Source organism: Candidatus Nanopelagicales bacterium, assembly GCA_037045355.1.
GTDB lineage: Bacteria > Actinomycetota > Actinomycetes > S36-B12.
This window is the reverse complement of sequence record JBAOHO010000021.1, coordinates 1-56987: the sequence shown is the minus strand read 5'-3', so window position 1 is coordinate 56987 and position 56987 is coordinate 1. Positions and strand designations below refer to the sequence as shown.

Here is a 56987-nt window from a genome sequence, read left to right as displayed (position 1 = left end):
CTGTTTGCCGTCCTGGACGGCCTTGAATGCGGCTCGGACCGCGATCTCGGTCTTGCCGTACCCGACGTCGCCGCAGATAAGCCGATCCATGGGGACCGGCTTCTCCATGTCGGTCTTGACCTCGTCGATACAGGCGAGTTGGTCAGGCGTCTCGGTGTATTCGAAGGCGTCCTCGAGCTCGCGCTGCCATGGAGTGTCCGAGCCGAACGCGTAGCCGGGTGCCGACTGTCGCGCCGCGTAGAGGCGGATCAACTCCGAGGCGATCTCCTTGACGGCTTTACGGGCGCGGCCCTTGGCTCGGGCCCAATCCGAGCCACCGAGCTTGTTGACCTTGGGTTCCTCGCCTCCGACATAACGACTGACCGCGCCAAGTTGGTCGGTGGGGATGAACAGCCGATCGGGGGGATGACCGCGTTTGCTGGGCGCATATTCGACCACCAAGTACTCGCGATCGGCGCCGCGCACGTCTCGGTGGATCAACTCCAGGAATCGTCCGACTCCATGTTTGTCGTGAACGATGAAGTCGCCGGGTTGCAGCGACAACGGGTCGACCTGCCGTCGGCGTCGCGACGGCATCTTGGTCGCGGTCGGATCACGCCGTGACTGTGTCCGGCGCGCGAAGTCACCGTCGCTGTATACCACGATCCGTTCGGCAGCCCACTGGAATCCGGTGTCGATGCTGCCCACGGCCACGCCGACGCGACCGGTGCTGGGCTGACTGTCACGTGTCGCCGCCACACCTTCATCGGCCAGGACCTCCACCAACCGGTCCGCGGGACCGGACCCGCGCGCCACCACCGCGACCTGCCACCCTGCCCGAACCTTCTGGACGACATCACCGACTGCCGCCGCTGGCCCGACGAAAGGCCCGATGGGTGCCAGACCAGGATCGACTCTCCCCGTGACTTCGGGGCGGGGGCGCTCGACGTCGGTCGGTGGGCCATCGGGATCCGACCGGAGGCCATCAGGATCCGATCGAAGGCCATCAGGATCCGATCGAAGGCCATCAGGATCCGACCGAAGGCCATCAGGATCCGACCGGAGAGAGGTGAGGACAACCCTCTTCGGCAGTAGGTCGTCCAGTTCCGGCCAAGTGGCCAGCGCACCGATACCGGCGGTGATCGGAGTCTGGGCGCCGATGCTGGCTGCGGACCACGCCGCCGCAGCGAACTCGCCGGCAGTGCGCAGTGTTTCGTCGCCTCGCAGCGCCACCCGCTCGGGTTCGACGATGACGGTCCGCGACCCGGCGGGAAGCAGCGTGGGGAGCCGCACCATCTGCTCGCTGACGAGAGGCGCGAGCGCCTCCATGCCCGGTACTGCGATGCCCTCGGCCATCTGGTTGAGTTCGGACCTGGCCTCTGGGTGACGGGTGGCCTGCTCGCTCGCGCGACGACGCACAGCATCGTCGAGGAGCAGTTCCCGGACGGGAACCAGTTCGACCGGGTTGCCCACCGTGGCGATCATGCGCTGATCGGTCACGGCGAACGACCGCAGTTCCTCGATGGTGTCGCCCCACAGCTCCGCGCGAATCGGGTGCTCGGCCGTCGGTGGGAAGACGTCGATGATCCCTCCGCGCACGGCGAACTGCCCGCGTCGTTCGACCAGATCGCACCGCTCATACCCGAAGCCGACCAGTCTTTGGGCGGCGGCCTCGGGATCGAGTTCACCTCCGGGCCGCAGAACGACAGGGTCGGCGGCCACTACCTCGGCCGGTAGGACCTGCATCAGCGCGCGTACCGGTGCGATCACGACATCGGGCCGGTCCACACCGCGCAAGGCCCGGATCACCGACAAACGGGTGCCGACGATGTCCGCCGAGGGGGTAAGGCGCTCGTGGGGCAGCGTCTCCCAGGCCGGAAACAGCGCCACGGACTTGTCCGGCGCCCAGAAGTGCAACTCCCCGCGAATCCGCTCAGCCTCACGACTGCCAGGGGTGACCACCAGAATCGGGCCGAGGCCACCAGCCACGCCGGCGATCGCTGCAGCGAATGCTCCAGGAGGCACGAGCAAAGCAGACGGGTGGACGCCGGCAATACGCCGCGCCAACTCCTGGGGCCAGGCAGACGGCGTCATTGTTCTCCGGGGGATTCTTCTGGTGGCGGTCGGCCGCTGCCAGTGTAGATCCGCGCGGCACCTGGGATCGGGGCGCGGGTGGGCACTGCGGGCACCGCGGGGATCAGTTCCACCTGACACGAGCGGACGCGACGGCAAGGATGTTCGACCCTTGCCCCGAGGAGCCTCCGAGGAAGAGGCGGGCGAGACTCACTGGAAGCCGGCCCAACCGAAGTCACGATCCAAGCCAGACTGGAGCTCGGCGACGTGAGGCCGGTAGTACGCAGTCAGACGCGCTCGCACATCCGGTGCCAACGTGTCGCGGGGGATCCGGTTGTAGTGAGCGACCTCGCCGAAGCGTGCCGGGTCGATGTCCAAGTGCCGCGCGACCTTCGCGAGCTCGTCTCGCGGGTTGTCGTAGAAGTCCTCCGCCCGCAGCACCAGGAGCTGGTCAGGACCGAAGCGAGCGACGAACCGACTCAGATGCTCCCAGTACCGCCCCCGGGCGAGGTAGCTGGACAGGTCGTGATGCCGGCTGTAGTAGTTCGGGTCGCGCTGTTCGATCCGCTCCACTTCTCCGGCGAGGCGGTCACCCTCGACTGCCAGGGCCTGTTCAAAGGCCAGGTTCTCCGAGTGCCCGGCCACCCGCTCGTTGTAGTGCGACCAGATCCGGTCGACGGGGTTGCGCAGACTCACGATGAGCTTGATGCGAGGAACGTCCTTGGCGATCCGATCCGCCGCCAAGGGGTGAAACATGTAGTAGGGGCTGGCCTCACCGGCAATGGCGTGATGACCGGTCCGGCGCAGGTGACGAGCTCGTTGCCGATACGTGGGGAAGAACGAGCGGTACCAGCAGTCGCCCCGCCAGTAGTCGATGTCGAAGTAGTGCGGACTCTTCATCTCCTGCAGCCCGGGGAACAGGGGAAGCACATCCGCATGTCCGAGCATCGCGTTCCACAGCGACGTGGTTCCCCCTCGCTTGGTCCCGATGATCAGGAAGTCCGGATGAGTGCGCCACCGGTGGGTGACTCGGCCGAAAGTCCTGGTCGAGCGACGCAGTCCCACCTTGACCGGTTCAGGCATCGCCCCCTTGACGGAACGAAGTGGCGTTTCCACCCTGTCCTGGGTGGGGCGGTCCTGCGCAGCACGGTCCTGCACAGCACGGTCGAGCAGCACGGTCCTGCACAGCACGGTCCTGCACAGCACGGTCCTGCACAGCACGGTCCTGCACAGCACGGTCCTGCACAGCACGGTCCTGCACAGCACGGTCCTGCACAGCACGGTTCTGAGCGGCACAGCCCGGCGCGGCGCGATTCGCTCGCTCAGACGGGGTTGGGCGAGTCATGAGTTGCTCCTTCGGGGAGGGTTTGGTCTTCGTCGGGGAGGGTTTGGTCTTCGTCGGGGAGGGTTTGGTCTTCTTCGGGGAGGGTTTGGTCTTCTTCGGTGAGGATGTGGAACTGCCGGCGCGCGGCCGGCACGATTACGGCGGGCGCGGCCACCACTCCCACAAGAACCACCGCTGCTGCGATCCAGGGGGCTGAGGGCCAGACGAATCGGGCGATCAGCAACGGGACCGCGACGACTGCCGTCACCCGGACTGCCATCAGAAATGCAGTCTCGGGCAGGGGGCGCAGCCCCTCGGCTGATAGCGCCCGGGCAAGCCACAGGCCTTCGACGAGTACGGAAGCGGTCCAGCCTGCGGCCGCCGCGGTGGCCCCCCAGACGTTCAGCAGGGCCATTGTCACCGCAACGTTGACCGTGAGACCCGCTGCGATGGCCACCAGCGCACTTCCACTGCGGCCGGACATCAGGACGACGCTGCCCTGGTTGCCCACCACTGCCAGCAAGAGACCGGCCAGTGACAGGACCTGCAGCACGGGAGCAGCCGACTCGAATCCGGCGCCGAAGAAGCCGAGTACCAGGTCAGGCAGGATCAGCACAGAGCAAGAACGCCGGCCAAGCGAGCGCCACGATGAGGCTTGTTCCCGCGCTGAAGACCTGCTGCGCATCGTGGATTCTGCCCCGCGCCAACAAGGCGGCGAAACTCGGCGCAAGCAGCAGCCGAACGGCCTGGAAGACCAACTGCCCCGCGAACACCACCCGCAAAGCGATGGCGAATGCCCCCGTGTCAGCAGCGGTCGCCAACACCCCCAGCACCACCGTCCCGAATGACGTGTTGACGATCTCGACGATTTGAGACGCGGCCCGTGGGCCTGCGTATCGCCACACCCGAGAACACTCGCCTGAAGCCCGCGGCGGCGGGCCTGAAGGACGCGGCTCGGGGTGGCTCGGGTGGCGCCGCGCGGCAACCCAGACGGTCAGCGTGGCTGCGACGATCACCGGCAGGAACCAGACCCAGCCGAAAGCCAGAGCACCGGATACACCCGCGATCAACAACAGACCTGAACCCAACAGCCGGAGACCGGGTTTGACCACCTGCTCGATCGCCACGTACTCACGGATCGAACCCAGACCGCGGCTGTATGCGAGTTGGATCACCGTGTAGACCCCCAGCGGCAACAGCAGTCCACCGGTCACCACGAGCGATGTCATGGGCACCGGACTCTCAGACAGAATCCACTGACCGATCGGTTGCGCGGCTGCCGCCACCGCCATCCCCGCGAGTGCCACCCCCGCGGTGACCGGCAACAACGTCCACCGCAGCAGACTCGTCGGACCCGCACCGGGGCCACCGACTCTGATGCGACCACCCTCTCGGACCAGCGTGGTATCCAGCCCGAGTTTGCCCACGGTGAGAAGCAGCGTGAACCACGTGGTGACGGTCAGGACCACCGCAGATCCGGACGGACCTGTCGCTCGCGCGAGGATCCAGGCGAAGGCGAATCCCGGACGCACCCGACACTCCGGCACCGACTGCCACCAACAGCGAGTCGCCTTTCGACGGTCTCATGGGGCGCACACCGCGGTCACGCGACCGGTCCGGAGCTCCCGTCCAGCGGTGCGCGAGCCCAGCGCAGAGTCCGGCCACGAGGCCGGCCTGGAACCAGGCCAACGGGATCAGGTACGGATTGGTGTAGACGAAGTCCACCAGGCCGTGAACGGCTACGCCCATGAGCCCCGCCGCAAGAATGGCGACCCGGGAGGATTCGGGCTCAGCCGAAAAGCGCCCGGAGGACAGCAGGACGCGCCGGGTGCGCAACACGACAAAGCCAAGGGCAACGGTGAACCCCAAGAGCCCCAGAACACCGACGATTCCCAATTCGCTGGCCCCGGTCAGAAGTGCGCTGTGAGCATGCAGGTAGGGACGCCGGACGAGTTCCGCGCCCGGTTCGAAGGCACCCGAAGGGAAGGTCCCCGGGCCCGTTCCGGTGACGGGGTTGTCCAGGAACAGTCGCCATGCCTGCTCATGAATCACGGAGCGGTCGTCTTCGGGGTTCTGTGGTCCCGAGACCATCGCCGTGAGACGTCCGGACAGTGCCGTAAACGGTGGCGTGCCCGTGGCGACGCCAACGAGGGCGACTGGCAACGACGTCGTCAGCACAACGACAACAGGGCCCAACAGCCGCGGCGCGAGAACGACCGCGACGACCACAACGGCGACCAATCCCATCCACGTCCCCCGTGAGAACGACACTGCGACACCGGCCGCCCCCACCACTCCACCGACGATGGCGAGTGTGCGATCCGTGGCAGTGGTGGATCCGGCGAACAGGGCCCAAGCCATGACGACCGCGAACATGCCGAACTCACCGAAGTCGTTGGGCTGAGAGAAGACCCCTTGCACCCGGCCCTCGATCAAGGCACCCGCGAACCGATCCGTGGCGGTCAGTGCCGCGGGGAGGGCCGGGACGATGACCACGGAGGCCGCGACGACCCAGCCACGCAGAACCCAGGTGAGATTGGCCGGGGTCTGCCGCACGACGACAGCGGCACTGGCAGCCAGCGCCAGCCCCAGGAGGTGGTTCAGCGACGACCGGAGACTCTGGGCGGGGTCGACCGACGTCATGGTGGCAACGGCGAAGCAGGCCACGAAGGCCGCCGCCCATCCCAGGACCGCAGGTGGCCGCACGCTCAGCCGCCTGGTGAAGTAGCCGAGTGCCACACCGCCGACGGCGGTTGCGACCGCCACGTGGATGACGCGTAGGCCAGCTGCACCGGGGATGGGAGTAAACGCCACCGGCGCGACGACCAACGGGATCAGAACCGCCACGACCGGGTACCGAACCATCGCCACGAGGGCGACCAGAGCGGGAACCATCGTGAGTGCCGGTACCGGCCCGAACAGCGGGATGCTGCCCGCGAACACCGTGACGACTGCGACGAAGACGAAGACGAAGACGAAGACGACAGGCTTCGCCACGCTGCCAGGAGATCATGGGCGTCTGCTCACTCCGACGAGACACCCGACGACCTTGCTGAGGTCACGGGCGGCGGCGATCGCGGGGACGACCGCTGCGGTGGCCAGTGGCCGAGGTCCGAGCAGCGCTCGTTTCATGGGCAAGGACAGATACAGAACGGCACCGGCCAGCGCCAGAGGGCGCAGACGTCGCGATGCCATCATCGCTGGACCGACGATGTAGGCGGCGCCGCGGGCGCTGTTGCGTGCGATGAGCACGAAGTCCCTGGACTCGCCGTCACCGATGCCATAGCGGAAGAACATGGTCAGGTTCGCTCGCAGGGATCCGCGCTGCCCCCACACGACGACGGCGTCCTGGGCAAGAACCGCTCGGCCGCCCATCCGCACGATCGCCTTGCCGAAGGTGACATCCTCACCGGTGGCGAGGTGTTCGGGATAGCCACCGACAGATCGCCAGGCATCCTTGGTCAGTGCCAGCGACCTGCCTGTCGGAAGGCTCGCGTCGTATACCCGGCCGAACAACCGCCCGTACAGACAGACCAACGGTGTCGACCGTCGCAGCTCCTCCGGTCGCGGATAGGCAACCGCACGCAGTGCCGTCTCCCACAAGCGGTGTTGGCCCGGATCAGCGGCGTAGACGCCGGTCACCAGATCAGCCGCCCCGCTGGCCGCAGCTGCGCGCAGGCCCGCCAACCACGTTGGCCCCGGTCGGCAACCAGCGTCGGAACCGGCGATCCAGTCGTGACGGGCGGCTCTGATCCCGATGTTGCGACCGGTGGAGATGCCGGCACCTGGCGCCTCGATGACCCGCAAACGGGCGTCCTGTCGTGAGAGCCTGCGCAGCCTGGCCACGGTGTCGTCCTGAGATCCCCCGTCGACGACGACGACCTCGTCGTCACATCTGGCCAAGGACAGCCATTCCCCGACTGCGCGCTCCACCTCCGGCCCCTCGTTGAACACCGTCGCCACGACACTCATGGGCGGCCCGTCCGCTCCAGCTGAGCGGCCCAACTCCTCGGGAGGGCGGGTCGGCCGTGGTCAGCGCCGATCCGCCCACGTGTCCGACCCCGGGGCGATGTGAGACCTCAGCCATCACGGCAACCAGCCGACGCGCCACCTCGACAGGTCGGGGATGTGCTGCGGCTGCGGCCAGTGCCGCGGTTCGGCGACCGACCGCCGGCGTCGCCCCACAAACCGTGGCCAGTGCCTGCGCGACCGCAGCCGGATCGGTGGCGTCCACCTCGATGGCGCCGCCCGCGTACTCCGGCACCCGCAACGGAGGAACAGTCCGGGGGTCCGCGATCACGGGGATCCCGGCTGCGTACGCCTCCACCAGAGTCATCCCGAAACCCTCTGCGTCGGGGTATCCGGGCACTCCGGATCGGGTCAGCATCGCGACAGCGTCAAGTCCCGCCGCGAGCGAACCGGCGCTTGGGCACTTCCCCCAACCAGGTGACGCGGTCGTCGACTCCGACATCCTGAGCCAGTTCCCGAAGTCGCAGTTCCTCGTCGTCACGCTCACCCGGGTCGACGACCCCGGCGATCACGAGCCGCCAGGAGGGAGCACGCGCGAGCGCCCGGATGGCCACGTCGACCCCCTTGTACTGCGCGAGGCGACAGAACATCCCCACGCGTTTCCTGCCGTCGTCGGGCACTCCCAGCGCCTGGAGATGCGCGACAGCATCTGTGCGCGACAGCGGCTCGGCGAGGAGTGGCGGCGGAATGAACGTCGGGCGGAACCGGCGCTCCTCGGTGGCGGTCGGGGGTGCCACCACGATCACCCGGCGTGCCAGCCGGGCTGCTGCGACGCCGAGCGTCGAGTCGTAGTTGGGATCGTGTCGTACCCAGACGCCAGGGATGCCCAGTAGCCGGGTAACGGGCAGCGCAGTGACGGCGGCCTTGATCCCATTGGCCAGTACGACGTCAGGATCGGCCGACCGCATGATTCGGTGCAGGCGTCGTGACGACCGGGCCATGTCGGCCGGGGATGGCCCGGTCGGCACGACCGTGACGGCGATGCCCCGCTCGCGCAAATGCCCGACGAGGGGTCCGTCTGCGAGACACATGACTTCGATCTGCAGTCGGGAGGTCGCGTCCAGCACGGCGAGCAGCCAACGCTCCGCCCCACCCAGGAATCCCTTGGGAGTCACGATGACGACCCGCAGCCGACTGAGCCCAGGCATCAGCACTCGGCCCGCTTGGCCCCATGAAGATCCCCGCACCGAGGACTCCTGCCGGGGGAGTCCGGGTCATGCCGGTCGAGCCACTGGGTGACGGTCCAGCGGCGTGAAGGGATGACTACCATGACGACGACGACCAGACCTGCCAGCAGAACCGCGAGGACCAGGCCGGCCGCGAGTATCGCCAGTCGCTGTGGACCGGACGGGTTCAAGGGCGGTGCGGCCGATGCCAACTCCGACGCAGTCACCAGATCGTCCGACTTCGCCCGAGCCACTGCCGCGGCCGCCATCGCGTTGGCCCCGGTCGCCGCCGCTTCCGCATCCGCGGCGGTGTACTCCACGGTTACCGTCGTGGTCGTCGGAAGCAGCGTGACCCTCAGTCCCGCCTTGAGGGTGGCCGGTTCACTGCCGATGTCGTCACCGACGGCCTGAATCGTGGCGGGAGCACCCATGAATGCCACGTAGCCCGCCGCGGTCGAGGCCACGGTCTCGCCCCCGACCACGCCACCGTTCTTGGTCGCCCTGGGGCTGAACTGCACAACGGCGGTTGCAGTGTGTTGCGGCGGCAATGACCGCGCATAGAAGACCGACCCCACGAGCGCGACGAGGAACACCCCGACGGACATGAGGGCAGCAGTGCGCCACCGACGAACGCGAGTCATGCCTTACCTTCCGGAAGCGGCCCGCGTCGCGGGCTCGACACCAGGTCGGGATCCCCGTCCTGACTCACAATGTTTCTCGCCCCACCATGACACTCAGTAGCGGTGGGGCCCAACAAACAAGGACCATTGGCGCCATGACTTCTCTCACACGAGCTCAGAGCCGGGCGGTCAAGTCGGCTTTCGCGGCTGGCGGCCTCGATACCGCCCGGTTCCGTTACTGGGCGAAACCCGGTCCGCCGACACCGCTTCGGCGCTTCCGATCACCCGATTCGGTGTTGACCGTTGCCGTGACATCGGCCGGACGCAGTCGGATCACCGTGGAGCGGGAGTGTCGGCAATGGGCTGCGGAGCAGGGAATCCCGGTGCCGACAGTACGAGCGGCCGCGGAGGACGACTCTTGGTTCGTCGCCGACTACATCACGGCCGGGGATCCGAGAGGGTCACGCTACGTGATCGAAGGGCTGCGCGTTGCCGACTTGATCAGCCGCTGCACCGCCCCGCATCTGACCGCTGCGCCGGCCAACTGGCGGGGGTCACGACGCACTCTCCCGAGTCGCGTGACCCGCCAGACCCGGGGCGGGCTGTCCCTTCCTCGGCTGCGGCGAGCCCGGGCCGCCGCGCACAGTCTCCCCGACCGGACGCTGACTCATGGGGACTACTACCGACGCAATGTGCTGGCCGACTCGCCATCGGTGCAGGTCGTCGACTGGGAGTTCATCGGTGACGCGCCTCGGTTCACCGATCATCTCCGGCTCTGGTCGACTCTGTTGGACCCGGTGGACCGCCGGACCGCATGGACCGCCATCACAGCCCCACTGGACGGCGAGCAGCGACAGCACGTCGCCGTGCTCGGCGAGTATTTGGTGCTGCGTTTGCTCGGCGAGAACCTCGCGGCCCCGACGAGGCAGCGCGACGCGGTCGACCTGAACCACGCCCGGGCGATGGTGCGGCAGTGGCCTGACTACCTGTCCCAACTTCTCGATCGCTGAGCGGCACCTCGATCGCTGAGCGGCACCTCGATCGCTGAGCGGCACCTCGATCGCTGAGCGGCTCCTCGATCGCTGAGCGGCTTCATCGAGACCGTGAGCTGCGCCCTCGCGAGCGACTCGGACTTCAGGACGGACGATCGGCCAGCCCGGCGACCAGCTCGCGATAGCGCTGCTGGTTGACTCGGCGCCGTTCACCGTGCACCAGCCGATAGTCCAGGGCAGCCAACCGCCCCTGTTCCGCAGCCCAGGCTCGATCCCTCAGGTACGGGACAACAGCAGCCGCCAACGCGGGTTCGTCTCCGACCGACACCATGGTCCCGCGTCCTCCTGCAAGTGCCTCTGCCATTCCCGCGCAGTCGCTGACAACCACCGGACGTCCCAGGTTGAGACTCTCCAGCACGCCGATCGACTGTCCTTCCCAGCGGGAGGGGAACACCATGACGTCGCCCGCGACCGTCCACGTCGGAACCTGATCGCGGGGCACTGCGGGCACGAAGACCACATCGTCCGGGGCAAGGTGGCGCAGGGCGTCCTGATCGGGGCCGCTTCCCACGATCACCAGGCGAGCTGTCGGCACCTGGGCGACGACACGTGGCCATGCTCGCAGCAGAATGTCCTGCCCCTTCTGAGCAGTCAGCCGTCCGATGCATACGGCGAGTGGGGTGTCGGCACCGATTCCGCCTAGCACCAGACTGCGCGCCCGTTCGCGCGTGATCGAGGGGGCGGGAAGATTGACGGTGTTGGACAGGACCTCGAAGCGGCCTTGGACACCGGCCCGGATTCCGATGCCGCGTTCGGCCTCGCTGACACACAGAATCACGTCGGCCCACCGTGCGGCTGATCGTTCCCACGATCGAACCGCAGCGCGCATGGTCGCACTGCGCGCGTGGTGGAAACTCCAGGCGTGCGGGCTGAAAATGGTCGGCACCTTGCCCCGCGTCACGGCTCGACCCACGAGACCGGCCTTGCTGCTGTGCAAGTGGATGACGCCAGGGTCGACCCGCGCCAGGACCCGCCGCAGCTCACGGGATTCGCGGGCCACGGAGGGACCCGGTTCGCGATCGGCATGCCAACGTGCGAAGGTCGCCCCCCTGCTGGTGACGTCATCCGGCAGGCGCCCGTGGTCGGGTCCGGCCACTGTGACATCCCAGCCGCCGGCCACCAGGTCCTGGACTTGATCCAACATGACGACTGCCACGCCGCCGACGGTCTGCGACTCGTCGCCGACAGCTTGGGTCACGTGCAGTACTGCGGGCTTGCTCATACATCCCCCTCCTACATCCCCCGTGTGCGTTCCGATCCCCGTGTGCGTTCCGATCCCCGTGTGCGTTCCGATCCCCGTGTGCGTTCAGCCCCGTGGCGAGTCGGATTCCTGCCGTTCCCGGTTGGGTCTTGATGCGATCCCCGGGAACGACCCCGACCGGGTGTTCCCAGCAGACGTCGACTCATGTCCAGGTGTCGCCATGACCACTTCTCGGTTGCGCTCAGTGCCCTCTCGGTTGCACTCAGGTGCCTCTCGGTTGCTTTGGGTGTCGGTGTGAGTCCATTGCCGTGACATGTGCGCAGATCTCAAGCGCCTGGGATCGTGCCGGCGCACTGCGAAGCGGGGTCCCGCCCTGACGCGGAACCCTCACCGTTGAGCCGAGCACTTCCCATGCCCTACTCTCAGTGAGGCAAATTGGGGTTCCAGGGGGGACTTCGAAGAATCGGGGGAACAATGACTACGCTGAGTGCTGCCTTGACGCGGTTCGTGACGCTACTGATCATCGCAAGTCTGGGTCTTATCGGGGTCACCACAGCCCCACCCGCAGTCGCGCTGGTGGATGACAAGAGCCCCACCACATCGTGGCGACCCGCCAACGGCATCGCCTACTCCCAGGCCCGGGTAGGGGACATGATCGTTCTGGGCGGCACCTTCACGAGCATGCGCTCACCGACGGGCCAGACGGTCACCCGCAACCGCCTGGCCGCCATCAGCGCGACGACGGGCGAACTCCTGCCGTGGAACCCCAACCCGAACGGAGCGGGTGTTCGCACCGTCGCCGCCTCCGCGGACGGGGACACGGTCTACGTCGGTGGAACCTTCACGTCGGTCGGAGGGGCTGCGCGCACCAACGCAGCCGCGCTGTCGGCGGCCACCGGGACGGCCACCCCATTCATCGCCAACGCCAACTCGACCGTTCGTCAGATTCGGGTCATCGACGGGCGGCTGTACCTGGTCGGCACGTTCTGGAAGGTGAACGGAGTCGGTCGGGGCAACGGCGCCGAGGTGGATCCGGCGACCGGTGCGCTGCGGACGTGGGACCCGAAGGTGACGGCCGGGCTCGTCACCGTGGCCGGCGGCACGGGAGTCGAGGACGTGAACGACGACGGGATCTATGTCGGCGGGTACTTCAGCGCGATCGGCGGTGTCCCTCGGGACCACGTCGCCAAAGTCGACCGCGCGAGTGGAGCGCTGATGCCGTGGACGTCCGGCAGCACCTGCCAGGACAGCACCAACCCCTGCGATGTCTGGGACATCTTGGCAACTCCCGACTCGATCTACCTGGCTCAAGGTGGCCCTGGTGGTCGCATCGTGTCACTGGACCCGCAGACCGGGGCCCAGCGGTGGTGGACGGGTGGTGACGGCGACTTCACGTCCGTGCTGCGTGACGGCACCAAGTTGTATGCAGCGGGACACTTCGCTGATGCCGTGGGCGGTGTCCCTCGCGCGGGAGTTGTCGTGCTCGATGCGCGCACCGGTGGAGTCCTCCCTGACCTCACCACCGCTCTCGTCGGGGGATCTGGCGTCTGGCAACTGCTGCTCGATGGGGGGATGCTGCGCGCCTGTGGGCAGTTCACGACCGTCGGGTCGACTGCGGTCGGCAAGTTCGTGTCATTCCCCGTGGTTGCGGATCCGCCGGATCTCGCCGCTCCCCAGGCACCCGGCAGTCTCCGGATCCCCGCCGCGCTCTCGGACCAGGTGACACTTTCGTGGGCGGCAGCTGTCGATGACGTCGCCACCATCCACTACCGGGTCCGGCGCGACGGCGTCGTGATCGGCAACCCAGCCGGGACCACCTTCAAGGACCGCACCGTGGTGGCGGGCGCCACCCACACGTACACGGTCGAGGCCCTCGACTCCGCGGGCAACGTCAGCGCTCCCTCCCGCGCGATTACCGTGACCACCGAATCGGGGGAGTCGCAGCTACTGCAGCGAGGGGCCTCATGGGCGTTTCTGTCCCTGGGAACCACGCCGGGATCCGACTGGACAACGCTCGGGTTCGACCAGTCGTCGTGGGCGACGGGTGTCGGCGAGTTCGGTTACGGCGACGGGGGCGAGGACACGGTCATATCGCCCAAAGGGGTGACCCACTACTTCCGCACGAAGTTCTCGGTATCCGACCCCACGAATCTCATCTCGGCGACTCTGCGTCTACTGGTCGACGACGGAGCCGTGGTGCATCTCAATGGCTCCGAACTGACGCGAACCAACATGCCATCAGGACCGGTCACCAACGACACGGTTGCCGCGTCAGGAGTCTTCGGTACCTCCGAGATGACGTATCAGTCGATCGCGCTCCCGGTCAGTTCCCTGAGACCCGGGCCCAATCAGCTCGCCATCGAAGTCCACAACGCGAGTGCCAGTTCATCGGACATCAGTTTCGACGCGTTCGTCACCGCGACGACTCACGACGACACCCCCGGCGACCCCACCGACAGCCCGACGGAACACAACGCCCCCACACCGACGCCTGATTACGTCGCAGCCGGCTCACCGTGGCGGTACCTCGACGGAGGGGCGGCGACAGGTCCCGGCTGGGACGACAGGTCATTCGACGACAGCGCGTGGCGGGTCGGCGCTGCGCAGCTGGGATACGGCGATGGCGACGAGGCGACCCTGCTCAGTTACGGGACGTCTTCCTCCGACAAGCCGATCACCTCCTACTTCCGAACCGCGTTCGAAGCGGGCGACTCAGTCTCGGATGTCCGTTCCGTGAGGCTGCGCGCGCTGGTGGATGACGGGGCAGTGGTGTTCCTCAACGGGCAGGAGATCTGGCGCTTCAATCTTCCCGACGGACCGATCACGTCGACGACTCAAGCCCTCACAGCGGTGGCAGGCTCGCAGGAGTCCCGCTGGAACAGCATCGTGGTCCCGGACGACGCGCTGCTGCCCGGGCGCAATGTCGTGGCGGTGGAACTGCACCAGCATCAGCCCGGGTCGTCGGACGTGAGCCTCGATCTGGAACTCACCCCGGTGCGATGACAGGAGGTCCGTCAACCGGTCAGGCTGGCTCGCAGATCCTCGGCAATCGCGGGATGTGACACGAAGACGTTGCGGACGAATGGTGGCATCAAGTTGAAGTCGACTTCGGAACCGTCCCAGTGGTCGCAGACCAACCCGTAGTGTTTGGCAACGGCCAGAGGTGCGGCCAGGTCCCACTCGTAGAACCCCGTATCGTGCAGGTACGCCTCGGCTCGTCCGCTCAGGATCTCGTTGACCTTGGCCCCCACCGAGCCGACATTGACCACCGCGACGTCCTGCCCGATCCGGTCGGCCAACCGGGCGCAGATCGCGTCGAGCTCCGCTGGTGGGCGAGTGCGAGACGCGACGATCCGCAGGGGCCGATCACCGGGGAGCATCGGAAGCTCCGGGTCGAGGTCGCCGGAGGTACGTACCAGCCCCAGAGCCGGCAAGTCGACGACGCCCAGCACCATCTCCTTGCGAGCCATGTCCCACAAGGCGATGTGGACACCGAAATCGGTGCGGCCCTGCCCGTACTCCCAGGTGCCGTCCAGCGGATCGACGATCCAGACCCGCCCGGCGGTTAATCGCCCCTCGTCGTCCACGCCCTCTTCGCTCAAGAGCGCATCGCCGTCCGCCATGACCAGCGCCGCCGTGATCAGGTCGTTGGATTCCCGGTCCGCCCGATCACGCAGTTCCTTCAGCGCTTCCTTGTCATCGGGGGCGACCACACCCGCCCGAGTGCGGATATCGACGAGCAGCTCACCGGCTCGCGCAGCTACATCACGGGCGAGGGCCAGTTCATCTGAGGTCATCCCGGCAGCCTATCCCGCCGTCGCATCAACTGTTGAAGGCGTTCTGCGCCGCCGCCAAGCCCGAACCGACCACGGTCTGCGTGCAGTCTGCGGCCCGCTGCAGCAGGTCCCCCAACTCCGCCGACTCGCTGCGTGCGAAGCGGGACAGTACATGGTCGGCCGTCTCACCACGACCACGACCAACGCCGATGCGGATGCGGTACCAGTCGCCCGTGCCCAGGGACTTGCGGATGGACTTCAACCCGTTGTGTCCGTTGTCCCCACCCCCGAACTTCACGCGCAGGGCCGCGAACGGCAGGTCGATCTCGTCCTGCAGCACGATGAGACGCTCTGGCTCCGAGCCGAAGTAGCCCATGACCGACGAGACTGGACCACCGGACTCGTTCATGTACGAATGCGGCTTGGCGAGCACACATCGCTGCGACCCGAGCCGGATTTCCGCAACGTCACACCTGGTTCGGCGGTTCGCCCGAAAAGGCCGGCCATCGGCAGAAGCCATCAGCTCGACGGTCATGCGGCCGACGTTGTGACGTGTGGCGGTGTACCGGTCGCCCGGATTGCCCAGCCCGACCACCACCCAGGGGCCGACGCTCACTCCTCGCCGGAGCCCTCAGCCGCAGCTTCCTCGCCGCCGGCTTCCTCCCCGGCCTCTGCTGCTTCGGCTGCTGCCTCAGCGGCCTCCTCCTTGGCGGCGGCAGCAGCAGCGGCTTCGGCGCGGGCACGAGCCTGCTCCTCGAGCAGTTCCACGATGCGGGTGGCGACGTCGTCCAAGTTCTCGTCGTTGGCAGCGGCCTCTTCGATGATCGCCGCGGCCTGCATGGGGTCCTGCCCTGCCTCCTCGGCGAGGGTCTCGGCCTTCGCCAGGGCATCGGCGTAGGCGTGTCGGGCGGCGACATCGGCCGTACTCAACATGATGAGATCGACGTGGTGCAGTTCCTGGCGGACGGGATCCTTCTGGACGTCACGCGGGGCGACGAGCAACTCGGTGCCGTCGTACTGCACTTTCAGAACAACGCGCGGGATACGCAGAGCAAGGCCCAACTCATGCGCGGGCAGGACCACATGGCGCACCTCGCTGCCGGAGCCGTACACGACAGCGGGAACCTGGCCGGCGCGGCGATACTGGCGCGAGGCGCCCTTTCCGAAGCGATCACGGGCAGCAGCGTCGATGCGAACATCTTGGGTCATGGGAAAGGCTCCTCGGTGGGGTGCGGACGACACCTCGACAGTCGTCGCACCGCGTCGATAACGGCGCCCGTGTCACCGGCAACGCCCTCGCCGAGGTGCCCCCAGCCTAGATCGGATGGCGATCTTCGCCAAACCCGGAGGCGGGACGAAGCGACCGTTAGCGTCCCGACGGAACACCCGCGGCGCACCGACCAGGAACAATTCACGCCCACCACAGTCGTGAAGTTCACCTATGCGTGCAGCAGCTCGACCCGTGGAGAGCCACCAGCAATCCCCCATAGAGGCAATCGCTCCATAGAGCGCAATCGCTCCATAGAGTAGGCGTATGTTCACTCCCGCTCGCCGTCGCTCGTTGTCGCCCGCGATCCTGGCGATGGCAGTCATCATCGCCGGATTGTTGGTCGCCGCCCCGGCTCGGGCGGGCCAGGACATCACGATCGAACTGAACAACCAACTGCCGAAGACCCAGCCGCTGTACCCACGGCTCGCGCTCCGGAGCCTCGACAACTTCTGCTGGTACCCGCAGGACTTCGACCGCGACGACTTGTCCGCGCCGGCGGGTGGTGGCTATGTCTCGGTATCGAGCGAGGTCCGCAATGCGTTCTTCTCGTTCTGCAGTCCGACGTGGAATCCGCTCAAGGACTCGCTGGTGCGCTGGCAGCAGTTCCGGCTGATGGCGCAGTCCGCTCCGGGCGCACAGTGGGAACCAGTGACATGGGGTGACAACCACTTCACTTTCCTGATGTCGTACTGGAAGATCGTCATGGACGTTCGGGGCTACCACTTCGACCTCAACGGACTTGACCCGCGCACGCCCGTGCAGACTCCCGTTGGGCAAGCGTGCCTGACGCTGGAGCCCCGAATGTTCAACTACACGAATCTCTTCCGCATGACGGTGTCGAAAGCGCAGGACGGCGAGTGCTCTTCTTCCGCTGCCTCGCAAGCGGGCGCGATCCAGGAACGCGCTATTCAAGTTGGGGTCAATCGCACCAAGAAGGTGGTCGTCGGACCCGTGCGCGGCCGCGCCAAGGGGACGCAGTGGACTGTCCGACGTAGTCAATGCACCAGCGATCACTTTCGCGTCGAAGGCGTCCGCGTCCACGATGGGCCCGGTGGATCGCGGTGGGAGGCGGTCACTGTCCGGGGCACGAACCCAGGACGCGACCAGTGTGTTCTCGACCTGACCGGTCCGCGGCAGCAGAGGCTGATGAGCCAGCGAGTGACGCTCACTGTTCGCTGACCCCCGACGACAACATCTCCAGCGGACGCACCGCCGCACTGCGTCGCACCGTTTCTCAGCGGGGCAAGTTCTCAGTCGGGCAAGTTCTCAGTCGGGAAAGTTCTCAGTCGGGCAAGTTCTCAGTGGGGCAAGTCGACCGCGTCGAGCAACGGGTGCCGCCTGGATTGACGGGCTTCGCGCGGGCGGCTGCTGTGTTATGCCTTCCCACCTGGGGCCTTCGCACCCGGGGCCTTCCCACCCGGGGCCTTCCACCCCGGGCGACGAGCGGCACCCACGCCCTAGGCTCGGGGGCAATCACGTTGGAGGATCCGGATGCCCGCGAAAGCACAAGACCAGTGCCAAGAAGACCGCTGCCAAGAAGACCGGAGCCAAGAAGACCGGAGCCAAGGAATCCGGAGCCGCCAAGAGCGGCACCCACAAGAGCGGTGCCAAGAAGGCGACGCAGAAGAATCGGGCCGCGAAGGCTCTTGCCGCGAAGCCGCTGACTCCGCAGAACCCGTGGAGCAGCGGGCATCCGGCACCCACATTCAGCGAAGAGGATCACGAGGTGCTGCGGCAGGCCTTCAAGAGCTATACGGGGCAAGACCTCGATGCGACCACGTTGGCCGAGTACATGTTCACGCCGCTGTTCGCCCGACCAGGCGAGGAGCGCGGCAACGACGGGCATCGGTTGCGGGCACTGCCGCGATCCGAGGACGTCGCCTACCAGGTCGTCCACGACATGTTGATGCTGGACGGCAATGCGCGTCAGAACCTCGCCACTTTCGTGACCACTTGGATGGAACCGACCGCCGACTTGTTGTTCTCCGAGACCTACGACAAGAACATGATCGACAAGGACGAGTACCCCATGACCGCGGACATCGAGAGCCGCTGCGTGGAGATCGTGTCGAACCTGTGGCATGCCCCCGGGGCCCCCACCGGGACATCCACCACCGGATCCAGCGAAGCGGTGATGCTCGGGGGGATGGCCTTGAAGTGGCGCTGGAAAGCGCGCCAGAAGGCAGCCGGACGCCCGACGGACAAGCCCAACCTGGTGATGGGGATCAACGTCCAGGTGGTGTGGGAGAAGTTCGCGCGCTACTGGGAAGTCGAACCACGATACGTACCCATGGCTCCGGGTCGGCTGCACCTGACGGCCGAAGAGGCGGTGAAGTACTGCGACGAGAACACCATCGGAGTAGTCGCAATTCTCGGCTCCACCTTCGACGGTTCCTACGAGCCCGTGGCCGAGATCGCCGCGGCCTTGGACGAACTGGAGAAGCAGAAGGGTTGGGACATCCCGATCCACGTCGATGCGGCCTCCGGAGGCTTCATCGCACCGTTCATCGACCCGGACCTCGAGTGGGACTTCCGGCTTCCGCGCGTCAAGTCCATCAACTCCAGCGGCCACAAGTACGGGCTGGTGTACCCGGGGGTCGGCTGGGTCGCCTGGCGGGAACCGGACGACCTGCCCCAGGATCTGGTCTTCAACGTGAACTACCTCGGGGGCAATATGCCGACGTTCGCCCTGAACTTCAGCCGACCCGGCAGCCAGGTCATCGCCCAGTACTACAACTTCATCCGGTTGGGTGAGTTCGGTTACCGCGCCATCCAGCAGGAGTGCCGCAATATCGCCCAGTACCTCGCCTACGAGATCGACAAGATGGGCCCATTCGAACTCGTGACCGACGGCGACGAGTTGCCCGTTTTCTTCTTCACTCTCAAGGAGGGGATCACCAACTACACGGTCTACAACGTGTCCGACAAACTGCGCGAGTACGGATGGCAGGTCCCCGCGTACTCACTCCCCGCCGATCTGGAGCACGTCAGCGGATTGCGGATCGTCGTCCGTAACGGCATGGGACGCGGATTCGCGGATCTGCTGTTGGCCGACCTGCGGCGCGTGGTCGCGACTTTCGAAGGGCTGTCCACTCCGGTCCCACACGAGTACGCGAGCGAAGCGAGTTTCCACCACTGACGCAGCGGGCTTGGCTTCAGACGTCCGCCTTCGCCAACTCGAACATGCTGGTGACCGAACCGTCGGTGAACACCTCACGGATCGCCTGAGCCAACAGGGGGGCGATCGACAGCACCGTGAGCTGGTCGAAACGACGTTCCTCGGCGATCGGCAACGTGTCGGTGACGATGACCTCGTTGATGCCAGATGCCGCGAGCCGTTTGGCGGCCGGATCGCTGAGGATACCGTGAGTCGCCGCGACGACGACGTCGCGGGCGCCGTTCTCGAACAGTGTCTGAGCGGCCTTGGCGATGGTGCCGCCGGTGTCGATCATGTCGTCCACGACAACGCACAGCCGATCGCGGACGTCGCCGACGACCTCGAACACCTTGACCTCATTGGGTACATCGGGATCCCGGCGCTTGTGGATGATGGCCAAGGGGCTACCACCCAGCACGTCCGTCCACCGCTCGGCCACCCGGACCCGGCCGGCGTCGGGTGAAACCACGGTCACGGAGTCGACGTCGTAGTTCCGCTTGACGTGATCGGCAAGCAGAGGCAGGGCGAAGAGGTGGTCCACCGGACCGTCGAAGAAACCCTGAATCTGGGATGTGTGCAGATCCACTGTCATCATGCGGTCCGCTCCGGCTCGGGCGAACATGTCCATCATCAGACGAGCTGTGATCGGCTCGCGGCCCCGGTGTTTCTTGTCCTGTCGGGCATACCCGAAGAACGGCGCCACCACGGTGATGCGCTTGGCGGAGGCGCGCTTGGCGGCATCCACCATGATGAGTTGCTCCATGATCCATTGGTTGATGGGGGCGGTGTGGCTCTGCAAGATGAAGACATCGCACCCGCGCACCGACTCCTCGTAGCGCACGAAGATCTCACCGTTGGCGAAGTCATACGCGGAGGTCGGACTCAACCCGATCCCCAGTTCCCGGGCGACTTCCTCGGCCAACTCGGGGTGTGACCGGCCCGATGAGAAGAGCAGCCGCTTGGTCGGCGGAGTCGTGATACCGCCATTGTGAGTGCTCATTCCTGCCCCTCCGCATCGGCCGCGGCCTCCGCCGCGGGTGTTCCCGCCCGGTTGGCGGCCACCCACCCCTCGATGTTGCGCTGTCTGCCCCGCGCGATCGCCAGCGCGCCCGCCGGGACATCCTCCACGATCACGGATCCCGCAGCCGTGTAGGCGCCGGGCCCCACGACCACCGGGGCCACCAACATCGTGTCGCTACCGACCCGGGCCTCGCGTCCGACCACAGTACGGCTCTTGGAGACTCCGTCGTAGTTGACGAACACCGACGACGCCCCGATGTTGGCACCGGAACCGATCTCGGCGTCGCCCACATACGTCAGATGGGGCACTTTCGCGTCCTGTCCCACGACCGCGTTCTTGATCTCGACGAACGCACCGGCCTTGCTGTCGGGCCCGAGGTCGGCGGCGGGCCGCAAGTACGTGAAGGGGCCCACCGTCGCCCCGGGGCCGATGACGGCGGACTCGCTGTGCACCCGGTTGACCCGGGCTTCCGCTCCCACCGTCGTGTCGATCAAGGTGCTGTCCGGTCCGACAACTGCGCCCGCGGCAACGACGGTCACGCCTCGCAGCGCGACCCCCGGTTCGAGGACACAGTCTGGCTCGAGCGACACATCGGCGTCGATGTAGGTGGTGGCGGGATCCCGCATGGTCACTCCCGCGATCATCCAGTGGTGGTTGATGCGGTGCCGCATGATTGCCTCGACGTGGGCGAGTTGCGCCCGATTGTTGATGCCCAAGGTGTCGTCGGGGTCGGGCGCTGCCAAGGCCGCGACCGGACGACCGTCGGCTCGGGCGACAGCGACCAGATCGGTGAGGTACTCCTCCCCCTGGGAGTTGTCGGTGGAGAGGCCCGCGATGGCCGCGCGGAGGAATCCCGCGTCGAACACGTACATGCCACTGTTGACCTCGCGGATGGCCAGTTGCTCAGCGGTGGCGTCCTTGTGCTCGACGATTCCTTGGACCAAACCGGCGCTGTCGCGCACGATGCGCCCGTAGCCGGTGGGGTCGGGCAGTGCGGCCGACAGCACAGTGACAGCCGCCTGGGCCGACTCATGTTCGGCGATCAGCAATTCGAGAGTCTGCTCCGAGAGCAGCGGGGAGTCCCCCGACACGACCACGACGGGACCGCTGTCCCAGGTGACGCCCTGGTCGGCGAGTTGATCCAAGGTGACCCGGACCGCGTGGCCGGTGCCGTTCTGCTCGGCCTGAACGGTGGTCACGACCCGGGGGAAGGATTCCGCCAGGTGTGCTGCGACCCGCTCGCGCTGGTGACCCAACACCACCACGACCTGGCCGGCGTCGATCGATTCGGCGGTGGTGACCACGTGTCCCACCAGCGACCGACCACAGACTTGATGGAGCACCTTGGGGGTCGCGGATTTCATGCGGGTGCCCTCGCCCGCCGCCAGAACAATCACCGCAGCCGGCGGGGTCATCGACATAGGTCCTCCAGGGCCACCCAACGCCCTCGCAGAATACCCGCTGGCCACTGAGGGAGTCGCTCCGCCGCCAGGTCTCGATCCTGGACCTCCAGCTTCAAAGGCTGTCGGGCTGCCATTACCCCACGGCGGACTGGTGTCGGGCAATCCTGTCACGCGCTCACCGGCGCCAACCACTCGACCATTGACTTGTTACGCAGCCGTAGGTTAACTTCGCTGAACCTACGCAGCGCGTAGGTTCAGCGAAGGGACCGGGATCGATGAGCCCACGGAGTACTGGTCGCCAGACCATCCCCACCCAACCCGACGTCCCTCCCACCGCTTCCGTGGCCCCGGCCAAGCCGTCGCCTGAACCCACGGGCTCGCAGGAGCCGACGGGTCAGCCCTGGATCGTCGCGGTCTTCTTGATCACCCCCATGGTGGCGCTGGTCGCCGCCATCCCAGTTCTGATGCAGGGGTGGATCTCCTGGGTGGACGTGGGCCTTGCGGCTCTGTTCTACGTGATCACAGCATTCGGTATCACGGTCGGATACCACCGGTACTTCACCCATGGCTCGTTCAAGGCGAACGCCGCGACGCGCACCGTTCTCGCGGTCGCCGGCTCCTTGGCGCTCGAAGGCGCCGTGACCGACTGGGTCGCCGATCACCGCAAACATCACGCCTTCTCTGACAAACCCGGCGACCCGCACTCCCCGTGGCGGTTCGGAACCGACTCCCGGGCGGTCGCCAAGGGACTGTGGTTCGCCCACGTCGGCTGGCTGATCCGCAGCAATCCGACCGATGTCGCGAAGTACTCGCCGGACCTGCTGCGTGATCCGATCACTCGCCGACTCTCCCAGCACTTCCCGTGGTTCGTGCTCGCGACGCTACTGCTGCCCGCCGTCCTCGGCGGCCTGATCACCTGGTCATGGCAGGGTGCGCTGAGCGCGTTCTTCTGGGCCGGGCTGGTCCGGATCGCTCTGGTGCATCAGGTGACGTGGTCGATCAACTCGATCTGCCATGTCTGGGGCCGGCGTCCGTTCCGGACGCGCGACAACTCCGGCAACGTCGCATGGTTGGCGGTGCCGGCGCTGGGCGAGTCGTGGCACAACTACCACCATTCGGATCCGACCGCGGCGCGCCACGGGGTGCTCCGGAGCCAGATCGACCCGTCAGCGTGGTCGATCCGCATGCTGGAACGCCTCGGCTGGGCTCACGATGTGCGATGGCCGACCGCGCAGCGAGTGCGCAACCGTTGGCTGCATCCCGAGGAACCGATCGACCTGCATCCCGCGGTCAACGAGGCCGACTGAGAAACCACCCGCCGCGGAGAACCGCGGCGGGAAGTACGAGAACGCGCGCCAGTGACCACGCCTTGGCCCCCCGATCTCACGACCGCCGGGGATCCGACCTCACTCGTCGAACTGACTACTTCCCGGCGGCCGCGCGTGCGAATGAGCGGAAAACAGCGCCGGGAGCAACTCATCGGGGTCGGTCGTCGACTCTTCGCCGACAAGGGCTACGAGGCGGTCAGCGTGGAGGAGATCGCCTCCGAGGCCGCCGTGTCGAAGCCCGTCGTCTACGAACACTTCGGCGGCAAGGAAGGGCTGTACGCGGTCATCGTCGATCGGGAGATGAACACCCTTCTCGAGAGGATCACCAACTCGCTGACCGGTGATCATCCCCGCCAACTACTTGAACAAGCCGGGACGGCGCTGTTCGGCTATATCGAGGACGAGACAGACGGTTTCCGCATCCTGGTACGGGACTCCCCCGCCAGCACGGCGGGATTCGACAGCCTGATCATCGAGGTGGCCGCCCGCGTGGACCACGTGCTCGCCACCCAGTTCCGGGCCCGAGGATTCAACCCCAAGTTGTCGGGGATGTACGCACAGATGCTCGTCGGCATGGTGGCGCACACCGGGCAGTGGTGGCTGGAGGTGCGCAAACCCAAGCAACGCGAAGTCGTGGCGCACCTGGTCAATCTGGCGTGGAACGGGCTGGGGCATCTGGACCCCAAACCCCGGCTTTCGTGACCGATTCGGGCATCACTCAGTCGACGACGGACGCCCCCGGCACCGGACCCACCGCCCGTCTGACTGCCCGGCACAGACCTGACGCCGACAGCGCCACAGCGAGTTCCAGTGCTGAGTCCTGGTCAGCCACCAGGAAGGCACACGTAGGACCACTCCCGGACACCAAAGCACCCAGCGCCCCGTGCTCCGGCCCCAACGCCAAGAGCATCTCCAGTACGGGCATCAAAGCGCACGCCGCGGGCTGAAGATCATTGCGCAGCGCCCGACCCAGGGCGTGCGCATCCCCCGAACGGACGGCCAGCAGAACCTCGGGCCGCACGGCGGGACGCGGTGTGGCACCCGATCCGCGAATTTCGTCCAACTTGCGGTACACCGCCGGGGTGGACAACTGGCCCTCCGAGAGCGCGAGCACCCAATGGAACTTCCCCGATCCCATCGCCGACGTCACCGTCTCGCCGCGACCACTACCCACGGCGGTCCCACCCAACAACGCGAACGGAACGTCCGATCCCAGCCGCGCAGCAAGATCACCCAACTCCGGTTCAGCCTCGCCGCTGGGGTCCCACAACTGCGCACAGGCACGCAGTACGCCCGCCGCGTCGGCGCTGCCTCCCGCCATCCCGCCGGCCACCGGGATCCCCTTGTCGATCGTGATCGACAGGTCCGGCACCCGGCCGTACGCCTCGGCTGCCAACTCCGCGGCGCGCCAGGCAAGGTTGTCGGGTCCCGTGGGAACCCCGGCAGTCTCGCGGCCCCCGACGGACAAACGCAGACCGCGCCCGTCGCCCCGCTCCGAAACCTCCAGCTCGTCGAACAGCGACAACGCCTGATAAACGGTGGCGAGTTCGTGGAAGCCGTCAGGGCGCACCGGCCCGACCGACAGGTCGAGATTCAACTTGGCGGGAACCCGCACGCTGACAACGGAATGCGACATCATCTCGAGCCTACGGAAAGCGCTACCGCCATGCGCCGTGAGCGCCTTCCAGTCTGAGAGACTGGCCGGGCGCAGGGTTGGGGAACCCGCACCGACATCGGGATCCCGAACGGAAATGGGGAATCAGTGTCTCTTGTGGTCGTCACCGGCTCCGGTGGTCTGATCGGTTCGTCCGCGGTGCGTCATTTCGCGGGACTCGGTCTCGACGTCATCGGCATCGACAATGACATGCGCGCCTACTTCTTCGGACCGGATGGGTCCACGGCGTGGAATGTCCAGACCCTGCGCGACGAACTCGGTCGCCACTACCGCCATGAATCGTTGGACATCCGCGACCGCGACGGGTTGTCAGCCCTGTTCCGGGCGGTCGGCGCGGACATCACCTTGGTGGTCCACACTGCCGCTCAACCCAGTCACGACTGGGCGGCGAAGGAGCCCTGGACGGACTTCGACATCAACGCCGTGGGCACCTTGAACATGCTGGAAGTGACGCGGCTACACGCACCCGACGCCGTCTTCATCTACACGTCGACCAACAAGGTGTACGGCGACACCCCGAACTCGCTTCCGCTCATCGAACTCGATACGCGGTGGGAGATCGCGGCGGACCACGCCTTCCACGACGGCATCACTGAAGACATGTCCATCGACCGCAGCCTGCACTCAGTGTTCGGGGCCGCCAAGGTGGCCGGTGACGTGATGGTCCAAGAGTATGGACGGTACTTCGACATTCCGACCGCCTGCTTCCGTGGGGGAACACTCACAGGGCCCATCCCACTCGGCAGCCGAGCTCCACGGATTCCTCGGGTACGTCATGCGATGCGCGATGGAGCGGCGGACCTACACGGTGTTCGGCTACAAGGGCAAGCAGGTTCGCGACGCGATCCACAGCAATGACGTCGTCAGCGCCTTCGAGGCCTTCTGGCGTGCGCCGCGTATCGCCGAGGTCTACAACATGGGCGGCGGCCGACACTCCAACTGCTCGAATCTCGAGGCTTTCGCCATCGCCGCCGACATCACCGGCACCGAGATGACCACCGAATACGTCGACGAGAACCGCATCGGCGATCACATCTGGTGGATCGGCAGCAACGCGCGGTTCGCCGATCACTTCCCGAACTGGGGCCTCACCTACGACGTTCCGGCGATCATGCGCGAGATCTACGAGAGCAACGTCGATCGGTGGACTCCGTGATCAATCGCGGTCGGCACAATGTGCTGGGCGTGATGATCGATGCGGTCGACTACGACTATGCGGTCGACCAGGTGGTGGCGGCTGCCGAGGAACGCCGGCCCCTGGCTCTGACCGCACTGGCCGTCCACGGCGTCATGACGGGCGTGGACGACCCCGCACACGAAGCGCGCCTGAACTCGTTCGACGTGACGGTACCTGACGGTCAACCCGTGCGCTGGGCGCTGAACTCTCTGTACAACACGAGCCTGCGCGACCGGGTGTACGGCCCGGACCTCACGGGGTATGTCCTCGCCGAGTTGGCGCACCGCGGTTTGCCTGTGTTCCTCTACGGCTCGACACCGCAGACTCTGAACAGGTTGGCCACGACACTGCCGGAGAAATACCCGGGACTGCGCATCGCCGGGATGCGGCCCTCAGGGTTCCGCGTGGCCGAACCCGGCGAGGCGCCGGACATCGCGGCCGAGATCCGCGCAAGTGGAGCGCGCTGTGTTCTGGTCGGACTCGGTTGCCCGCGGCAGGAGGTCTTCGCCCACGCCTTGCGCGCGCACCTGGACCTCCCGCTTCTCGCCGTCGGCGCAGCCTTCGACTACCACGCCGGCCAGTTACGCACACCGCCACCGTGGATGCAGCGCTATGGCCTGGAGTGGTTGTGGCGACTGGGCTTGGAGCCGACCAGACTGTGGCGCCGCTACTTGATCCTCAACCCGCGCTACGCGACCCGACTCCTCGGCCAACGCGCTGGTCTGTGGAAACCGGTGCCGGCGCCACCTGAGCGCGGCGCGATCGAACGCTTTCCTGTGTGACGCACAAACACGAAACGGCACTTCGAGCCCGCCACGCATCACACAGGGTTCGCCGGGCTCTGTCACAGGGCTCGCCGGGCTCTGTCCTATGACGAGAGGGGCTTGACCGCCGATAGTTGGACCGCACAGGCGAGTTCGCGATTCTTCTCATCCGACAGTTCCGTGACGAATGGCATGTCCACCAACTTCGTGGGATCACCCATCAAGTCACCGACCCGCATCCGCTCGAACTTCCGTCGTGTGCGCCCCGAGAGTCCCAATGCCCAACTGTTGAGAATCCAACGAACTGAGTAGAGCGGGCGCAGGTCTCCGTGCACGGAGGTTCCCTTGATGGTCAGCTGATCCGCGAACAGGTTCTGCAGACCTTGGGCTGTCATGTTGTAGAAATGGTTCGGGTAGGCGTGCACTGGCTGGAGGAACGGCACGGTACAGATCAGTTCCCCACCCGGCTTGAGTACTCGGACGATTTCCTCCGCACATCGGAAGGGATCCTTGACATGCTCCAGCACCGCTGTCGAGATGACCGCGTCGAAGCATTCGTCGCGGAACGGCAACTCCTCGCCGACTCCCAGGACATCTGTGGTGTCGTAGTCGACGATCTCGAAATTGACCACATTGGAGAAGTAGGTTCGCCGCATTCCCGATCCGCAATCGAGGACGAGCCCTTCTGAGTTGCGCTCGACCAATCCCAGGATGATCGGGTCGTAATCATGGGCGCTGACAGCGTCCGTCTCGACGATGTCGAAGGCGGCCCGAAGGTCGTCGGTCAGGAAGTCGACACAGTTCCCGTTGTCGACGGAGCGCATGTCGGACCGGAGAATCGGTCGCATCCTGTCGCGTTTGGCTGCCTTTGCGGCCGAGATGGTCTCGACGGGAAGCCTGATGGGGCGACCCTCCCGCAGCCCATCGCGCGTGAGGTGCTCATGCGCGGAACGCACACCGCCTGAAGCGATCTGCTGGACTACGTCGGGATTGGCCAAGAGATACAACTGCTCGTCGAAGTTCTCACGGGTTGCCGCGTGCTCCATGAGGATCGCGTCCACAGCCACCGCCTCTCATCAGCAGCGGGCGCTCCGTAGCGTCCATTCCTCGGGCCCCCCGAATCATGCCAGGTCGCGGGACAGCTGGTGTGACTGCGTTGACTTCGGCAGTGCGGCCGCGAGCTGGACGAACTGCGCCAAGCCCCACTGTTCAGGACGGTCACCGGGGGCCAGTCCCGCCCGGGCCAAGGCTGAGTCGGCCACTTCCGGACCAAGTCGTGCGGTCAAGGTGTGACGGACTGTCTTCCGGCGCTGTCCGAACAGTAGGTCGATCACGGCGAACACCCGATCGCGTGGCTGCTCACCGCGCACATCAGCCGGGTCGCGGTGAGCCACCAACAGAACCAGCCCGCTGTCTACGCGGGGCACCGGCCAGAACACGGTCGGCGGCACCGAGCCCACTCGACGTACCCGCGCGTACCAGGCTGCCTTCACGCTGGGGACTCCGTAGGTCTTGCTTCCGGGGGCCGCCGCCAGCCGGTCGGCAACCTCTTTCTGCACCATGACCAACGACCGCTCCAGAGAAGGGAAGGTGGCCAGGCAATGCAGCAGTACCGGCACCGCGACGTTGTACGGCAGGTTGGCGACCAGGGAGTCCGGTACCCCCAGGCCGGCGTCGATGCTGATGGCGTCGGCTGCAACGACCCGCAGCCGTGCGGCGCCCTCCGGGAGCCGGGCATCCACCGTGTCCGGGAGCAGTCGGGCCAGGCGTTCGTCGATCTCCACAGCCGTGACCCGGTGCCCGGCGGCAAGTAGCCCGAGAGTGAGACTGCCCAGACCCGGACCCACCTCCAGCACCTCCGCCTCCGGCGGCAGATCGGCCAGGCGGACGATACGCCGGATCGTATTGGGATCCACGACGAAGTTCTGCCCCAGCGCCTTCGCCGGGTGCAGGTTCAGCGGTGCCGCCAACTGCTGGACGTCACGCGGACCGAGGAGTTCGGTCACCCCGTGAAACCCAGTTCAGGCGTGATCGCGAACGCGGCCATCGTGTTGGCGTGCAACTGTCCGCAGAGTTCTGGAAGTTCGATCCCCGTCACGTCAGACAGCGTCAGGACCGTCCAAGGCAGCAAGTACGACGCGTTGGGTTTGCCGCGATGCGGTGCCGGGGTCAGGAAGGGCGCATCGGTTTCGACCAGCATCCGGTCCGGCGGCACGACTGCGGCGGCGGCTCGCAACTCCCCCGCGTTCTTGAACGTCACAACTCCCGGGAACGAGATGTACCACCCGGCGTCGCTGCACAGGCGCGCCATCGCGGCGTCGCCGCTGAAGCAGTGGAACACAATCCGGTCGGGGAGGTCCTCGTCGTCGAGGACCCGCAAGACATCGGTATGGGCATCGCGGTCGTGGATCACCAACGTCTTCGCGGTCCGACGGGCCAGGTTGATGTGAGCCCGGAATGAGCGCTCCTGCGCAGCGCGACCGGATTCGTCAGTTCGGAAATGGTCCAGCCCCGACTCGCCGATCGCGACCACTCGTGGATCCGCTGCCAGTTCGGCGATGTGTTGCAGGTCGTTGTCCAGTTCGGACCCGCGCCGAGGTGCTTCGTTGGGATGAACAGCCACCGCGGCCACCACGTTGTCGAACTCTCGCGCGAGTTCGACCGATCTCTGGGACGACTCGACATCGACACCAACCTGGACGACCCCAGTGACACCCACCCGCGCCGCCGCGTCGAGGGCCTGCGCCGGCGAGAGACCGGAGTACTCCGCCGTGATGTCCAGATGACAATGACTGTCGATGACCGGCGCCGGCAGGGGTTCCGGTGCCGGGATGGGCAGGGTCATTCCTCTTCGTCCGGCAGCCGCGGGAACAACTGCTCCGGTTTGGACACCGTGACTCCGGGTGGCAGTTGGCCCCAGACGACGTGCGTGACGACCTGGTCGGCGAGCGGACCGAGCGCATCAGCGCCGAGCGACTGCCACAGCGCCTCGGTAGCACTGGGCATGACCGGGTGATAAAGCACGCTGATCGCCCGCAGGCTCTCGGCAATCGTGTACAAGACCGTCCCGAGCCGTTCGCGGCGATCGTCGTCCTTGGCCAGCGCCCAGGGCTGCTGTTCGGTCACATAGCCATTCACGGCATCGATCAGACCTCGAATCGCCGCGATGCCGCCGCTGAAGTCGAGCCGCAGCATCGCCGCGTCCGCGTCGGCGACCGTGCGAGCGAGTAGATCCTGGACGACGAGGTCGGCGTTGCTGTACGGGCCCGGCTCCGGGAGGACTCCGGCGAAGTATTTGGTGATCATGGCGCCCCCTCGCGACGCGAGGTTCCCGAGCCCGTTGGCGAGTTCGGAGGTGTAGCGGTCGCGCATGTCCTCCCACGAGAACGAGCCGTCGGAACCGAAGTTGATCGCCCGCAGGAAGTAGTAGCGGAAGGCGTCGGCACCAAATGTGTCGGTGATCGTCTCGGGTGCAATGCCGGTGAGTTTGCTCTTGGACATCTTCTCGCCCCCGACGAGCAACCAGCCGTGGGCGAAGACTTTGGCCGGCAGTGGCAGGCCGGCCGCCATGAGCATGGCCGGCCAGTACACGGCATGGAACCGGAGGATGTCCTTGCCCACGAGATGGACGTCGGCCGGCCAGGTGTTCGCGAAGAGTTCCTTCCCGGAGTTCTGTCCGTAGCCAACGGCCGTGATGTAGTTCAGCAGGGCATCGAACCACACGTAGACGACCTGCTCAGGATCCCACGGAAGCGGCACTCCCCAGTCCACACTGGAGCGAGACATGGAGATGTCGGAAAGACCGCCGCGGATGAACGAGACGACCTCGTTGTAGGCGCTGCGGGGGGCTACGGCGTCGGGGTTGCGCTCGTAATGCTCGAGGAGCGCGGGACCGAACTCCGACAGCCGGAACCACCAGTTCTGTTCGCTGAGTTGCTCGACAGGGCGGCCATGGATCCGGCACACCAACTCGCCGGCGTACTCACCTGTCCCCTCTTCCAGGTCGGCGGCGACCTTGAACTCCTCGCACCCCACGCAATAGGGCCCTTCGTAGAGCTCGGGGTAGACGTGTCCCGCCTCTTTCAGGACGGTCCAGAAGGCCTGTACTCCGCGCCGATGTCGCTCCTCCGTGGTGCGGATGAAGTCGTCGTTGGCGATGTCGAGGGTCTCGAGGACGGGCCGCCAGTGTTCGGACACCAGCGTGTCGACCCACTCCTGGGGCGTGACTTCGTTCTCCTCGGCCTTGCGCTGGACCTTGGTGCCGTGCTCATCGGTGCCGGTGAGGTAGCGGACCTTCTCGCCCCTCTGCCGGTGCCACCGGGCCAGGACATCTCCCGCGACCGTGGTGTAGGCGTGCCCGATGTGGGGAGCGTCATTGACGTAGTAAATGGGCGTCGTGACATAGAACGACTTGTCGGGCATGGGGTCATTCTAGGGACGACAGCGACGCCTGGTACACGACCCGGCGCGGCGCCCCGGTTTCGGCGACGACCTGGACGACAGCGTCCCGCCGGCTCATCCCGGCGGCCACCAATGCCGCCACCCGCGCGGCCAACTCGGACTCGTCGGCTACATCATCAGCGGGTGCACCAGCGACCACGAGGGTCACTTCGCCCAGGACATCGCCCTGCGCCCACTGCCCCAACTGCGTGACCGAGCCGCGGATGACCTCCTCGTGAACCTTGGTCAACTCCCGGCACACGACCGCGGGTCGATCGCCCCACTCCGCCATCAGATCCGCCAACGTGGTCGCCAGTCGTCGCGGCGACTCGAAGAACACGGTGGGGCGAGGATCGTTGGCGAGTTCGGCGAGCCGTCGCCTGCGCTCGCCGGGTTTGCGGGGCAGGAATCCTTCGAAGGCGAACGGGCCCGCGACCAACCCCGACACTGCGACCGCGGTGGCTACGGCCGACGGACCGGGCAGGGCGGTCACCCTGATTCCCCTGTCCCCACATCGCTGTACGAGGCGTCGGCCGGGGTCACTGATCGTCGGGGTGCCGGCATCGGAGACGAGCAACACATCCTGACCACTGACCAGCGACTCGAGGAGTCGGTCGGACCGGCTTGCCTCGTTGCCCTCGAACAATGACACAACTGTCGCCTTGAGCGGCACTTCGAGGGATTCGGCCAGGCGCCGGACCCGGCGGGTGTCCTCGGCGGCGATCAACGAGGCACGTCGCAGGGCAGCCCGGAGCCGGTCGGAGGCATCGTGGGGATTGCCGATGGGTGTGGCGGCCAATGTGAGCGTGCCGTACACACCGACATCCTGACACGGCTTGGGCAACTTGTACCGCGACGTCGAACGTCCCGAGTGCAGCAGATGGCCACTTGCGTGCGGGAGGCCGGCAAGGAAGCCTCCAAGCGGCACTAAAGCCTGTCGACAAATCACGTGAGCCGGTTCAGCAGGAGTGCGATCTGGCTGAGGATGAGGAAGCCGGTGTGGGCTTCGAGGGTGGCTTCCCATTGTCGGACCATGCGCCGGTTGCGGTTGATCCAGGCGTGGGTGCGTTCGACGACCCAGCGGCGTGGTTGCACGAGGAACCCGGTGCCGGGCGGCGGCTTCGGACCGGAGACGATCTCGATGTCGATGCCGGTCTTGGCGGCGAGCTCTCGCGTTGCCGGACCGGTGTAGCCCTTGTCCGCCCACACCTTGGCCATCCCCGGGCAGGAGGACTTCGCAACGTCGAGCAGTCTGGGCAGCACGGCCCGGTCTTGCTCGTTGGCGGCCGTCACCTCGACGGCGAGCAGCAGCCCGGCGGTGTCGGTCAAGATATGCCGCTTGATGCCGTCGATCTTCTTGGCCCCGTCGAACCCGCGCTGGCCTGGCACAGGGCTGGCCTTCACTGAGGACGAGTCCACCACAGCGCCGGTCGCAGCCGCTTTGCGGCCGTCGGCCAGGCGGGTCTGCTCACGCAGCTTCACCAATGCCGAGTCCCAGACGCCGCGCCTGGTCCAACGCATGAACTGCTGATGGGCGGCTGGCCACTCGACGGCGAAGTCGTGGGGCAGGTGCCGCCACGGACAGCCGGTGCGCAGTACGTACAGGATCGCGTCGACGTACTCGCGCAGCCGGTCGGGGTCGATCCGGCGGCCGGGAAGAGTGATGTCGCGGGTGAGCAGCGGCTCCAATGCGGTCCAGGCCGAGTCGGTCAGGTCGGACGGGTACGGGTTTCGGTCACATGACCGCCGTTGATAGCAGGACCCTCCGACACCGGGACTGATACCGGCCTCAGCACGCGCGTTCCACGGGCTTGTCGGGGGTATGTGGTTGTCTGTGCTCGTGCGGCACACGACGTTCCGGTTCTGCCTCGACCCCACGGTCGAGCAGGACACGGCGCTGGCCCGCCATGCCGGTGCGTCCCGGTTCGCGAGCAACACGTGCCTGCGGCTGGTCAAGCACGCGCTCGCCGCCAAACAGGCTGATCCCGGCGTGAAGGTGCCCTGGACCGGGTTCGACCTGATCAACGCGTTCAACGCGTGGAAGAAGACCGAGGACGCGGGACGGTTGTTCGTGGTTGACGGCGCCGGGACGGCCGAGGTGCAGGTGACCGGCCTGGCGTGGCGCACGCAGGTGTGCCAGCAGGTCTTCGAGGAAGCAGCCGTCGATCTCGGCAAGGGGCTGGCGGCGTTCACCGCGTCCCGCAAGGGCGACCGGGCCGGGCGGCGGGTCGGGTTCCCCAGGTTCAAGCGCAAGGGAAGGGCCGTCGAGTCGTTCCGACTGCGCAACAAGCACCCCAAGGGCGGCAAGCCGCCGATCCGCGTCGGTGACGGCGACCGACCCCGGTCGGTGACCCTGCCCGGTGCCGGCGCGGTGAAGGTCCACGACGACACCCGCCGGCTGCGGCGCCTCATCGCCACTGGCCGCGGCCGGATCTTGTTCGCGACCGTGTCCCGGCGCGCGGGCCGCTGGTTCGTCAGCCTCAACGTGGAAGCCGCCGACCTGCACCAGGCCCAGCGGCACGACCAGCAGTTGGTAGAAGCTGCCGGGTTCCTGGGTGTGGACCGTGGTCTGCACGACCTGGCCGTGGCTGCCTCGGCCGACGGCGCCGAGGCAGCGCGCATCCCCGCGCCGAGGCACCTGCAACACGCCCAAGCCAAGCAGCGGCGGCTGGCCCGAGCCGTCACCCGCAAACCGACAGGATCGAGGAACAGGAGGAAGGCCGCCGCCCGGCTCGGGCGGCACCACCAGCAGACCAGGAACCGAAGGCACCACGTCTTGCACGCCGCCGCCAACACGCTGGCCCAATACCTGGGGGTCCCCCCGCTTGCGGGGGAGGGTCGCCGTCGAAGACCTCAACGTGAAAGGCATGCTCGCCAACCACCGCCTCGCAGCAGCCATCTCCGACGCCGCCTGGACCGAACTGGCCCGGCTGATCACCTACCGGCAGGACTGGCGCGGCGGTCAGGTGGTCACCGTGGACCGGTGGTTCCCATCGTCGAAGACCTGCTCCGGCTGCGGCGCGGTCGACCCGGACCTCACCCTCGCGCAGCGCACCTACCGGTGCGCGGCGTGCGGACTGGAACTGGACCGCGACCGCAACGCAGCGATCAACCTCGCCGCGTGGGCTGACGCCCAGGCGGCCCGGGACCGAGAAGCGACCGGCCCGGACACCAACGCCTGCCGAGGGGACGGCTCTGGCCGGCGCGCACGCGCCCGTGAAACCAGCCCCAGCGACGCGGGAACCCGCCACGCAGCAGCGTGACAGGGACGCCCGAGAAGGGCGCTGCGACTATTTGTCGACAGGCTTTAGGATTGCCCGGTGACCGCAACGGCCGCCCTGCCCGAGCATGCTCCGGCCGTCGCGGCCGTGAGCAGACGATTCACTGGACGGCTCCTGGGCCCGCTCACTGTGACAATCCTGGGCGGAGTCCTGCGACTCGTTGACCTGGGTCGGCCGCACGCCTTGGTGTTCGACGAGACCTACTACGCCAAGGACGGCGCCTCACTGCTGGCGTTCGGGTACGAGCGGACCGCGATCGACAAACTCGACAAGAAGATCCTGGAGTCAGACGGGACCCTGGATCCCGCGTGGTGGACTGATGCCCCCTCCTACGTCGTGCATCCTCCGGTGGGCAAGTGGCTCATCGCAGCCGGCGAAGCCGTCTTCGGTGTCACTCCGACGGGCTGGCGTATCGCCACCGCGATCTTGGGCACCCTGACCATCTGGCTCGTGGCGCGTGCAGTCCTGCGCATGACCGGGAGCGCGATCTGGGGGACGGTCGCCGGACTTCTGATCGCGATCGACGGCATCGCCATCGTCATGAGCCGGACCGCCGTCCTCGACGGCATGCTCGCGTTCTTCGTGGTCGCGGCATTCGCCTGCCTTCTGGTGGATAGGGACTGGGTGCGGCAAGGCCGAACCCCCGGCAGTTGGTGGCGGCCATGGCGCATGACTGCTGCGCTCTGCCTGGGCCTGGCTTGTGGCGTGAAGTGGAGCGGAATCTGGTTCGTGGCCGCTTTCGGGATCCTGACGGTGCTCTGGGACGCCTCGCGCCGTCGCCGCGGCGGCGACTCGTTGCCCTTCGCACTGCTTCGTTCCGCTGTTCCGGCAGCCGTGACCATGCTCGGGATCGTCCTGCTGGTCTACGTAGCCACTTGGGGGGGATGGCTGGCCAGCGACAACGGTTGGAGCCGGAACTGGGACTCGTCCGGGGGACCCCTGGCGGCACTGCGATCATTGCTGCACTACCACTCGGAGATGTGGAGCTTCCACAACAACCTGACGAGTCCCCACTCCTATCAGTCCTCGGCTTTCGGCTGGTTGGTCCAGGCTCGTCCCACCTCGTTCTATTACGAGTCCGAAGGTCTGCAATGCGAGTCCGGTCAGTGCGCTCAAGCCGTCACAGCCCTGGGAAATCCACTGATCTGGTGGGCTGGAGTCCTGGCCGTGCTGCACCAAGTATGGCGTTGGGCAGCACATCGGGACTGGCGATCCGGAGCCGTGCTGGCCGCAGTTCTGGCGGGGTGGGCGCCGTGGCTGTTGTTCCCCGATCGCACGATCTTCACGTTCTACGCGGTCGTCGTAGTCCCGTTCCTGGTCATGGCATTGACCCTGTCCTTGGCCGCTGTGGCACGACCGGGAACTCAGCCTGATTCCACCCACGACAGTCGCCTGCGAGTGGCGCTGGTCGCCGTGTTCCTGCTTGCCTGCGTAGGCGTGTCCGCGTTCTTCTACCCGTTGTGGTCCGCCGAGGTCATCGACTACGCGACCTGGAGCCAGCGGATGTGGCTACCCACCTGGGTGTGACCCACCCTTACCCTGGAGCGGTGCTTGTGTCGCCTCGTCCCGGAGCCGGTGGATGACTACGGTCACCCGGGCCCCTGCGCCCAGTGATGAGCGCCTGCCCTCGGTGTGGCCGGCGCTGGGAGGCGCGGCCGCTGCCGCTGTCGGCTTGATGCTGGGCTTGCTCCTTGGGGGCGCGGCCTACCAGACCCCCGAGACTGGGCTTCCGGACCCCGGCCCTGTCGTGGGCTGGGGCCTGCCCATCGCGACTGCTCTGACGGTGATCGCGGGCACCATCACTCTCGGCCTGTTGGTGACCGCTGCGTTCCTCATGCCCGGCCCTGATCGAACGCATGTGTCCCGCGCCGGCAGGCGCGACGTGGTGCTGGCCGCGTGGAGTGCACTCGTGTGGGCCGCAAGCGCTCTGGCGACCATCGCTTTCACCCATGCCACCGTGATCGGCGAACCGCTGCACCGGGCGATGGCTCCGGCCACCTTCTTCACGTACGCCTTCGAGATCCCCGCGAACGTCGCTCACCTCGTCACCGCGATCCTCGCCATCGGGATAGCGGTGGCCGCAGCATTCACAGCCCGCACGAGCGCTGCCGCCATGCTCACGGGCATCGCAACCATCGCTCTGATCGCCGGCCCACTGACCGCCCACGGCACGGATCTGGGCGACCACTCACTGTCCCTGGCCGCCGGGACAGTTCACGCCGTGGCAGCGGCGCTCTGGGTCGGAGGCCTCATCGCCATGACCCGGCACGCGCTGCTCCGCGACCCGGGACTCTCAGTCGCCATCGGCCGATTCTCGGTTCTCGCGACCGCTGCGGTGATCGTCCTGGCGGCCAGCGGCGTCGCCAATACCTACACGCGCCTTGAACAGTTTGGGGAACTCTTCACGACACCGTACGGCCTGCTGGTTCTCCTCAAAGTGGCTCTGCTGGCGACTATCGCCGCCGTCGCATGGAACTCACGCCGGACCGCGGCCGCCGATCCCCAGCAGTCCGGGCCTCTGTTCCGGTGGCTCTTGGCCGAGGGGCTGCTCTTGTTGGTCACAGTCGGGGTGGCCGTGAGTATGACTGTCACGCAGTACCCGCGCTTGGCGGTCCCGCTGCCGTCGCCGGCGGAGGAACTCCTGGGATTCCCCTTCCCGCCCCCGCCCACTGCAGCTTCCGTGATGATCGGCTGGTATCCGGACGTCGTGTTCCTGCTGATCGCCGTGGTGCTTGCCGGCGTCTACGGGTGGGGCGTCTGGCGGGCCCATCGGCGCGGTATCCACTGGCCCTGGGGAAGGGTCGTCGCCTGGTACGCAGGAGTGCTGTTCCTGGTCTGGGCCACATCATCCGGCATCTCCGGGTACGCCAAGGTCTCGGTGCAGTGGCACATGGTGCAGCACATGTCGCTGTCCATGGTCGTTCCCATCCTGTTGGTCCTGGGCATGCCGATCATGCTCGCGCTGCGTGCGCTACGTCCGAGCAAAGGCCCCGATCGTGGGCCCCGCGAGTGGCTGCTTTGGGGCTTGCATGCCCCCATCTCCCGGTTTGTGACTCATCCGCTCTACGTGCTCGCGGTGGGGACTTTCGGATTGTTCGGGCTGTACTTCACACCGCTGTTCGGCTGGGCCATGGGCTCGCACCTGGGACATGTCCTGATGGGCGTGCACTTCTTGCTCGCCGGATTCCTGTTCTACTGGGTCGTGCTGGGCCTCGACCCCGGCCCGCGTGAGGTGCCCGCTTGGGCCCGCTTGCTCCTGCTGTTGCTGTTCATCTCGTTGCACGCGTTCTTCGCCGTGGCCATCATGATGTCGGCGGTGCCACTGGGCGCTGAATGGTTCGCCCAAGTCCAACCGCCGTGGCTGACCGACGCGGTCCAGGACAGCGTCTCCGGCGGGGGTGTTGCCTGGGGCATCGGCGAGATCCCCACCATCGTCGTCATGATCGTGGTCGCCGTGCAATGGGCGCGCACCGACGAGCGGCGCGCCAAACGGATGGACCGCCAAGCCGACCGTGACGGCGACGCGGAACGACTGGCCTATAACGCGCGTCTGGCGGCCATGGCGGAACGCAGCAGTCAGTCGAAGTCGACCTGACCTGTCCCTCGTACGATCAACGCCACCCAGGTCCGCCCCGGGAGGCACTTCGACTTCCCGCCCACGCGCGTCGGCCAACTCGAACGGCGCCTTGGTCGACACCTTGGACCAGTTGATCTTGTGGGCCTCTCCGCTGGCCATCAGGTAGCCGCGACCGCCACCAGTGGAGATGACTTCAGGGATCGGACTGCCGGCTGCGTCTCGTTCGCCCGTATCGCGAGTGGTGACGTCCATGACCAGGATGTTGTCGGGACGGAACTTCTGTCCGTCGAGTTGCCAATGCCCGGACTTGCGGTCCCACTGCCAAGTCTCCGAGCGGCTCGGGGAGAACGTGATGGTCACGTCCTTGGCCGGCTGCCCCTTCGGAAGCTCCGAGTCGCCGAACGACAGGTACGACTGCTGAGGTAGTCGACCCTTGTCCATTCGATCGATCTCGCGGGGGTTCACGAACAGGTTGTAGGGCGCCACGCGGCCGGCATCTCGGAAGTGCGCAGGGGAGGTCTCGTCGTACAAGGTGACATCCGCCCGCTCGAAGGCGGCCAGGCTGTCGGGCGCTCCACCGCTGGCGACGACGGTCGCGCGTACCGGTTCGACCAGCCCGATATCGCTGATGCGCACGGAACGAGCCGGGCCGACGACCCGAGGGAGCCGCGACTCGAAGAACCCCGCCAGCCGGGTGAGACCACCCTCGACGGGCTCCTCGATCACCAAGTCCGCTTGGCCGATGCCGATCTGGGGTTGCCCGGCGACGGTGTTGTCCACCTTGACCACGATCACCGGTCGCGGCTTCCAGCTGTCGGGCGCCGGTTGCCCCGTCATGGCCAGCAGCACCTCGGGTTCCGGTGTGGCCGTCACCGTGGGGCTGGCTGAAGGGGCGGGCGGAGGGGGCGAGCTACAAGCCGCCACCACGACACCGGCAGCCAGCACGATGGCCAGTCGGGGTTTGATCATGGGTTCACCTTGTGGAGCTGAGGGGATTCGAACCCCTGACCTTCTCATTGCGAACGAGACGCGCTACCAACTGCGCCACAGCCCCGGAGCCGTCAGAATACCGTGCCATCAGACGCCGATGGAACGGCGCATGCCGCCGCGGAGATGGGGGGCGCTACCGGTGTGGCGGCGGCCGGGGCGGCGGTGCTCGTTGCCGGGGCGGCGGTGCTCGTTGCCGGCGGCGGTGCTCGTTGCCGGGGCGGCGGTGCTCGTTGCCGGGGCGGCGCTACTCATTGACGGCGCGACGGTAGTAGGAGCGGTCGTTCGCGTAGTTGGCGAACTCGGCAACCTGCTGGTCGGCGTCAGGCTCCAGCGCCGCAAACTCGCGGTCGAACTGGTCCTGCAGATGGGGCGACTGCTGGGCCCGGGCCTGCTCGACCATGCTGGCGCCGTTCCAGCCGGCGCTGGTCAGGTCGATGCGACGCGGGATCTTCGAGGCCTTGGACTTGCTGGTGTACGTGGGCAGTGTGGTTTCGCGCGGCTCCCATTCGGAGCCCACAGCGGCGGTGCCGCTCACGAGCCGAACCCCGTCGCGCACTGAGCGCCCGCTCGCGGCGAGGTCTTCGGCGGTGAAGTCCTGGGCCGCGGCGGCGGGGGCCGTGGACAGCCCCGATTCCCACTGGCGCATCTGGAAGAACATGGCACTGACGTAGCCGACGAGGAGCAACGTCGTGAGGACCGCGAGGAAACTGGGGAGGATCCCGGCGACCACACCGAGGAGTGACACGGTGACGGCGCCCGTCAGGCCCAACAGGATGTTGCGGCGCCGACGAGCGTGACGGCCCTGGGGGGCGCGCAGTGCATCGACCCAACGGGCTGGATCGCCGCCGACCCGCTCCCGGTTGGTCAGGGTTTTCAGATACTCCCGCCAGGATTGGTAGTGCTCGTCATCCGCCGCGGACGGGGCGGCGGACCGGGCATTGTGCGGGTTGAGGGCACGCTCGACACGTTCCGCCTCACGGCGCCGCCGTGACTCGTCGTGGTGGTGCAACCACCGCGGAACGAGCACGACGCCCCACAAGGCGATGAGAATCACATAGATCAGGCCCGTCACGCGCCCAAGGTTAGGGGTGCGGAGGCCGGATGCGAAGGACCGAATCGCCCGTGTCGCGCACAGTTGGATATCGGCCCGCCCGGGCATGCACGGCCCGGAGCAGCCCTTGGGGAGGGCGCTCACCGGCGAGCATGCAGTAGGTGACGTGATCACGCCAGTCCCCATCGATGTGCAGGTATCCGGGACGGAAACCCTCCTTGCGGAAGCCGAGTTTCTCGACGACTCGCAGACTCGCCTGGTTCTCGGGACGGATGTTGATCTCGATCCGGTGCATCATCAAGGTGCCGAGCGCGTAGTCGACAACGAGCGCCACGGCTCGAGGCATGATTCCTCGGCCCGCCACTTCCTGGCTGATCCAATAGCCGATGTAGCCACTGCGCAGTGAGCCCCACGTGAGCCCCCCCAACGTGACCTGACCCATGAGGGTCCCCTCGACATCGAGGGCGAAGGCAGCGCTGCGTCCCGCCGTGGCCTCGCGGCGAAAACTTCGGACCATGCCGGCGAAGGTGCCCGGGACCGCGGGGTCTGCCTGCGGCAGTGTGGCCTCCCAGGGCTTCAGCCACTCATGGTTCGCGCGCCGCAGGTCCTGCCATCGCCGCGAATCACGCCGCTGCAGGGGACGTAGGGTGACGGCGCCGTCCTGCAGCGTCACCGGCCACTTCATGGCGATCCGGGGCGCAGTGATAGTGCCGGGACGGTCGATCCGGCGGGCTGGGAGTCGTTGCCCGGCAGCACCCGCAGCAGGACGTCGGCCGAACCCAGCTGAACCAAGGTGGCGCCCAACTGCGGGTGAGCGGTTCCGTCGGCATCCAGGCGGGCCGGGATCAACTGCGTGGCCGGGGTCCGGGGCACGTCAGCGCCCAGTCGCACATGGACCGGCGCGGCGGGCTGGACACCCCTCATGGCATAGATCATGGGGACAGCGAGCGCCGCGAACAAGACCTCGGCGGCAACAGGCTCCGAAGGTAGTGCCAGCACCGGGATGGAGTCCTCGCCCACGGTGCCGTGCCCAAAGGCTCCCTGGTCGGTGGATCCTTCATCGAACGTGACGGACCCGAGGGCCGCCAGTTGAGTCCGGACCAGGCTGTCGGCGTACGCGATCTCACCGGCGACCACCACCAGGTCGGCGCGGATCAGTTGATCGTCGATGGCCTGGCCGATCTCGCGGGCGTCGTAACCGACCGGTCCGACCCGGAAGGCGACAGCTCCGGCCCGTTCGGCTGCAGCCGCGAGCATCGGGCCGGTCGCATCGTAGACCAGACCTGCTGTCGGCTCTGCCCCGACTGGCAGGAGTTCGTTGCCGATCGTCACGACCACCACTCGCGGGTGGGGGCGCACCGATACTCGGATGACTCCGAGTTGCGCGAGGAGTCCCACGGTGACGGGGTCGATCACGACGCCATCGGCCAGCACGGTGTCCCCCTCGGCGGCCACCGCACCCACGGCGGTCACGCCGGCGCCCGGCTCGGCTTGCTCGGTGATGGTGATCTGGTCGCCCACTTTGTCGAACCCCGGGCCGCGGACTACACAATCCGCTCCCGTCGGCAGGGGGGTTCCCGCTGCGACCCGGACCACAACGCCGGCATACACCGGTTGCGTCGCTGCGAATCCCGGAGCCACATCATCGACGACCTTGAGCATGGCCGACCCGGTGAGATCTGCCGCTCGGGCTGCGTAACCCGTCAGAGCGGCCCGAGCGAAATGCGGAATGGGACGGGGTGCGGATACGTCACCGACGATCTGGCAACCGATGGCCTCGGTGATGGTGATGTCGAGGGGTTCGAGGGGATGGACCTGCTCCAACAGTCCGGCGAGGTGTACTTCGAGACTCATGTCGGGCCTCCGTTCATGATGCGACCAGTCCGCGTTGCTGCATCTGACCGGCGAGCCAGCGCCTGAACTCCGGCCCCAGGTCAGGGTCTTCCATGGCCAGTGTGACGACCGCCTGCAGGTACGACTGCTTGTCGCCGGTGTCGTAGCGACGACCGCGGAAGACCACACCACGAACTCCGCCGCCGTTCCCGGCCGGCAGTTTGGCCATGCTCCGCAGCGCATCCGTCAGTTGGATCTGCCCGCCCCGTCCGGGTCTGGTGTCACGCAGGACGTCGAAGACCAGGGGATCGAGGATGTAGCGGCCGATGATGGCCAGGTTGCTCGGCGCCTGATCGATCGGCGGTTTCTCGACCAAGTCGGTGACTTCGACGACATCGTTGACCTCGGTCGCTCGGCAGGCGGCGGCACCGTAACTCGAGATCTTCTCAGGAGGCACCTCGAACAGCGCGACCACCGATCCCCCGTGCTTGCGGCGCAGGGCGAGCATCTGCTCGAGAACGGGATCACGTTCGTCGATCAGGTCGTCGCCCAAGAGGACCGCGAACGGCTCGTGACCGACATGCGCTTCGGCCATGGAGACGGCATGGCCGAGACCGAGCACCTGGCCCTGCCGCACCGAATGCACCCTCGCCAGGGAACTGATCTCGGCAAGTTGTGCCAGCGCCGGGTCGTCCCCTTTGTCGGCCAAAGCGGCTTCCATCTCGACATCTCGATCGAAGTAGTCCTCGAGCGCGACCTTGCCGCGGCCCTGGATCAGCAGCACATCATCCAGGCCTGCCGCGACGGCTTCTCGGACGACATAGTCGATGGCCGGCCGGTCGACGAGTGGAAGCATCTCTTTGGGGATCGCCTTGGACACAGGCAGGAAGTGCGTTCCCAACCCGGCGACCGGGATCACGGCCTTGCGCACGTCGCCGTGAAGTTCCGCCATGCTGCAGACCCTACGCGGTCCCGGCTCAGTCTTCCGCCGGCGCATCGCCGGCAGACCCGACCGATACCAGGCCCGCCTCGGTCAACACCGCCGCGACCGGCACGTCGTGCGCCTCGACCGGCAGAACGCGCTGATCCTGCTCCCGGCAGACCGCAACGGTGAACACGGCTGGTGACAGGTCAGCGAGGAGGCGGTCGTAAAAGCCCGCCCCGTATCCCAATCGGGCTCCGGTGGATGGGTCGACGGCGAGCGCCGGCACGAGCATGACTCCGACACCCAGGGACGCGATGCCAGGCCCGAGCGCCACTGCCGGGCCCTTGGGCCGAGGGATGCCGCGATGGCCGCCTCGCAGGTCGTCCGGCCGGGCCCGCACCCACTCCAACTCACTGGCCGACAACGCCCGCGGCAGGTACACGGGCAAGGCGAGAACCATGAGCAACGCGGAGATGTCCGGTTCGTGGTTGGTCGGCTGAAATCCCGCGACCGCGGATCCAGCTCGAGTCGCCAACGCGGCCCCGTGACTCATGAGCAGCTGGGCGCGCCGGACCCTGACATCCGACGGCTCCGCAGCGCGACTGCGCCTGATCTCGTGACGCAGGGCAGCCTTGTCCGTGGCTTTGTCGGCGGCTCTGCCTGTTGCCATCGCGGCGGGAGGGGCCTGCTACGACGCAGTGCGGTACGACGTGCCCGAGCGGGCACCGCCGGCCCACGCACCCAAGTCGCACAGGAACGCCAGCGCCACCAGGAACCAGGCGAAACCGGTGACGCCTCCCAGCCACCAGTACAACAAGATGTAGGACAAAGTCGTGTAGGGCAGCAGGATCACTCCGAGCAGAGGCAGGATCCACTCCCCCTTGAATGCTGCCTGTACGTAGTCGGTGAACAGCCAGAGAAGCAAGATCGCGACGCGCGGGAAGAACGCGCCGAGGGCGAAGACGAAGCAACCACACATGCGCACTCCTGGATCGACAATGGTCAGGCTGATTCTGCCCTGTCCGAACCCGCGATGTCGGCCATCTGCTGCAGGGCTTCGATCAACTGATCTCGCAGACCCTGTGCCCGGCGGGCGAGGTGGGCCTGAACATCGGCGTACTCCCGGCGACCGGAGGCAGTCTCGATAGGGATCGGGGCGAGACCCCAAGCGGACAGGTCGTAGGGCGAGGCGCGCATGTCGACTTCGCGCGCTGTCCTGGCGTGCTCGAAGCAGTCGGCCACCAGATCGCTGCCGACGTACGGCGCGGATTCGTAGGAGTAGCGATACAAGTCCATCCCCGCGTGGATACACCCCGGCTGCTCGTTCTCGCTTTGGGCAGCGCGGCTCAGCGGTCGCTGGCGCGTGAGTGCACCCGCGGTGAAGAAGCGATACGCGTCGAAATGTGTACAGCGCAGCCCGACATCGTCGATCACGTCCTCGATCTGCGTGTCGGCGAGCCGCAGCGGAACTTGCTCGTGGCGGACTTGGCTCTGGGGCAGGCCCAGGACCATCGCCCATTCGTGCATTCCGAAGCAGTTGGTGCGCGCCGGACGGGCGGCAGTCGCGCGTAGCAGGGCCACCCGTTGTCGCACCATGTCGATGCGGATGCCGGTCGGGTCGACCGACCAGCCAACTCCTGTCCTTCGGTAGCCTCGCAGACCCGCAATGGGCGGGTGGCCGCGCAGGATCACCCCGAGGCCGGGATGCCATACCCGTAACGCGGCGGGTCGGTTGCGGTAGTAGGTCCACAGGAAGTCGTCCACGGGGTGAGGCAACCCCTCGGCCCGGCGCTGCAGCCGAGGTTCGATCCACACGGCGACACGCGCCTCGTGCCGATCGATTCGAGTCCGCCATTCATCTTCGGTCAGAACGCGGTTCATGTCAGTCGACTTCGGCGAGACCCAAAGCCAGGCAACCACTGACCAACGCGTCGAGCCCGAATGCGGTGACCGGTCCGACGGCACCGATATCCTTCTCCGCCCGGCGGGACAGCATCCGCGCGGACCACGTGAGGAGCGCTGCGGTGAGGTCGTAGGGGTTCGGTCCCTCGATCTGGATCCGGCCCAGTGGCCGGTGGTCCGCGTCTTCCGCTTCGGCGATGACGACGGAGCGGGCGCCCTGCCGCAGGTGTTCGGCGGGGCCGTCCGTGCTCGAGCTGCCGAGCGCGCTGCGCAGCACTGCCCCGAAGGCGGACCCGATACCGGGTACTTGCCGGGCACTGGCCGCGAGCCCACTGGCGGCTGATGCGGCTCGGGCCCACCGTCCCGCCCATCCGACGTGAACCGAGACGTCGGTCAGGTCGGGGTCCAGCAAGGGAAGTGCGAACAACTCCGAACCCCCCATGGACAGCCCGGTGTTCTGCTGCCCCGCAACGGGGAACTGGCGGGTCCGGGCACCGGGTCGCTCCCCCACCAGGGCCCCGCCGCGGAACGCGAAGGACGGGTCCACCATGATGCCCGCGGCGCTTGCGATGGTCCCGCCGCTCGGACCGAACTGGCCCGTGACGAAGTAGCCGATGTCGATCCGAGTCAGACCCTGGTCGGCGAACCGGTCGATCAACAACGCCCCGGCGAGATTGCCGGGCAGGAAGTCGAACCCCATAGCGGTGAGCAGCCGGGCGCCGGTACTCACCGCTGGTGGCCCATAGGTCTCGAATACCGTGCGGATGAAGGCCGGTTCGCCGGCGCAGTCGACGTAGGCACATCCCGCATCGATGGCTGCTTCTACAGCCACGGAACCGAGCCGGGAGTACGGTCCCACCGTGCTGACGATGACATCGTCGGGTGAGTGCAGCAGCGCTCGAAGTGACTCCGGAGTGTTGGTGTCGGCCACCTCGAAGGTAGGTGTCCGGCCGCCGGGGGCCTGAGGCGTCAACTCCGTGACGAGGGCCTCCAAGGCATCCCCCGAACGTCCCACCAGCACGGGCGCCGGCCCCGGTCCGCACCAGTTCGGCAGCGGTGAGCCGCCCGGTGAATCCGGTGGCTCCGAACAAGAGGATTCGGGACACCCTTTGACCCTACCCAGCGAGGCGGTGAGTTGGGACACCCCCCGACATCAGCGGATGGCGACGAACACACGGTCGCCGCGCCGGATCACGGCCAGTTGGGAAGCATCACTTTCCGGCACCGCCAGCAGGACCACGGCACCTGATTGGGGCGAGTCGAAGCCGGCTCCGGAGTCGACCGGTACCCCCAGGACCTCGACATCGGAGGCCACCAACCGCGGCTCACCGTCATGCAGTGCGTCGGGGGTGACCATGACGTCGACGCGGTCTCCGGAGTGAAGCAGCGCGGCCACCCGTTCGTCGGACAGGGTCAGCGGGAAGACGATGGTGCCGGGCTGTGGCGCGACGGTGCCGCCCGGCACGATGCGGCTGGGGGTGATCGGTTCCCCGGCGGCTATCGGGCCACGGGTCGTCTGGCCCATCAGATCGCTGCTGGACGTCGCGGGCAGGGGGAGGTCAGTCGTGGCGGGAGCGAGGTCGTCAACGCCGAGTTGAGCGCCGGAGGGGATATCCCGGGAAGCAACAGTGATCTCTGCGACGCTGCGCTGGTCAGTGCCGGGCACGGCACTGAAGGCTGCGAGCAGCAGCAGCACGGCCACCGCAGCCCAACGAACGCGGCGGCCGTAGCGCCAGGCGAGCGCGGCCATCCTGCGGTTGTGCACCCGCTGACCGTAGGTGGTCCCGCGAGCTCGTGGAGCCGTTGTCCACAGGGGGGCTACTTGGCTGACTTGCCCCCGGCACCGGACGGGGCGGGTTTCGCTGCGCCCGACGAGGAGTTCCCCGACGAGGAGTTCCCCGATGATGAGTTCGATGTGCTGGACGAGCTCGACGTGCTCGGCGAGGACTTGCCCGATCCGGCATCTGTCGCGGGCTGCGACGTCGTGCCCCTCGACTCCTTGCCCGCTGCAGCACCTCCGGCCCCCTCCTTCTTGGTGCCCGAGTCAGCCGTCTTGTCGCCTTGGGCAGCTTTCTCCGCCGCGCGCGAATCGTTGCGGTAGAAGCCGGACCCCTTGAACACCACTCCCACATTGCCGAACAACTTGCGCAGCGTCGGTTCGCCACAGTGCGGGCATTCGGTGAGTGCTGGGTCGGTGAAGGACTGGACCGCTTCGAGCTGATGGCCGCAGTTCGCGCAGCGGTACTCGTACGTGGGCATGGAACCTCCGATTGGCACTCTCACAGTTAGCTTCAATCCGCCGGTCATCGGCTCCCCCACGGCTTCGCCGCGGGAGGGCCCAGCGAGCGGCACGAACACCGGTGCGATCAGCAGGTCGCTCTCGAGGGCAGCGCGGGCCACTGTTCAACGACAACAGCGCCACCACGGCAACCCGATGGCAGGGGCGTCAGCCGATGGATCGGTGGGTTGAAGCTTCGCGCGCCAATGTTACCGCTCAAGACGGTGGCGCCCCGACGGAACTGTCGCGGATGCCTGAGACGTGACGTGACACCGCGGCCGTGCAGTTGCCGGTGATCGGCAACCGCTGCCCTGACACGGAACAGCGGTAGGGGCAGGATGAAGGCATGTCGATGGAATCGGCCTCAGTCTCCCGCTGGGCGGTTCCGTTGTTGGGCGTTGCCGGCGGGGTGGCGATGGCCGACCCCAATGTCGCCAGTACGGCGCTCGTCGAGGCCAGCCGCGGACTGGCGATGCCGACATCGTGGATACCCGTGGCCGCCAGCGTCGAGAATTACTCCACAGCCGCCACCGTGGTGACGACGGGTCTGCTCGCGGATCGACTGGGGCGCCGCCGAGTGTTCATGGCGGCCCTGGCTCTGGTCGCGGCATCGGAACTGCTGACCGCCGCCGCACCAGTTTCACTGGTGTACCTACTCGGTCGCGCGATCACGGGCATCGCCATGGGAGCGATCTTCGGCGCCGCCTTCGCGTACGTGCGAGCTGTCGCCAAGCAGGGGCAACTGGGTTCGGCTCTGGGTGTGTTCGGAGCGGCGGCGACGGTCACGATGATGGTCATCTCCTTGATGGGCGGGGGGTTGGCCTCTTTGGGTTGGCGGTTGGCCTTCTGCCTCATCACCGTGCTGGCTCTGCTGGTCTTGGCGCTGGTGCCCCGGTTGCTCCCACCCATCCCCACCGTCGGCTCAGGACCCGCGGACATCGGTGGCCAGATCCTGCTCGGTATCGCCGTCGTCTTACCCCTGTACGCACTGAGTCGGGCGGGGACACCGGGACCAGCCGTTTGGGCAGCCTTGGCGGTCGGTGTCATCGCCTTCGTCGGTTTCGTGATGATCGAGCGCCTCGGCTCCCATCCGTTCTTCCCACTGGGACTCTTCCGCGACCGGATCTATCTGGCAGCGATCCTCATGGGTCTGGGATGGAACATGGCGCAGGCGATCCTTGTGCTGCAGTTGGCGAACCTGTGGCAGTACATCGAGGGCTGGAGCACCATGACGGTGGCTCTTGCCACTCTCCCGGCCTACGTGTTCGGTATGGCTGCCTCTGTCTACACCGGCCGCAGGGTCTCGGCGGGAGTCTCGCCGCGGACCGTCGCGGTTATTGGGTTCGCGCTCATGACCGTCGGATTCGCGGTGCTGGCGTGGTATCGAGACGGTGGCTCGCTGTGGCCGTTCCCTGTCGCGCTCGTGCTCGTGGGGATGGGCACCCAGGCGGTGAGCGTCCCGTATGGCGCATTGATCGTCCAGGTCGCACCGCGGCAGTACTACGGTCCGGTGACGTCCAGCCGTACCACGATCGGACAGATGGGGTACGCGGTCGGTCTGGCAGGGGCCACAGTACTGATCGACCGCATGACCACGGATGGCATCATCGCCCGGCTGCAGGCAGCGGGGGTCTCCCCGACTCGCATCGCAGAAGCGCAGTCGGTGATCTCCCTGTACGTGGAAGCCGGCACCGAAGAGACCACACAACTGGCGCGAATGGCTCTGCAGAATGCCGCGCAGTCGTATGCCCAGGCATTCGCCACCACGATGGGGGTCGTCGCCGCGGTCATGCTCGTGATGGGCGTCGGGGTTGCACTGCTGTTGCGGGGACGCAGCTCTGCGAGTTCTGCCTCGTGACGAGGCCACGCAAGTACGCACCGGAAGGCAGCAACGGGAGAATCGGAGCTGCGAAGAGGAGGTCGGTCGGCGGGGCACGAGGACCCGCCGACCGACCTCTGGCATCACTCGGCTGACTCGACCTCGGCCTGATCCGTCGCAGCGACGGAGACCCCGGCGGGACGCTCGTCCACCCGGATCTTGTGCGGCTCGGCGGGAGCCGGCTTCACTCCGGCGATGTGCAGGCGGAGAATGCCGTCGGCATAAGCTGCACTCACTTGGTCTGCGGCCACCGTGTCCGGCAGCCGGAACTCGCGACTGAACGATCCGTAACGCATCTCGCGCAGCAGTGTGCTGCCGACTTCGGCGGAGCGAGTCTCGCGACGCTCGCCGCTTGCGCCGGGAATCGGCCAGTCGCTTCCCCACCGGGAACTACGCTGCCTTATGGCCAGAACCCCCCCACAGCCCGCCGTGGATCGTATGACGCCGTTCGCCGGCAGTCCCATCGTGGTGGGGGTGAACCCAGCACTCGCCGCCCTGGTGCCCTTGACCGCCGCCTCACTGGCCGTCGCCATTGGTGCACCGCGCCTGTTGTTCGCCTACGCCGATCCCTCGCGATACGTGGTCGAAGAACACCCGGACGGCACGATTCGACACGCCGGAGTCTCACCCGACGCTCTGGATGACGGCTGGCGAGCAGTCGAAGCCGATCTGCGGCAGCGTCTGACGACAGTGCTGGGGGAATCCTCGGTTCCCTGGGAGTTCCGGTTCCTGGCGGGGCGACCCGACCGCGCTCTCACTCACCTCGCACGGGCGGTCGATGCCGCAGCGATCGTGGTGGGGACCCGCGCACCGGGCACCGGCGCCCACCTCCGCGAGATGCTCGAGGGCTCGGTGGCCATGCACCTGGCCACCCACCAGCACCGGCCGGTTCTCACCGTCCCGCTGACTGTCGTCGATTGGAAGGACACTGCCAGCGCATGGGACCGGTGAACAGGCGCCTGGTCGGGCTCGCCCTGCTGGTCGCTGCCGGCGCGGCCGTGGGCACGGCCATACGGGCGACGTTGGAAGAAGTGTTCCCTGCACAACCTGGGCAATGGCCGCAGACGACGTTCCTGATCAACCTCACCGGCAGCCTGCTTCTCGGCATTCTCTTGGAAAGCCTGGCGCTGTCCGGGGACGACATCGGCTGGCGGCAACGGCTGCGGTTGACCGCTGGCACCGGGGTTCTCGGCGGTTTCACGACCTACAGCAGCTTCGTCGTCGAGATCGACCAATTGGCTCGCTCCGGACACCTTCTGATCGGCGCCTCGTACGCACTGATCAGCATCGTGCTCGGAGTGGTCGCCGCAGGTGCCGGCGTCTACCTCGTCGGGGCTGTCCACCGCAGGTCAGCCGGCAGGGGCAGTCACTGATGCTCATCTCGCTGCTCACAGCCCTCGCCGGTGGCCTCGGCGGAGCGTCCCGGTTTCTCGTCGATACCACAGTCACCCGCCATAACCGGACCTCATTGCCGCTGGGAACGGTGATCGTCAACAGCTCCGCCTGCCTGCTGCTGGGTTTCGTAGTCGGGTACGTCAGCGCTCACGCGGGGTCCGATGACCTACGGACCATCGCCGGTGTCGGCTTCCTCGGTGGCTACTCCACGTTCAGCACGGCGTCGGTGGAGGGCTATCGACTCCTGCGGCAAGGCCGCCCACTGGCAGCACTCCTGCACAGCGGCGGCATGTTGGCCGTCTGCTTGGTGCTGGCCTGGCTGGGACTGCTCCTGGGCGGGGCCTTTCAGTGAGGTCACTGTGTCGCAGTCCAGTGCCCGCGACCAGGCCTCCGACGGATCCTTTCGACGACGACGCATGCACCGCGACGACTCGACTGTGCGCGAGGTTCACAACCACTCTGGTTTCATGTCCAAGTAGGTAGTGTCGCCCTCCGCGAGCCGCTCAACGAGAGGCCGGATGCGGGGAAGCTCCCAGCGGTAGAAGTACCTCGCAGCGTGGCGTTTTCCGTCGTAGAAGTCCCCTTCCTTGCCCGCGGCCGTCAGGTACTGCTCGAGCCACAACCACGCGACCACAAGGTGGCCGGTCGCTTCCAGATAGGCGGTGGCGTTGGCCATCATCGCCTCGGCCGAGGGGAGATTCCCGATCGCCGTCGTCGCCTCACCGAGTGCCGTGACCGCCGCCGTCAGTTGGGCACCTAGCTCGGCTGACTCACCTCCCGCCTCCTGAGCTCGCGCCGCCGTGCGGGCCATCTCTCCGGCCAACAACACCAGCCCTCGTCCCTGGGTCGAGAGGATCTTGCGCCCCAGCAGGTCGAGACCCTGGATCCCGTGGGTGCCTTCGTGGATCGGGTTGAGCCGGTTGTCCCGATAGTGCTGTTCCACGTCAAAGTCCCGTGTGTAGCCGGCCCCACCCAGCACTTGGATCGCCAGGCTGTTGGCCTCGAGGCACCACTGGGACGGCCACGACTTGGCGATCGGAGTGAGCACGTCGAGGAGCGTCTGAAGGTCGCGGACGTCCTCGCCGTTGTCCCTGCGACCATCGAGTTCGTCCACCAGTCGCCCGGCGTAGAGCCCGAGCGCCAAGCCGCCCTCGACATACGACTTCTGCGCGAGCAGCATCCGGCGCACGTCCGGGTGGTCGATGATCGGCACCTGGGCAGACGTCGCCGGCTGTCCCAAGGCCCGCCCCTGAAGCCGTTCCTTGGCGTAGTCGAGCGACTTCAGGTAGCCCGCGTAGCCGAGCGCCGTGGCACCCATTCCGACGCTGATGCGGGCCTCGTTCATCATGTGGAACATGTAGGACAGTCCCCGGTGCGGCTCCCCGACCAGATAGCCGACAGCACCGGGAACGCCGCCGGGTGTGAACGCGCCGCTGCCGAAGGTCGGGGCTGTATTCACTGTCCCCCGGAACCCCATCTTGTGGTTGATCCCGGACAACACGACATCATTTCGCTCGCCGATGGACCCGTCGTCGGCGACCAGATACTTGGGCACGATGAACAGCGAGATCCCTTTGGTCCCGGGTGGCCCGCCGGGGATCTTGGCCAGGACGAGATGGACGATGTTCTCTGTCATCTCGTGGTCGCCGCCGGAGATCCACATCTTCTGTCCGAAGATCCGGTAGGTCCCGTCCGGCTGTGGTTCCGCGCGGGTGGTGATATCAGCCAGATTAGAGCCGGCGTCGGGTTCGGACAGGGCCATCGTCCCGCTGAAGCGCCCGGCGATCATCGGTTGGACGTAGCGCTGCACCTGCTCGGGCGACCCGTGCGCCAGCAGGAGTCTGACGTTTCCGAGGGTGAGCATCCCGTAGCCCGCCGTGGCAGCGTTCGCGGACCCGAAGTAGGCCATGCAGGCCCCGTACACCGAGTTGGGGAGCCCGAACCCCCCTTGCTCCTCCGGGAGCGGCGCCGCCAGGAGGTCCGCATCGGCGAACGCCCGCATAGCCTCTGCGACCTCGGGGATGATCCTGACCCGTTCCCCGTCGAAGGTGGGTTCCGAGAGGTCGGCCGCGCGGTTGTGAGGAGCGAAGAACTCCTCGGCAAGCTGCTCGGACAGGTCCAGCAGCCCGTCGAAGGTCTCCGCTGAGTGCGCCGAGAAGCGGTCGAACTCCGTCAAGGCAGTGACGTCGAGCCACTCGTACAGCAGGAAGTCCAGGTCGCGACGCGAGATGAGGTGGGTCACAGGATTCCTTCGGACGGGGGGTGGTCGAGCCCGAGAGTATCCCTCGTCTCACTTGTCTTGGCCTTGCCAGGACAGGCGGAGACTCGCTCGCGACCATGAGACTCGCTCGCGACCATGAGCGCGACCATGAGACTCGCTCGCGACCATGAGATTGTCACCACGGACTCGTGGGGCTGATCTCAAGTCCCTGGCAGCCTTCATCAAGTCCAACGGTGCCCGACTACCAGCGCTCGCCACCAAGAATCACGACGGCTACACGTCGTGGCTCGACTTCACGATCGCGGGAATCACCGCTGACCAGGCCCCGAACGCGCCGATGGGCCACTCGCGATCCGTCCGCTCAGCGGGTTGCCGCAGGGGTGCGGAGTTGGTCGCGGATGGTGTCTATCGGGCTGGGTCGCGCGAACAGGTAGCCCTGGAACCTGCGGCAGCCGCGGCGATGGAGGGTTTCGAACTCGCGGGCGTCCTCGACTCCTTCGGCAATGACGGTGAGGTCAAGGAGCGAGGCCAAGGAGATCTGTGAAGCGATGATGGCGGAGTCGATCGGGTTGTCCCGTGCACCTTGCACGAAGGTGCGGTCGAGCTTGATCCCATCCACCGAGATCCGGTGCAGGTAACTCATGCTGGCGTATCCGGTGCCGAAGTCGTCGATCAGCACCGGGCAGCCCAGGTCTCGCAGTTGACCCAGGCGTCGCAGCGCCTCCGGGTCGTTGTCCAGGACAACTGATTCGGTGATTTCCAGTCCGATGGTGGGTGCGGGCAGTTGGCGGTGCTCCAGGGCAGCAGTGATGTCGGAGACGATGTCGGGTCGGGCCAACTGGGATGGGGAAAGGTTGATGGTGCAGATTGCGCGATCGGGCCACAGCCCGGCATCGATCAGCGCGGCGGTGTCGCGGATCGCTGCTTGGATGGTGACCTTGCCGAGTTCGGCGATCAGGCCCGACCGTTCTGCTTCAAGGATGAACTGGTAAGCCGGGCGGATCGGTTGCCCCGGTGGCTGCCAGCGCAGCAGCGCTTCCATCCCAGTGAAGGCACCGTCGGTGTCAACGATGGACTGGTAATGGGTCACGAACTCGTCGTTGGCGAGCGCTCTGCGTAAGTCACGGATCGTGGAGTGGTCCCGATCGGTCGGCCCGACTGCCGAACTGCGCGACCTGCGCGAAGTCCGGCTGCGGGATGGACTCCTCCCGGTCGGCGGCCGAGGTCGGGGGCTCGGCGGGCTCGCGAGTCGGCATGACATGTGACAAGGCGAGGATCGTCGCGATCACGAGCGGCGGGTCACCGTCCGCGTCACTCAGGCTCATCAGCAGGGGGAACGTGACCCCATCGGCCCGCCGACCAGTCAGCTGCACAGGTTCGGCGCGGATCGGCCGCTTGTCGCGCTGACCGCGGTACTCACGCATGGCGGCCTCATGCGCATGCCTTTGCGACTTGGGCATGAGCATCGACACTGATTGGTCGATGACTTGACTGGCGGCGTAGCCGAACCTCGGAGCTTCCAAGGTACCGATCACGGGAGGCGAAGGCCCGATGACCAAGACCGACCGCCGAAGCGCGACCGGCCACGTCGCCCGTTGTCGCTCTTACCGTGTTTGCGGCGCTATCCCCTGCCGCGGACGTCTTGCGTGATGTGCTCCACGGGCCCCGCATCGGCTCATCCGCAGCCACCTCGTTGACGGGGCTGAAAGGGTGGACGACGTTGAGAGGGTTGATGGGGTTTGAAAGGACGGTGACGTGTCCAGTACGCCAACGCGCGAGCAGTTGCCGACGGCCGTCGAGCAACGTCGGCTGTACCGACGCGCCCTTGCGGTTGTTGTCGTCTCACAGGTGTTCGGCGGCGCCGGCCTCGCTGCCGGGGTCACTGTCGGCGCGCTGCTGGCGCAGGACATGCTGGGGGGCCACGGCACGGCAGGGATTCCGGCCGCCCTGTTCACACTGGGATCAGCGTTGGCCGCTTTCACTGTGGGGCGGGTCTCCCAGCGTCGCGGTCGCCGCGCCGGCCTGGCCGCCGGGTTCCTGGTCGGGGCACTGGGGGCCGTCGGAATCGTCGTGGCAGCTGCGACCCGCAATCCGTTCCTGCTCTTCCCCGCACTCTTCGTCTACGGGTCAGGGACCGCCACCAACCTCCAGGCACGTTACGCCGGTACGGACTTGGCCTCCCCACACAGCCGGGGAACGGCGGTGTCCATCGCACTGGTGGCCACCACCTTCGGAGCTGTCGCGGGACCCAACCTGGTCGATCAGTTGGGGATGCTGGCTGAGTCCCTGGGCTTGCCGGCTTTGGCCGGCCCCTTCCTGCTCGCGGCAGTGGCCTACGGGCTGGCGAGTCTTGTCCTGGCGCTGTTCCTGCGACCCGACCCTCTCCTACTGGCCCGTCGACTGGCCGAGGCGGCTCCCGACGAGCCGCTTGCTTCATCTGAGGTTTCGGAGCAGCGGTTTCCACCCAGCGACAATCGGCGCGGCATCGCGCTGGGGGCCACCATCATGGTCCTCACCCAGGTGGCCATGGTCGCGATCATGACGATGACCCCGGTCCATATGAGAGCGCACAATCACGACCTCGGCGAGGTTGGGTTCGTGATCGGAGTCCACATCGGAGCGATGTTCCTGCCCTCATTGATCACTGGTCCCCTGGTGGACCGGGTCGGGCGGGTGCCCATGGCCGTCGCGTCGGCCACCACCCTGCTGGCGGCAGGACTGGTGGCGGCCCTGGCCCCCGGCGAATCCTTGACTTGGCTGACCGTAGCCCTGGCCCTCCTCGGACTGGGCTGGAACTTCGGCCTCATCAGCGGCACCGCGCTGATCGTCGACTCGACCGCGCCACAATCGCGCGCCCAGACACAGGGAAGTATCGATGTCCTCATCGCGATCGCAGGGGCGGGCGGCGGCGCGGTCTCGGGAGTAGTCATGGGACTGACGAGCTTCGCGATCCTCTCCCTGGCCGGCGGCGTCCTCGCGCTCTTACTCATCCCTGTGGTCGTGTGGCACCGGCGCCCCGCTCCGGCGGATTCGCCCCCGGCGGACGTAGTGCAGCGATGACGACACTGCCGCCCGCGGTTGGGCGCGTGGCTGTTACCGCCAAACCCGCAGCGTTCGCCAGGGATCTGATTCCTCCGGCCCGCAGGTAGGCGACCCCATTGAGGAAGTGCCGCGGACCTGCCGCGAGCTCAAGGAGAGCAGTCAATCCCCGCGTCAGCCACCCACGGGGGAACCGCAGATCGTCGGTGCCGAAGTCCGTGACCAGGATCGTGCCACCCGGGGACAACACCCGCGCTGCCTCGCGGAGGAGTTTGACTCCCGTCGCTCGGTCAACCGAGTGGAGTACCAGCGACACGATGACCAAGTCGGCGCAATCATCGTCGAACGGAACAACGTCCCCCTCTATGAGCCGAACGTCTACCTTCGGGCCCAAGCGGGAGCGAGCCTGCTGCAGCATCGCCGGAGACGGGTCAGCACCTATGACGGTGCACCCCGAGTCGCGATAGTCGGCAAGGCTCGCTCCGGTCCCGCAACCCAGATCCAATACGGTCGACCCCGGCGAGACCGGGTGGAACCGGCGCGCGGCATCCCGCAGCGGGGCGTTCAGCGGTTCGACCACCACGTCGTACAACCGCGCTGAAACCTCGTAACCGTCGATCGTCATGCCTGCGATCCTGCCAGTCCCCAACTCCGACGGGAACAAAGCCTCGCGTGAGAACTGGCTGGCCAACTGCAGTGGTGGTACGGCCAGCCAGGGGCCGTTGGCATCGGGCAAGGAGCGCGACCACTTATGTGGGCGGGATCACGGACCGAGCCTCCGTTGGTCCAGCACCATCCCGGTGTGGGCACTTTCGTGGCGAGCGGCACTTCAGCCTCGCCCGTGAAATGGAGCCGCGAATGATCTCCGGCTGGGCGTTGGCTTTCACCGCGGGCGTCCTCGCTGCCTTCAACCCGTGCGGTTTCGCGCTGCTGCCCACCTATCTCACCATGTTCCTCTCCGGTCGCCAGGGTGGATCTGGCGTTGTGCGAGCTCTCGCGGTGGGCGCATGGGTTACCGCGGGTTTCGTCCTCACCTTCGGAGTGGTCGGCATCGCGGTGTCCGCACTGTCGGTCCGGTTCGGAACGTGGCTGAGCGTGGTGACAGTGGTCCTCGGGGTGGGGCTGGTCGCTGTGGGTTCCTTCATGCTGAGTGGCCGTGAC

General features: G+C 66.9%; 56 protein-coding genes, 2 tRNA genes and 1 pseudogene (1 of these 59 running past the window's edge). 19 read left to right on the top strand and 40 right to left on the bottom strand.

Annotated features, from left to right (window positions below; translation table 11 throughout):
• The 9 genes from mfd to V9E98_10885 form a co-directional block, all read right to left on the bottom strand.
• Nucleotides 1–2073, bottom strand: partial view of a transcription-repair coupling factor gene (mfd, locus tag V9E98_10925; GenBank protein ID MEI2717491.1) — the 5' portion only. The gene continues 1494 nt to the left of window position 1, outside the view; 2073 of the gene's 3567 nt are visible here — the first part of the coding sequence; its start codon is at nucleotides 2071–2073; the stop codon falls past the left edge of the window.
• Between the two features lie 189 nt (nucleotides 2074–2262).
• Nucleotides 2263–3135, bottom strand: coding sequence for a sulfotransferase domain-containing protein (locus V9E98_10920; protein ID MEI2717490.1), 873 nt, complete (start codon nucleotides 3133–3135; stop codon nucleotides 2263–2265).
• Between the two features lie 239 nt (nucleotides 3136–3374).
• Complete coding sequence (locus V9E98_10915) at nucleotides 3375–3992, bottom strand: hypothetical protein (protein MEI2717489.1); 618 nt, start codon at nucleotides 3990–3992, stop codon at nucleotides 3375–3377.
• Nucleotides 3976–4605, bottom strand: coding sequence for a hypothetical protein (locus V9E98_10910; GenBank protein MEI2717488.1), 630 nt, complete (start codon nucleotides 4603–4605; stop codon nucleotides 3976–3978). The genes V9E98_10915 and V9E98_10910 overlap by 17 nt, the downstream gene beginning before the upstream one ends.
• A 13-nt stretch (nucleotides 4606–4618) precedes the next feature.
• Nucleotides 4619–6373, bottom strand: coding sequence for an O-antigen ligase family protein (locus V9E98_10905; protein ID MEI2717487.1), 1755 nt, complete (start codon nucleotides 6371–6373; stop codon nucleotides 4619–4621).
• Between the two features lie 12 nt (nucleotides 6374–6385).
• Entirely contained in the window at nucleotides 6386–7348 is a 963-nt protein-coding gene (locus V9E98_10900; GenBank protein ID MEI2717486.1) for a glycosyltransferase, read from the bottom strand.
• Nucleotides 7266–7763, bottom strand: coding sequence for a hypothetical protein (locus V9E98_10895; protein MEI2717485.1), 498 nt, complete (start codon nucleotides 7761–7763; stop codon nucleotides 7266–7268). The genes V9E98_10900 and V9E98_10895 overlap by 83 nt, the downstream gene beginning before the upstream one ends.
• 10 nt (nucleotides 7764–7773) lie before the next feature.
• Nucleotides 7774–8553, bottom strand: coding sequence for a glycosyltransferase family 4 protein (locus V9E98_10890; protein ID MEI2717484.1), 780 nt, complete (start codon nucleotides 8551–8553; stop codon nucleotides 7774–7776).
• The gene (locus tag V9E98_10885) at nucleotides 8553–9212 is read right to left on the bottom strand and encodes a hypothetical protein (protein MEI2717483.1); all 660 of its coding nucleotides are present in this window, start codon (nucleotides 9210–9212) and stop codon (nucleotides 8553–8555) included. The genes V9E98_10890 and V9E98_10885 overlap by 1 nt, the downstream gene beginning before the upstream one ends.
• Before the next feature lie 134 nt (nucleotides 9213–9346).
• Here V9E98_10885 and V9E98_10880 point away from each other — a divergent pair, with 134 nt between their 5' ends.
• Nucleotides 9347–10201, top strand: a complete 855-nt coding sequence (locus V9E98_10880) for a phosphotransferase (protein ID MEI2717482.1) — start codon at nucleotides 9347–9349, stop codon at nucleotides 10199–10201.
• A 124-nt stretch (nucleotides 10202–10325) separates the two neighbouring features.
• Here the strand turns inward: V9E98_10880 and V9E98_10875 are convergent, their stop codons facing one another.
• The gene (locus tag V9E98_10875) at nucleotides 10326–11465 is read right to left on the bottom strand and encodes a glycosyltransferase family 4 protein (GenBank protein ID MEI2717481.1); all 1140 of its coding nucleotides are present in this window, start codon (nucleotides 11463–11465) and stop codon (nucleotides 10326–10328) included.
• A gap of 453 nt (nucleotides 11466–11918) precedes the next feature.
• Here V9E98_10875 and V9E98_10870 point away from each other — a divergent pair, with 453 nt between their 5' ends.
• On the top strand, nucleotides 11919–14447 hold the full coding sequence (locus tag V9E98_10870) for a hypothetical protein (GenBank protein ID MEI2717480.1): 2529 nt from the start codon (nucleotides 11919–11921) through the stop codon (nucleotides 14445–14447).
• 11 nt (nucleotides 14448–14458) lie between these two features.
• Here V9E98_10870 and V9E98_10865 read toward each other — a convergent pair whose 3' ends face one another.
• From V9E98_10865 to V9E98_10855, 3 genes are read right to left on the bottom strand one after another with little or no spacing between them, the layout of a single operon-like run.
• Nucleotides 14459–15241, bottom strand: coding sequence for an inositol monophosphatase family protein (locus V9E98_10865; GenBank protein ID MEI2717479.1), 783 nt, complete (start codon nucleotides 15239–15241; stop codon nucleotides 14459–14461).
• A gap of 25 nt (nucleotides 15242–15266) precedes the next feature.
• Nucleotides 15267–15836 carry an aminoacyl-tRNA hydrolase gene (gene pth, locus V9E98_10860; protein ID MEI2717478.1) on the bottom strand — a complete coding sequence of 190 codons (570 nt, stop codon included), beginning with the start codon at nucleotides 15834–15836 and terminating at the stop codon, nucleotides 15267–15269.
• A complete protein-coding gene (locus V9E98_10855) occupies nucleotides 15833–16429 on the bottom strand; it encodes a hypothetical protein (protein ID MEI2717477.1) in 597 nt (198 codons plus the stop codon). The genes pth and V9E98_10855 overlap by 4 nt, the downstream gene beginning before the upstream one ends.
• A 325-nt stretch (nucleotides 16430–16754) precedes the next feature.
• On the opposite strand from V9E98_10855, the gene V9E98_10850 reads away from it, so the two are divergent.
• On the top strand, nucleotides 16755–17669 hold the full coding sequence (locus V9E98_10850; protein ID MEI2717476.1) for a hypothetical protein: 915 nt from the start codon (nucleotides 16755–16757) through the stop codon (nucleotides 17667–17669).
• A gap of 196 nt (nucleotides 17670–17865) precedes the next feature.
• Nucleotides 17866–19629 carry a glutamate decarboxylase gene (locus V9E98_10845; protein MEI2717475.1) on the top strand — a complete coding sequence of 588 codons (1764 nt, stop codon included), beginning with the start codon at nucleotides 17866–17868 and terminating at the stop codon, nucleotides 19627–19629.
• Between the two features lie 16 nt (nucleotides 19630–19645).
• On the opposite strand, the gene V9E98_10840 is transcribed toward V9E98_10845, so the two are convergent.
• The 3 genes from V9E98_10840 to V9E98_10830 all read right to left on the bottom strand — a co-directional run bounded on the left by V9E98_10840 (nucleotide 19646) and on the right by V9E98_10830 (nucleotide 22219).
• Complete coding sequence (locus V9E98_10840; protein MEI2717474.1) at nucleotides 19646–20647, bottom strand: ribose-phosphate diphosphokinase; 1002 nt, start codon at nucleotides 20645–20647, stop codon at nucleotides 19646–19648.
• Nucleotides 20644–22089, bottom strand: a complete 1446-nt coding sequence (gene glmU, locus V9E98_10835) for a bifunctional UDP-N-acetylglucosamine diphosphorylase/glucosamine-1-phosphate N-acetyltransferase GlmU (protein ID MEI2717473.1) — start codon at nucleotides 22087–22089, stop codon at nucleotides 20644–20646. The genes V9E98_10840 and glmU overlap by 4 nt, the downstream gene beginning before the upstream one ends.
• A gap of 59 nt (nucleotides 22090–22148) precedes the next feature.
• Nucleotides 22149–22219, bottom strand: a tRNA-Gln gene (locus V9E98_10830).
• Nucleotides 22220–22346: 127 nt separating this feature from the next.
• Here V9E98_10830 and V9E98_10825 point away from each other — a divergent pair.
• A complete protein-coding gene (locus V9E98_10825; GenBank protein ID MEI2717472.1) occupies nucleotides 22347–23378 on the top strand; it encodes an acyl-CoA desaturase in 1032 nt (343 codons plus the stop codon).
• A gap of 141 nt (nucleotides 23379–23519) precedes the next feature.
• Nucleotides 23520–24101: a TetR/AcrR family transcriptional regulator gene (locus V9E98_10820; protein MEI2717471.1), complete on the top strand. Its 582-nt coding sequence runs from the start codon at nucleotides 23520–23522 to the stop codon at nucleotides 24099–24101.
• A 16-nt stretch (nucleotides 24102–24117) separates the two neighbouring features.
• Here V9E98_10820 and V9E98_10815 read toward each other — a convergent pair whose 3' ends face one another.
• On the bottom strand, nucleotides 24118–25035 hold the full coding sequence (locus V9E98_10815) for a 4-(cytidine 5'-diphospho)-2-C-methyl-D-erythritol kinase (protein MEI2717470.1): 918 nt from the start codon (nucleotides 25033–25035) through the stop codon (nucleotides 24118–24120).
• A 126-nt stretch (nucleotides 25036–25161) separates the two neighbouring features.
• Between V9E98_10815 and V9E98_10810 the strand changes: the two genes are divergently transcribed.
• Genes V9E98_10810 through V9E98_10800 form a run of 3 tightly spaced genes read left to right on the top strand, consistent with a single transcriptional unit; the run spans nucleotide 25162 to nucleotide 27033 of the window.
• A complete protein-coding gene (locus tag V9E98_10810) occupies nucleotides 25162–25932 on the top strand; it encodes an NAD-dependent epimerase/dehydratase family protein (protein MEI2717469.1) in 771 nt (256 codons plus the stop codon).
• Nucleotides 25862–26230 carry a hypothetical protein gene (locus V9E98_10805; GenBank protein MEI2717468.1) on the top strand — a complete coding sequence of 123 codons (369 nt, stop codon included), beginning with the start codon at nucleotides 25862–25864 and terminating at the stop codon, nucleotides 26228–26230. Before V9E98_10810 ends, V9E98_10805 begins: the two co-directional genes overlap by 71 nt.
• A complete protein-coding gene (locus V9E98_10800) occupies nucleotides 26218–27033 on the top strand; it encodes a WecB/TagA/CpsF family glycosyltransferase (GenBank protein MEI2717467.1) in 816 nt (271 codons plus the stop codon). Before V9E98_10805 ends, V9E98_10800 begins: the two co-directional genes overlap by 13 nt.
• Nucleotides 27034–27119: 86 nt before the next feature.
• Here the strand turns inward: V9E98_10800 and V9E98_10795 are convergent, their stop codons facing one another.
• The 6 genes from V9E98_10795 to V9E98_10770 form a co-directional block, all read right to left on the bottom strand.
• A complete protein-coding gene (locus tag V9E98_10795) occupies nucleotides 27120–28082 on the bottom strand; it encodes a methyltransferase domain-containing protein (protein MEI2717466.1) in 963 nt (320 codons plus the stop codon).
• Nucleotides 28083–28136: 54 nt separating this feature from the next.
• Nucleotides 28137–29021, bottom strand: a complete 885-nt coding sequence (gene rsmA, locus V9E98_10790; protein ID MEI2717465.1) for a 16S rRNA (adenine(1518)-N(6)/adenine(1519)-N(6))-dimethyltransferase RsmA — start codon at nucleotides 29019–29021, stop codon at nucleotides 28137–28139.
• Nucleotides 29018–29860 carry a TatD family hydrolase gene (locus V9E98_10785; GenBank protein MEI2717464.1) on the bottom strand — a complete coding sequence of 281 codons (843 nt, stop codon included), beginning with the start codon at nucleotides 29858–29860 and terminating at the stop codon, nucleotides 29018–29020. Before V9E98_10785 ends, rsmA begins: the two co-directional genes overlap by 4 nt.
• Complete coding sequence (gene metG / locus V9E98_10780) at nucleotides 29857–31437, bottom strand: methionine--tRNA ligase (GenBank protein MEI2717463.1); 1581 nt, start codon at nucleotides 31435–31437, stop codon at nucleotides 29857–29859. Before metG ends, V9E98_10785 begins: the two co-directional genes overlap by 4 nt.
• A 4-nt stretch (nucleotides 31438–31441) precedes the next feature.
• Nucleotides 31442–32272 carry a 16S rRNA (cytidine(1402)-2'-O)-methyltransferase gene (rsmI, locus tag V9E98_10775; protein ID MEI2717462.1) on the bottom strand — a complete coding sequence of 277 codons (831 nt, stop codon included), beginning with the start codon at nucleotides 32270–32272 and terminating at the stop codon, nucleotides 31442–31444.
• Nucleotides 32273–32400: 128 nt separating this feature from the next.
• A complete protein-coding gene (locus tag V9E98_10770; GenBank protein MEI2717461.1) occupies nucleotides 32401–33306 on the bottom strand; it encodes an IS5 family transposase in 906 nt (301 codons plus the stop codon).
• Here V9E98_10770 and V9E98_10765 point away from each other — a divergent pair.
• The 3 genes from V9E98_10765 (at nucleotide 33296) to V9E98_10755 (ending at nucleotide 38331) form a co-directional block, all read left to right on the top strand.
• Complete coding sequence (locus V9E98_10765) at nucleotides 33296–34585, top strand: transposase (GenBank protein ID MEI2717460.1); 1290 nt, start codon at nucleotides 33296–33298, stop codon at nucleotides 34583–34585. The two genes, V9E98_10770 and V9E98_10765, sit on opposite strands and share 11 nt — an antisense overlap.
• Nucleotides 34586–34775: 190 nt before the next feature.
• Nucleotides 34776–36263 carry a phospholipid carrier-dependent glycosyltransferase gene (locus V9E98_10760; GenBank protein MEI2717459.1) on the top strand — a complete coding sequence of 496 codons (1488 nt, stop codon included), beginning with the start codon at nucleotides 34776–34778 and terminating at the stop codon, nucleotides 36261–36263.
• 52 nt (nucleotides 36264–36315) lie between these two features.
• Nucleotides 36316–38331 (top strand): cytochrome c oxidase assembly protein, encoded by a 2016-nt coding sequence (locus V9E98_10755; GenBank protein MEI2717458.1) that lies wholly within the window; start codon nucleotides 36316–36318, stop codon nucleotides 38329–38331.
• A gap of 963 nt (nucleotides 38332–39294) precedes the next feature.
• Here V9E98_10755 and V9E98_10750 read toward each other — a convergent pair.
• From V9E98_10750 to V9E98_10700, 11 genes are all read right to left on the bottom strand, one after another.
• Nucleotides 39295–39367: transfer RNA gene (locus V9E98_10750), tRNA-Ala, on the bottom strand.
• A gap of 23 nt (nucleotides 39368–39390) precedes the next feature.
• Entirely contained in the window at nucleotides 39391–39555 is a 165-nt protein-coding gene (locus tag V9E98_10745) for a hypothetical protein (protein ID MEI2717457.1), read from the bottom strand.
• Nucleotides 39548–40375, bottom strand: a complete 828-nt coding sequence (locus tag V9E98_10740; protein ID MEI2717456.1) for a hypothetical protein — start codon at nucleotides 40373–40375, stop codon at nucleotides 39548–39550. Before V9E98_10740 ends, V9E98_10745 begins: the two co-directional genes overlap by 8 nt.
• Before the next feature lie 10 nt (nucleotides 40376–40385).
• Nucleotides 40386–41027 carry a GNAT family protein gene (locus V9E98_10735; GenBank protein ID MEI2717455.1) on the bottom strand — a complete coding sequence of 214 codons (642 nt, stop codon included), beginning with the start codon at nucleotides 41025–41027 and terminating at the stop codon, nucleotides 40386–40388.
• Between the two features lie 8 nt (nucleotides 41028–41035).
• Complete coding sequence (glp, locus tag V9E98_10730) at nucleotides 41036–42208, bottom strand: gephyrin-like molybdotransferase Glp (GenBank protein ID MEI2717454.1); 1173 nt, start codon at nucleotides 42206–42208, stop codon at nucleotides 41036–41038.
• A gap of 13 nt (nucleotides 42209–42221) precedes the next feature.
• On the bottom strand, nucleotides 42222–43139 hold the full coding sequence (locus V9E98_10725) for a UTP--glucose-1-phosphate uridylyltransferase (GenBank protein ID MEI2717453.1): 918 nt from the start codon (nucleotides 43137–43139) through the stop codon (nucleotides 42222–42224).
• A gap of 25 nt (nucleotides 43140–43164) precedes the next feature.
• Complete coding sequence (locus V9E98_10720) at nucleotides 43165–43782, bottom strand: 5-formyltetrahydrofolate cyclo-ligase (protein MEI2717452.1); 618 nt, start codon at nucleotides 43780–43782, stop codon at nucleotides 43165–43167.
• An 18-nt stretch (nucleotides 43783–43800) separates the two neighbouring features.
• A complete protein-coding gene (locus V9E98_10715) occupies nucleotides 43801–44091 on the bottom strand; it encodes a hypothetical protein (protein MEI2717451.1) in 291 nt (96 codons plus the stop codon).
• A gap of 23 nt (nucleotides 44092–44114) precedes the next feature.
• Nucleotides 44115–44993 carry a 3-methyladenine DNA glycosylase gene (locus V9E98_10710; protein MEI2717450.1) on the bottom strand — a complete coding sequence of 293 codons (879 nt, stop codon included), beginning with the start codon at nucleotides 44991–44993 and terminating at the stop codon, nucleotides 44115–44117.
• A 1-nt stretch (nucleotide 44994) separates the two neighbouring features.
• Nucleotides 44995–46029, bottom strand: a complete 1035-nt coding sequence (locus tag V9E98_10705; protein ID MEI2717449.1) for a hypothetical protein — start codon at nucleotides 46027–46029, stop codon at nucleotides 44995–44997.
• A gap of 138 nt (nucleotides 46030–46167) precedes the next feature.
• Complete coding sequence (locus V9E98_10700; protein MEI2717448.1) at nucleotides 46168–46779, bottom strand: RcpC/CpaB family pilus assembly protein; 612 nt, start codon at nucleotides 46777–46779, stop codon at nucleotides 46168–46170.
• 57 nt (nucleotides 46780–46836) lie between these two features.
• Here V9E98_10700 and V9E98_10695 point away from each other — a divergent pair, with 57 nt between their 5' ends.
• Nucleotides 46837–47115 (top strand): hypothetical protein, encoded by a 279-nt coding sequence (locus V9E98_10695; GenBank protein MEI2717447.1) that lies wholly within the window; start codon nucleotides 46837–46839, stop codon nucleotides 47113–47115.
• 14 nt (nucleotides 47116–47129) lie between these two features.
• On the opposite strand, the pseudogene V9E98_10690 reads toward V9E98_10695, so the two are convergent.
• Nucleotides 47130–47273: pseudogene (locus V9E98_10690) on the bottom strand (zinc ribbon domain-containing protein).
• Between the two features lie 365 nt (nucleotides 47274–47638).
• Here V9E98_10690 and V9E98_10685 point away from each other — a divergent pair.
• The gene (locus tag V9E98_10685) at nucleotides 47639–49150 is read left to right on the top strand and encodes an MFS transporter (protein ID MEI2717446.1); all 1512 of its coding nucleotides are present in this window, start codon (nucleotides 47639–47641) and stop codon (nucleotides 49148–49150) included.
• Nucleotides 49151–49254: 104 nt separating this feature from the next.
• On the opposite strand, the gene V9E98_10680 is transcribed toward V9E98_10685, so the two are convergent.
• Entirely contained in the window at nucleotides 49255–49635 is a 381-nt protein-coding gene (locus V9E98_10680) for an Hsp20 family protein (GenBank protein MEI2717445.1), read from the bottom strand.
• Here V9E98_10680 and V9E98_10675 point away from each other — a divergent pair.
• From V9E98_10675 to V9E98_10665, 3 genes are read left to right on the top strand one after another with little or no spacing between them, the layout of a single operon-like run.
• The gene (locus V9E98_10675; GenBank protein ID MEI2717444.1) at nucleotides 49574–50122 is read left to right on the top strand and encodes a universal stress protein; all 549 of its coding nucleotides are present in this window, start codon (nucleotides 49574–49576) and stop codon (nucleotides 50120–50122) included. The genes V9E98_10680 and V9E98_10675 overlap by 62 nt on opposite strands.
• A complete protein-coding gene (locus V9E98_10670) occupies nucleotides 50119–50544 on the top strand; it encodes a CrcB family protein (protein MEI2717443.1) in 426 nt (141 codons plus the stop codon). The genes V9E98_10675 and V9E98_10670 overlap by 4 nt, the downstream gene beginning before the upstream one ends.
• Nucleotides 50544–50918 (top strand): CrcB family protein, encoded by a 375-nt coding sequence (locus V9E98_10665; GenBank protein MEI2717442.1) that lies wholly within the window; start codon nucleotides 50544–50546, stop codon nucleotides 50916–50918. The genes V9E98_10670 and V9E98_10665 overlap by 1 nt, the downstream gene beginning before the upstream one ends.
• Before the next feature lie 96 nt (nucleotides 50919–51014).
• Here the strand turns inward: V9E98_10665 and V9E98_10660 are convergent, their stop codons facing one another.
• The 3 genes from V9E98_10660 to V9E98_10650 form a co-directional block, all read right to left on the bottom strand.
• The gene (locus tag V9E98_10660) at nucleotides 51015–52808 is read right to left on the bottom strand and encodes an acyl-CoA dehydrogenase (GenBank protein MEI2717441.1); all 1794 of its coding nucleotides are present in this window, start codon (nucleotides 52806–52808) and stop codon (nucleotides 51015–51017) included.
• 340 nt (nucleotides 52809–53148) lie between these two features.
• Nucleotides 53149–53877: an EAL domain-containing protein gene (locus tag V9E98_10655; GenBank protein ID MEI2717440.1), complete on the bottom strand. Its 729-nt coding sequence runs from the start codon at nucleotides 53875–53877 to the stop codon at nucleotides 53149–53151.
• 31 nt (nucleotides 53878–53908) lie between these two features.
• Entirely contained in the window at nucleotides 53909–54322 is a 414-nt protein-coding gene (locus V9E98_10650; protein ID MEI2717439.1) for a PAS domain S-box protein, read from the bottom strand.
• A 220-nt stretch (nucleotides 54323–54542) separates the two neighbouring features.
• On the opposite strand from V9E98_10650, the gene V9E98_10645 reads away from it, so the two are divergent.
• The gene (locus V9E98_10645) at nucleotides 54543–55847 is read left to right on the top strand and encodes an MFS transporter (protein ID MEI2717438.1); all 1305 of its coding nucleotides are present in this window, start codon (nucleotides 54543–54545) and stop codon (nucleotides 55845–55847) included.
• On the opposite strand, the gene V9E98_10640 is transcribed toward V9E98_10645, so the two are convergent.
• Nucleotides 55774–56562 (bottom strand): methyltransferase domain-containing protein, encoded by a 789-nt coding sequence (locus V9E98_10640; GenBank protein ID MEI2717437.1) that lies wholly within the window; start codon nucleotides 56560–56562, stop codon nucleotides 55774–55776. The genes V9E98_10645 and V9E98_10640 overlap by 74 nt on opposite strands.
• A gap of 122 nt (nucleotides 56563–56684) precedes the next feature.
• Between V9E98_10640 and V9E98_10635 the strand changes: the two genes are divergently transcribed.
• Nucleotides 56685–56987 (top strand): cytochrome c biogenesis protein CcdA (locus V9E98_10635; GenBank protein MEI2717436.1); only part of this gene is annotated, 303 nt, incomplete at its 3' end.

Excerpts from the sequence above, each read along its gene's own strand:
- V9E98_10805 (MEI2717468.1), top strand. The coding sequence starts at position 25,862 with ATGGAGCGGCGGACCTACACGGTGTTCGGCTACAAGGGCAAGCAGGTT.
- V9E98_10880 (MEI2717482.1), top strand. The coding sequence starts at position 9,347 with ATGACTTCTCTCACACGAGCTCAGAGCCGGGCGGTCAAGTCGGCTTTC.
- V9E98_10680 (MEI2717445.1), bottom strand. The coding sequence starts at position 49,635 with ATGGGACTGCCGGCGAACGGCGTCATACGATCCACGGCGGGCTGTGGG.
- V9E98_10675 (MEI2717444.1), top strand. The coding sequence starts at position 49,574 with ATGGCCAGAACCCCCCCACAGCCCGCCGTGGATCGTATGACGCCGTTC.
- V9E98_10850 (MEI2717476.1), top strand. The coding sequence starts at position 16,755 with ATGTTCACTCCCGCTCGCCGTCGCTCGTTGTCGCCCGCGATCCTGGCG.
- V9E98_10710 (MEI2717450.1), bottom strand. The coding sequence starts at position 44,993 with ATGAACCGCGTTCTGACCGAAGATGAATGGCGGACTCGAATCGATCGG.
- V9E98_10845 (MEI2717475.1), top strand. The coding sequence starts at position 17,866 with ATGCCTTCCCACCTGGGGCCTTCGCACCCGGGGCCTTCCCACCCGGGG.
- V9E98_10725 (MEI2717453.1), bottom strand. The coding sequence starts at position 43,139 with ATGGCGGAACTTCACGGCGACGTGCGCAAGGCCGTGATCCCGGTCGCC.
- V9E98_10820 (MEI2717471.1), top strand. The coding sequence starts at position 23,520 with ATGAGCGGAAAACAGCGCCGGGAGCAACTCATCGGGGTCGGTCGTCGA.
- V9E98_10870 (MEI2717480.1), top strand. The coding sequence starts at position 11,919 with ATGACTACGCTGAGTGCTGCCTTGACGCGGTTCGTGACGCTACTGATC.
- V9E98_10885 (MEI2717483.1), bottom strand. The coding sequence starts at position 9,212 with ATGACTCGCGTTCGTCGGTGGCGCACTGCTGCCCTCATGTCCGTCGGG.
- V9E98_10665 (MEI2717442.1), top strand. The coding sequence starts at position 50,544 with ATGCTCATCTCGCTGCTCACAGCCCTCGCCGGTGGCCTCGGCGGAGCG.
- V9E98_10890 (MEI2717484.1), bottom strand. The coding sequence starts at position 8,553 with ATGCCTGGGCTCAGTCGGCTGCGGGTCGTCATCGTGACTCCCAAGGGA.
- V9E98_10715 (MEI2717451.1), bottom strand. The coding sequence starts at position 44,091 with ATGTGTGGTTGCTTCGTCTTCGCCCTCGGCGCGTTCTTCCCGCGCGTC.
- glmU (MEI2717473.1), bottom strand. The coding sequence starts at position 22,089 with ATGTCGATGACCCCGCCGGCTGCGGTGATTGTTCTGGCGGCGGGCGAG.
- V9E98_10840 (MEI2717474.1), bottom strand. The coding sequence starts at position 20,647 with ATGAGCACTCACAATGGCGGTATCACGACTCCGCCGACCAAGCGGCTG.
- V9E98_10825 (MEI2717472.1), top strand. The coding sequence starts at position 22,347 with ATGAGCCCACGGAGTACTGGTCGCCAGACCATCCCCACCCAACCCGAC.
- metG (MEI2717463.1), bottom strand. The coding sequence starts at position 31,437 with ATGCCCGACAAGTCGTTCTATGTCACGACGCCCATTTACTACGTCAAT.
- V9E98_10865 (MEI2717479.1), bottom strand. The coding sequence starts at position 15,241 with ATGACCTCAGATGAACTGGCCCTCGCCCGTGATGTAGCTGCGCGAGCC.
- V9E98_10815 (MEI2717470.1), bottom strand. The coding sequence starts at position 25,035 with ATGTCGCATTCCGTTGTCAGCGTGCGGGTTCCCGCCAAGTTGAATCTC.
- V9E98_10910 (MEI2717488.1), bottom strand. The coding sequence starts at position 4,605 with ATGACATCGCTCGTGGTGACCGGTGGACTGCTGTTGCCGCTGGGGGTC.
- V9E98_10745 (MEI2717457.1), bottom strand. The coding sequence starts at position 39,555 with ATGAGTAGCGCCGCCCCGGCAACGAGCACCGCCGCCCCGGCAACGAGC.
- V9E98_10855 (MEI2717477.1), bottom strand. The coding sequence starts at position 16,429 with ATGACCCAAGATGTTCGCATCGACGCTGCTGCCCGTGATCGCTTCGGA.
- V9E98_10875 (MEI2717481.1), bottom strand. The coding sequence starts at position 11,465 with ATGAGCAAGCCCGCAGTACTGCACGTGACCCAAGCTGTCGGCGACGAG.
- V9E98_10755 (MEI2717458.1), top strand. The coding sequence starts at position 36,316 with ATGACTACGGTCACCCGGGCCCCTGCGCCCAGTGATGAGCGCCTGCCC.
- V9E98_10920 (MEI2717490.1), bottom strand. The coding sequence starts at position 3,135 with ATGCCTGAACCGGTCAAGGTGGGACTGCGTCGCTCGACCAGGACTTTC.
- V9E98_10720 (MEI2717452.1), bottom strand. The coding sequence starts at position 43,782 with ATGGCAACAGGCAGAGCCGCCGACAAAGCCACGGACAAGGCTGCCCTG.
- V9E98_10895 (MEI2717485.1), bottom strand. The coding sequence starts at position 7,763 with ATGCTGACCCGATCCGGAGTGCCCGGATACCCCGACGCAGAGGGTTTC.
- glp (MEI2717454.1), bottom strand. The coding sequence starts at position 42,208 with ATGAGTCTCGAAGTACACCTCGCCGGACTGTTGGAGCAGGTCCATCCC.
- V9E98_10900 (MEI2717486.1), bottom strand. The coding sequence starts at position 7,348 with ATGAGTGTCGTGGCGACGGTGTTCAACGAGGGGCCGGAGGTGGAGCGC.
- V9E98_10785 (MEI2717464.1), bottom strand. The coding sequence starts at position 29,860 with ATGACCCTGCCCATCCCGGCACCGGAACCCCTGCCGGCGCCGGTCATC.
- V9E98_10685 (MEI2717446.1), top strand. The coding sequence starts at position 47,639 with ATGTCGATGGAATCGGCCTCAGTCTCCCGCTGGGCGGTTCCGTTGTTG.